The organism is Streptomyces sp. 11-1-2, from assembly GCF_003595545.1.
Lineage (GTDB): Bacteria > Actinomycetota > Actinomycetes > Streptomycetales > Streptomycetaceae > Streptomyces > Streptomyces hygroscopicus_B.
This window is the reverse complement of the sequence record NZ_CP022545.1, coordinates 7,144,599-7,201,534: the sequence shown is the minus strand read 5'-3', so window position 1 is coordinate 7,201,534 and position 56,936 is coordinate 7,144,599. Positions and strand designations below refer to the sequence as shown.

Genomic DNA, 56,936 nt, shown 5'->3' with positions numbered 1-56,936 from the left:
TCCTCGGCGTGGGTGGGCAGCAGCGCACAGCGCACCGCTCCGTCCCGCTCGGCGCCGGGCGCGGGGCGCAGCGCCTCGACGCCCTCGTGCATCGCGCGCAGCGGGGCGGCCAGCCCGTTGGCGAGATCCAGGAGGCGGCCCCCGCTGCGCCGGTTCTCGCTGAGCGCGAAGCGCCCCGCCGGGCGGCCGCCGGCGTGCGGGAAGTGCTCGGGGAAGTCGTCCAGGTTGGCCACGGAGGCGCCGCGCCAGCCGTAGATGGCCTGGCAGGGGTCGCCGACGGCGGTGACGGGGTGTCCGGTGTCGCCGCCGAAGAGACCGGACAGCAGCAGCCGCTGGGCGACCGAGGTGTCCTGGTACTCGTCGAGCAGGACGACCTCGAACTGCTCGCGCAGGATCCGGCCGACCTCCGGGTGGTCGAGGGCCAGGGTGGCCGAATGGGCGATCTGGTCGCCGAAGTCGAGCAGATCGCGGCGCCGCTTCTCCTCGCGGTACGCCTCGACCAGGCCCAGCAGCTCCTGACGGGCGCGGGCGGCCTCGGGCACCTTGCGCAGCGCCTCGTTGGTGAGCCGCGTCCCCTCCAGGGTCCGCAGCAGCTCGGTGTCGTACGCCCGCAGCCGCCCGGCGGGGACGAGGTGCTCGGCAAGCTCGGCGTCGAGCGCGAGCAGATCGGTGACCAGGTCGGAGAAGGGGCGGGTGAGCGCCGGATACGGGCCGGGGGCCGAGCGCAGGACGCGCGCGGCGAGCTGGAAGCGGGTGGCGTCGGCGAGCAGCCGGGCGCTCGGCTCCAGGCCGACGCGCAGCCCGTGGTCCTTGAGCAGCTGTCCGGCGAAGGCGTGGTACGTGGAGATGACGGGCTCGCCCGCGGCCTCCTCGCTGGCGCCCGGATCCGGGTCCTGATCGACGATGCCCGCCGCGATGAGGGCCTTACGGACCCGCTCCGCCAGCTCTCCGGCGGCCTTGTTGGTGAAGGTGAGGCCGAGCACCCGGTCGGGCGCGACCTGTCCGGTGCCGACCAGCCAGACGACGCGGGCGGCCATCACCGTGGTCTTGCCGGAGCCCGCCCCGGCGACGATCACCTGCGGGGCGGGCGGTGCGGTGATGCACGCGACCTGCTCCGGGGTGAACGGGATCCCGAGGAGTTCCTTGAGCTCCTCGGGATCGGTGATGCGGGCTGACACTCCAGTGAGGCTATCGGTGCCCACCGACATGCCCCGCCGCCCTCGCCGCCCCGGTGGGCGGCCGCCCGGGGGTCCGGGCCCGATACGCGAAAGCGTCAGTCGACCACATGGCGCCCCTCCGCCCGAGCGCTGCACGCGCCGCGGAAGGCACAGCGCTCGCAGTGGTCGCCCGTGGTCGGGGTGAACCGCTCGTCGAGAACGCGCCCGGCCGCGGTGGCGAGCAGTTGCCCCACCCACTCGCCGTCCGGCGGCTCCTGGGCCTGGACCTTGGGGACGTCGTCGCCGCCGTCCTTCTTGGCGGCGCCCTGCCGCAGCTGGACGAGCTCCGCGCCGCCCGCCTCGGGGCGCCCGCCCTCGAAGAGGTCGTCGACGGCGCCCTCGCGCACCGCCAGCTGATACGCCGCCAGCTGGGGGTGGTGCTCGACGTCGCCGCGGGTCACGGTCTGCTTGCCGGTCTTGAAGTCGACGACGTAGGCACGCCCCTCGCCGTCCGTCTCGACGCGGTCCATGCTGCCGCGGATGCGCACCTTATAGACGTCGGCTTCGAGCGTGACGTCGAAGGAGTGCTCGGTGGCGACCGGGGTACGGCCGCCGCGCTCCATCACATGCCAGTGCAGAAAGCGCTCCAGGGCCGCCCGTGCCTGCTCCTTCTCCTGCCGTGACTTCCAGGGGGCGTCGAAGGCGAGCGCGTCCCATACGGACTCCAGGCGCTCCATGAGGACCGCGAGATCGGCCGGGGTGCGGCCGGAGGCGACCTCGTCGGCCAGGACGTGCACGACGTTGCCGAAGCCCTGGGCGGCCGTCGAGGGCGCGTCCGCCTTCACCTCGCGCCCCAGGAACCACTGGAGCGAGCAGGTGTTGACGAGCTGGTCGAGGGCGCTGCCGGACAGCGCCACGGGCCGGTCCCGGTCGCGCAGCGGGACCTCGCTGTGCGTCGGCTCGTGCAGCCCCCACCAGCGGTGCGGATGGGCAGCCGGAACCAGCGGCCGGCCCTCCTCGTCGCGCAGCGCCGCGAGCCGCGCCAGCCGGCGCGCGGCGGCGTCGCGCAGCGCCTCCGAGGCGTCCGGGTCGACGGTGGTGGCGCGCAGCTCGGCGACGAGCGCGGCGACGGACAGCGGGCGGCGCGGCCGCTGGGTGACGTCGGTGGGCGGGACGCCAAGTTCGGTGAGGAAACGGGAGGGCTGGTCCCCGTCCTCGGAGGCGGCCTTGACGGCGGTGATCACGAGCCGCTCCTTCGCGCGGGTCGCCGCGACGTAGAACAGCCGCCGCTCCTCGGCCAGCAGCGCGCCCGGCGGCAGCGGCTCGGCCAGCCCGTCCCGGCCGATCCGGTCGGCCTCCAGGAGCGAGCCGCGCCGCCGCAGATCGGGCCACAGCCCCTCCTGCACCCCCGCGACGACCACCAGGGCCCATTCGAGCCCCTTGGCGCGGTGGGCGGTCATCAGCCGTACGGCGTCGGGGCGGACCATCCGGCGGGAGAGGGTGTCGGCGGCGATGTCCTGGGCGTCGATCTCCTCCAGGAAGTTGAGGGCGCCACGGCCGCCGGTGCGCTCCTCGGCGCGGGCGGCGGTCTCGAACAGCGCGCACACCGCGTCGAGGTCACGGTCCGCGTTCCGCCCGGCGGTGCCGCCGCGCTGCGCTGCCCGCTCCAGCCGGCCGGGCCAGGAGGTGCCGTCCCATAGCTGCCACAGCGCCTGCTCGGCGGTGCCGCCCCGGGCCAGTGCCTCCCGGGCGGTGCGCAGCAGCAGCCCGAGCCGCTGGGCGCCGCGTGCGTACGCCGGGTCGTGGACGGCCAGCCGCTCCGGCTCGGCGAGCGCCTCGGCGAGCAGGGCGTCGGAGGGGCGCGGCACCGCGCGTCCGGCTGACCGCTCCTCCTCGCGCAGCGCACGGCCCAGGCGGCGCAGATCGGCGGCGTCCATACCGCCGAGGGGCGAGGTGAGCAGGGTCAGGGCGGTCTCGACGCCGAGGACCGCGGACAGCCCGCCGCTGTCCGGCAGCGCGGCCGTGGCGGCGGCGCGGAGCGCCGTCAGCAGGGGGGCCACGGCGGGCTCATGGCGCAGCGGGATGTCATCGCCGTCCACCTCGACGGGGACTCCGGCCGAGGTGAGCGCCCGGCGCACACCGGGGATCGAGCGCCCCCCGGCGCGCACCAGAACGGCCATCTCGCGCCAAGGCACCCCGTCCTCCAGATGGGCGCGGCGCAGGATGTCGGCGACGTTGTCGAGCTCGGCGCCCGCGGTGGGGTACGTGTACGCCTCGACGCGGCCACCGTCGCGAGCGGCATCGAGCTCCCGATGCGCCCTTACGGCTCGCGCGGGCAGCCGGGTGAGCGGCATCCGGCCGGTGATCCGCCGGGTGGCCGCGAGCAGGGCGGCCCCCGAGCGGCGGGAAACGGTGAGGACCTCCATGTCGGCGGGCCGGCCGTCCGCCCGCGGGAAGTCCTCGCGGAAGCGGAGGATGCCGCCCACGTCGGCACCGCGGAAGGCATAGATCGACTGATCGGGGTCGCCGAAGGCGAGCAGGGTCCTGCCGCCGCCCGCGAGCGCCCCCAGCAACCGGCCCTGGGCGACGTCGGTGTCCTGGTACTCGTCGACGAACACGGCGTCGTACCGCCCCGCCAGCTCGGCCGCGACCTCCGGCCGCCCGGCGAGCAGCACCGCGCGGTGTACCAGCTCCGCGTAGTCCAGCACCCCCTGGGCGTCCAGGACATCGAGGTACTCGGCGAGGAAGCCGGCCGCGGCGGACCAGTCGGGGCGCCCGGTGCGCTCGGCGAACTCCCCCAGCGCCCGTGGGCCCAGGCCCAGCTCCCGGCTGCGGGCGAGCACCGCGCGCACCTCGTCGGCGAAGCCCCGCGTGGTCAGGCAGGCGCGCAGGTCGTCGGGCCAGCGGACGAAGGCCCGGCCCTCGCGCGCCAGCTCGGCCTGCCCGGCGAGCAGCTCCCTGACGACGACGTCCTGCTCCGGCCCGGAGAGCAGCCGCAGCGGATCGACGAAGAGGTCGACGTCCTGGTGGGCGCGGACCAGGGCGTAGCAGTAGGAGTGGAAGGTCGTGGCCCGTGGGGCACGCGCGCCGCCCAGGCGCGCGGCCATGCGGTCGCGCAGTTCGACGGCGGCCTTACGGCTGAAGGTGAGCACCAGGAGCCGCTCGGGGTCCGCGCCCTCGCGCACCCGGCGGGCCACCGCCTCCACGAGCGTCGTCGTCTTGCCGGTACCGGGCCCGGCGAGCACCAGCAAAGGGCCGCCCCGATGCTCAACCACAGCGCGCTGCCGTGCGTCCAGGACAGGAAGGGCGCCGGGCTCCGGCCGATGACGGAGCAGGCGGTAGACGCCCGAGGACGACTGCCGTGAGGAGGGCTGCCGCGCCTGCCGCTGCCGCGGAAGGGACGAGGGGGAGGAGCTCACGTTGGATCGCCGGTCCTGGTGGGTTGGCTGGGTGCGGGACAGCCTCTCATGCACGGCAGGACCTCACCCGTATGGCTGTGGATACCGCCGGTACGCCCGTGGACCCGCCGCACATCGGTACCGCCCCGCGCGAACCGCGCACGCGTACGCCCCCGTACACGCCGCGCCCCGGCTCGGCCACATGTCCGCCGTCCCCGGCACGGCTGCCGCAGCCCCGCAACGCCACCGGCTGCAGTCCCGCCACCGGCTGTGGTCCCCCTGCCGGACGCGGCCCCGCTACCGGCCGTGGTCCTGCCCGCCCCCGTCCCACCGCGCCCTGGCCATGTCGATCCGCGGCAGATGGCCCTCGGCCGAGCGCGCCGCCTCGCGCAGCGGGGTGCCCTCCTCGCGGTAGTGGTCAAGAGCGCGCAGCTCATGGCCGGGCAGCAGCGCACCGTCCGCACGCACGACCCGCCACCACGGCACGGCGCCCCCGTAGAGCGCCATCACCCGCCCCACCTGGCGCGGCCCGCCCTCCTCCAGCCATTCCGCGACGTCCCCGTAGGTCATCACGCGGCCGGAGGGGATCGACTCGGCCACATCCAGCACCCGCTCGGCGTACTCGGGCAGCTCGTCAGCGCTGTCCCCGTCTCCCGGCTCCCTGCTGTCCCTGCTCTCCCGGCTCATCCGCCCCATCCTGCCGCACCCCTGCGACAGCCCCGCCGACGGCCGCGCCGAGCGTCCCGCGAGCGGTGGCCAGGGGCCCGCTGGGGGCGGATTGCGGTTCGATCACGCACTGTGCGGGATTCCTCAGCACGGCGTACCATTCGGGGTTCACGTCCCCGAAATGCACCCTGATGCCCCCCTCCGCAGCCCGGGCATGCCACCATCTTCCGGGCGGTGACTGGTGATACGAGATCAAGAAGAGACGGCGAAGCAGCAGGGTGCGCAGCCTCCGGAGGAGGAGGCCCGCACCCCGGAGTCGTTGCCGCACTCCAAGGCGCCGTCCGGCGGCCGGCAGGAGCCCCCGGAGGCGGGGGATGACTGCGGCCCGGACGGACCGGAGGGCCATGTGGACCGGGTCTCCGGGGACGAGCCGCTGCTGTCCGCCCGTGTCCACCGCCCCGCCGATCTGCTGCGGCTGCTGCTCGGGGTCCTCGGCATGGCCGTCGTACTGGCCATCGCGGCCTTCGCCCACGGCACCACCGCGGGTCTGGAGAAGGACATCGGGCACGGCGCCAACCAGGCGCCCCCGCTCCTGATCGACTTCGCGGGGCTCACGGCCGGGGTGGCCGTCCTCGTCCTGCCGGTGGCCTTCGCCTTCGAGCGGCTGATCAAACGAGACGGCCTGCGGATCGCCGATGGCGTGCTGGCCGCGGTGCTGGCCCACGGGGTGTCCCTCGCCACGGACCTGTGGGTCGCCAGAGCCGCCCCCGGCTCGATCCGCGAGGCGCTCACCCAGCCCGCGCCCGGCGGCGCCTTCAGCGACCCCGTACACGGCTATCTCGCCCCCGTCATCGCCTATATGACGGCCGTCGGCATGGCCCGGCGCCCGCGCTGGCGGGTGGCCATGTGGTGCGTACTGCTGCTCGATGCCTTCGCGGTGCTCGTGGGCGGCTACACCACACCGTTCTCGATCATCCTTACGGTGCTCATCGGCTGGACGGTGGCCTATGGCACGCTCTATGCGGTCGGCTCCCCCAATGTGCGCCCCACGGGCCAGAACCTGCTCGCCGGGCTGCGCCGCGTCGGCTTCAACCCGGTCAGCGCCATGCGCGCCGAGGAGCCCGAGGACGTGCACGGCGGCCACGGCGACCGGAGCCGCCGCTATCTGGTCACCCTGGAGGACGGCCCGCCCCTGGACGTCACCGTGGTCGACCGGGAGCAGCAGGCCCAGGGCTTCTTCTACGGTGTCTGGCAGCGGCTGACACTGCGGACGATCACCCCGCCCCGCAGTCTCCAGTCGCTGCGCCAGGCCCTGGAGCAGGAGGCGCTGCTCGCCTATGCGGCCATCGCGGCCGGGGCCAACGCGGCCAAGCTGATCGCCACCTCCGAGCTGGGCCCGGACGCCGTGATGCTGGTCTACGAGCATGTCGGCGGGCGTCCGCTGCACACCCTGCCGGACGAGGCGATCACCGACGAGCTGCTGGCCGGGGCCTGGCACGAGGTCCAGGCGCTCCAGTCGCGGCGCATCGCCCACCGGCGGCTGGACAGCGACGCCCTGCTGGTCGACCGGAACGGCACGGTCATCCTGACCGATCTGCGCGGCGGTGAGATCGCGGCCGGTGACGTGGTGCTGCGGATGGACGTCGCACAGTTGCTGACCACCCTGGGGCTGCGCGTGGGCGCCGAGCGCTCCGTGGACGCCGCGGTGGCGGTCCTCGGCCCGGACGCGGTCGCCGACAGCCTGCCGCTGCTGCAGCCCCTGGCGCTCGGCCGGGGCACCCGCGCGACCCTGCGGCAGCTCGCGCGCGAGCGCGCCCAGCGCCAGCGGGATGCCGTCCTGGAGGCGTCACACGCCGCCAAGGAGGCCAAGGAGGCGCGGGAGGCCGAGGAGACGAACGCCAAGGAGCCCGGGGCCCCGGAGGCGGCCACCAGCGACCGCAGGACCAGCAAGGCCGAGAAGCAGGCGGAGAAGCGCGCCATAGAGGAGGCCCTGGAGGACGCCCGCGAGGAGGATCTGCTCTCCCAGATCCGGCAGCAGGTGCTGCTGGTGAGGCCGCAGGCGCCGATAGAGCCCGAACGGCTGGAGCGCATCAAGCCGCGCACCCTGGTCAGCTTCTGCGCGGGGGCCTTCGCCGCGTACTTCCTGCTGTCCCAGTTCACCCATCTCAAGCTGGGCACCCTGGTCGGCGAGGCCAACTGGATCTGGGTCATCTTCGCGCTCCTCTTCTCCGCGCTCACCTATCTGGCCGCGGCGCTGAGCCTGCTCGGCTTCGTCCCGGAGAAGGTGCCGCTGCCGCGGACGGTGCTGGCGCAGGTCGCCGCCTCGTTCGTGAAGCTGGTGGCGCCCGCGGCGGTCGGCGGCGTCGCCCTCAACACCCGCTTCCTGCAGCGCGCGGGGGTGCGGCCGGGGCTCGCGGTGGCCAGTGTGGGCGCCTCCCAGCTGTTCGGGCTCGCCAGCCATATCGTGCTGCTGCTGACCTTCGGCTACATCACCGGCACCGAGCGCACCCCGGCGCTCTCGCCGTCCCGGACCGTGATCGCCGGGCTGCTGACGGCCGCCGTGCTGGTCCTGGTGGTGACCGCGATCCCCGTCCTGCGGAAGTTCGTGTCCACCCGGGTGCGGTCGCTGTTCGCGGGCGTCATCCCGCGCATGCTGGACGTGCTGCAGCGGCCCAAGAAGCTGCTCACCGGCATCGGCGGCACCCTGCTGCTGACCGCCGCCAATGTGATGTGCCTCGACTCCGCGATCCGGGCGTTCGGCGGTGAGCTGAGCTACGCGAGCATCGCCGTCGTCTTCCTCGCGGGCAACGCCCTGGGGTCGGCGGCGCCCACCCCCGGCGGTGTGGGCGCGGTCGAGGCCGCCCTGATCGCGGGTCTGACCTTCGCCGGGCTGCCGTACGAGACCGCCGCGCCCGCGGTGCTGCTCTTCCGGCTGATGGTCTTCTGGCTGCCGGTGCTGCCCGGCTGGGTGGCCTTCACCCACCTCACCCGCAGAGAGGCGCTGTAGGGGCCCTGGACGCCCCGCGCGAGCCCTCCCGCGGGCACCCGGCCGCCCAGCACCCCTCTCACCCGTACGCCCCCGCTGTGCGCGCGCGGGGCGCCCGCCGCCCGCAGGATGGCGATACGCCGCCACCCCCGGGAGGGCCGCCGTGTCCCGACCTCTGCGCCTCGGTGCGCTGTCCACCGCCCTGCTGCTGGCCGTCCTGGCCGCCGGATGCGGTAGCGGCGGCGGACGGCCGGACACCTCGGCCCATCAGAAGCTGCACTGGTCCGGCTGCCCCGCCCCCTCCCCGAACCAGGACGCGGCCGCCACCAAGGCCCCGGGCGGGCAGTGGGAGTGCGCGACGCTCCATGCGCCGCTGGACTACCGCAAGCCGCACGGCCGGACCATCGGCATCGCCATGATCCGCGCCAAGGCCACCGACCGGCGCCACCGGATCGGCTCGCTCATCTTCAACTTCGGCGGCCCCGGCGGTTCGGGCGTGGCCACCCTCCCGGCCCTCGCCAACAGCTACAAGCAGCTGCGCACCCGCTACGACCTGGTCAGCTTCGATCCGCGCGGGGTCGGCCGCAGCAGCGGGGTGCGCTGCCTGGGGGACAAACAGCTCGACGCCTACTACGCCGCCGACTCCACCCCGGACAACAAGGCCGAGGTGAAGAGCCAGATCCGCCGGGTCAAGACCTACGCCGCCGCGTGCGAGAAGAATTCCGGCACGATCCTGCCCTACGTCGGCACCACCAACGCCGCCCGCGACATGGACCTCATGCGGCGCGTCCTCGGCGACAAGAAGATGCACTACTTCGGCGTCTCCTACGGCACCGAACTCGGCGGCGTCTACGCCCATCTGTATCCGAAGAAGGTGGGGCGAGCCCTCTTCGACGGAGTCGTGGACCCCATGCAGACACCCGAGCAGGGCGCGCTCGCCCAGGCCAAGGGGTTTCAGCGCGCCCTCAGCGACTATCTGAAGGCATGCACCAAGAGCAGCGTCTACAGCTGCCCCACCCAGCCCCGGATCCGCTCGCTGCTGAAGCGGCTCGACGGCCATCCGGTGCGCGGCTACGGCGGCCGGAAGCTGACCGAGTCCCTGGCCGACGGCGGCATCGCGCAGTCCCTCTACTCCCGGGACTACTGGCAGTACCTCACCCAGGGGATCGCGGGCGCCCAACAGGGCGACGGCAGAATCCTGCTGGCCCTGGGCGACGCCTTGAACGGACGCGGCCCGGACGGCCGCTACAGCACCCTGCAGTCCGCGCTGACCGCCATCACCTGCGCCGACTTCAAGCAGCGCTATACCGTCGCGGACATCGAGCAGAAGCTGCCCGCCTTCCGTAAGGTCTCCCCCGTCTTCGGCGACATGATGGCGTGGGGCCTGACGCAGTGCACCGACTGGCCGGTCCGCGGCGCCTGGACCACACCCGACGTGAGCGCCAAGGGGGCCGCCCCGATCCTGGTCGTCGGCAACACCGGTGACCCGGCCACCCCGTACGAGGGTGCGGGGCGGATGGCGAAGGAGCTGGGGCCCGGGGTCGGGATCGAGCTCACCTACAAGGGCGAGGGCCATGGGGCCTACGACGGCGGCAACGCCTGCGTCCGAAAGACCGTCAACGCCTATCTGCTGCAGGGCAAGGTGCCGAAGAAGGGCAAGGTCTGCGGCTAGGCCCGGGTCCGCGCCCGGGCCCGCCTCGCGAACCGTGACGGCATTGAGAAGAAGTACGGACGATTCCGCCCCCGCCTCCTCATAGGATCTCCGGATATGCCGAGTTCCCCACGCACCATACGGACCAGGGCGCTGGTCTCCATGACCGCCATGGTCGCCCTCATCGCCGTCGCGGGCTGCGACGGCGGCGGGGGAAGCGAGCAGGGCAAGGCGTCGACCAAGCCCTCGGCCCCGGCCCCGGCCGCGCCCTCGGACTCCGGGCTGCCGGGCTCGCTCACCGCTCAGAAGCTCAACTGGTCGTCCTGCCCTGCCCCGACCGCGATCCAGGGCACCGGTGAGAAGCCGGGAGACGAGTGGGAATGCGCCACGCTCAAGGCGCCGCTGGACTATGCGAAGCCCAAGGGCGAGACGATCGATCTGGCCATGATCCGCGCCAAGGCCAACGGGCCGGGCAAGCGCATCGGCTCCCTGGTGTTCAATTTCGGCGGACCCGGCGGCTCCGGGGTCTCCTCGCTCCCCGGTTTCGCCGCCGCCTACGACACCTTGCGCTCACGCTATGACCTGGTGAGCTTCGATCCGCGGGGGGTCGGGGAGAGCGCCGGGGTGACCTGCCAGAGCGACAAGCAGATCGACGCCTCCGACTCCGTCGACGGCACTCCGGACAACGACGCCGAGATCAAGACAGCGATGGCGGACGCCAGGGCGTTCATCAAGGGCTGCCAGAAGCGTTCCGGCACGGTGCTCGCCCATGTGGACACCGTGAGCGCCGCCCGCGACATGGACCTCATGCGGCAGGTGCTCGGCGACGACAAGCTGTCGTACTTCGGCATCTCCTACGGCACCGAACTCGGCGGCGTCTACGCCCACCTCTTCCCCGCCCGGGTGGGACGCGCGGTCCTGGACGCCGTGGTCGACCCCACCGAGGACCCCGAGCAGGGCTCCTACGGCCAGGCGAAGGGGTTCCAGCTCGCGCTCGACAACTACCTTAAGGACTGCGCCAAGAAGGGCGCGGCCTGCCCGACCGGCGGCGACCCGGCGGCCGGTACGGACCGGATCGTCGACTTCCTGAAGAGGCTCGACAAGAAGCCGCTGTCCACCGAGAGCGGCCGCAAGCTCACCCAGGACGGGGCGCTGGGCGGCATCGCCGCCGCGCTCTACGACAAGGAGAGCTGGAAGTACCTGACGATCGGGCTGCAGGAGGCGATGCAGCTCGACGAGGGCAATCTGCTGCTCGCCATGTCGGACTCGATGTCCGGCCGCGACGACGACGGCCACTACAGCAACATCAACGCCGCCAATGCCGCCATCAACTGCGTGGACGACAGGCAGCGTTACACGGTGACCGATGTGCAGGCGCAGCTGCCGCGCTTCCGTAAGGCGTCACCGGTCTTCGGCGAGTATCTGGCCTGGGGCCTGCTCGGCTGCACCGACTGGCCGGTGGACGGCACCACGGACACCCCGGACGTCAGCGCCAAGGGCTCGGCGCCGATCCTCGTGGTCGGCAACACCGGCGACCCTGCCACCCCGTACGAGGGGGCGCGGAAGATGGTCAAGGAGCTGGGCGAGGGCGTGGGCGTCGAGGTCACCTACAAGGGGCAGGGCCATGGCGCGTACAACAGCGGCAACGCCTGTATGACGAAGACCGTGAACGCCTATCTGCTGGACGGGAAGGTGCCCGCGGGCGGCACGACCTGCCGGTAAGGGACTCACGGAGCATTAAGAGGGCCGGGCCCGCCGTAAGGGGCTCATGGAACGGCAAGGGGGCCGGACCCGCCGTCGGTGCGGCGGGTCCGGCCCCCTGGTGCGCGGTGCGTCAGGAGATCAGTAGACCGGCTTGTCGGGCTCGATCTGGTTGACCCAACCGATCACGCCGCCGCCCACATGGACGGCGTCGGAGAAGCCCGCGGACTTCAGGACGGCCAGGACCTCCGCCGACCGGACACCCGTCTTGCAATGCAAGACGATCTTCTTGTCCTGCGGAAGGTCCTGGAGGGCGCCGCCCATCAGGAAGTCGTTCTTCGGGATCAGCCGGGCGCCGGGGATCGAGACGATCTCGTACTCGTTCGGCTCGCGGACATCGATGACGTCGATGTTCTCACCGTCGTCCATCCACTCCTTGAGCTGCTTGGGAGTGATCGTCGAACCGGCCGCCGCCTCCTGGGCCTCCTCCGACACCACACCGCAGAACGCCTCGTAGTCGATCAGCTCGGTGACGGTCGGGTTCGGACCGCAGACCGCGCAGTCGGGGTCCTTGCGGACCTTGACCTGGCGGTAGGTCATCTCCAGGGCGTCGTAGATCATCAGACGCCCGACCAGCGGGTCGCCGGTGCCGGTGAGCACCTTGATGGCCTCGGTGACCTGGATCGAGCCGATGGAGGCGCACAGCACGCCCAGCACGCCGCCCTCGGCGCAGGACGGGACCATGCCGGGGGGCGGGGGCTCCGGGTACAGGCAGCGGTAGCAGGGGCCGTGCTCGGACCAGAAGACCGACGCCTGGCCGTCGAAGCGGTAGATCGAGCCCCAGACATACGGCTTGTTCAGCAGCACGCACGCGTCGTTGACCAGATAGCGGGTGGCGAAGTTGTCGGTGCCGTCCACGATCAGGTCGTACTGGGAGAAGATCTCCATCACGTTGTCCGCCTCGAGGCGGCCCTCGTGCAGCACGACGTTGACGTACGGGTTGATGCCCAGGACCGAGTCACGGGCGGACTCCGCCTTGGGGCGGCCGATGTCCGCCTGGCTGTGGATGATCTGGCGCTGCAGATTGGACTCGTCGACCTCGTCGAACTCCACGATGCCGAGCGTGCCCACGCCGGCCGCGGCGAGGTACATCAGGGCCGGAGAGCCGAGGCCGCCCGCGCCCACACAGAGCACCTTGGCGTTCTTCAGCCGCTTCTGCCCGTCCATCCCGACATCCGGGATGATCAGATGGCGTGAGTACCTGCGGACCTCGTCGACGGTGAGCTCGGAAGCCGGCTCGACCAGCGGTGGCAGCGACACGGGGACTCCGTAAGGGAAGGGAGCAAACGGTTCACCCCCGCGTGAGCGGGGAGGTTTTCTTCTCGTAACACTGCCACGCCCCATCTCATTCCATGACACGTGGTCCGAGTCGCGAGACGATTTCGTCCCAGTAGCCGGGCAGGGCCTTCCAGGGGGAATCCGCGCAGGTCCGCCCCTCAGGATGGACCGTACGGTCGGTGAAGTAGATCGTGCCCGCGCCCTGCCAGCGGGCGATCCTCAGCGCTTCCTCGAGATGGCGGCGGGGGACGCCGTGCACCTGGTGGCAGAACCGTTCGGGCGGATACCCAGCCGTCCATTCGGCCACCTGGGACCAGCGGTAATCCGCCCACGAACCCCGGAAGGTCACGAGCTGATCGGCGAGCTCCATATAGCCCTCATGCGGGTGGATGCCCTGGCCGAGCACCAGATACGCCCCGCCCAGCAGCGCGCGCAGCGTGGCCACCGTACGGCGGACGTCCGGCAGACCGGGGCGGTCCACCGGGCAGCGGTCCAGACAGAAGCCGTCGACCTGGTACCAGTCCAGGAAGTGGTTCGCGTCACTGATCAGCTCACCGAAGGGGCGGGTGCCGCACCGCAGGTCGAGGTGGCCCAGCACCCGTACACCCGTGGCGCGCAGCCTCGACGCCGCCGTAAGGCAGTGCGGATCCCTGCTCGTGCCGGGGCCGCGGGAGACATTGAGGACCGCCCAGTGCAGGGGCGTGCCGGGGCGGGTGAGCTCGGCCCACTCGGTGGGCGCGACCAGGGGGTGGGCGTAGCCGGGCACTCCGAAGCCCAGCCGGTCGGCGGTGGCCGGGGTGTCGTGCGAGGGGCCCGCGGGGATCAGATGCGACATGCCGCCTCCATCCAGATGTCGGCGAGCGACTCCTCCAGTGGGATCCGGGAGCGCCAGCCGAGCCGGTCGCGGGCGGTGCGCACATCGGCCTGCTGCCAGCTGCCGCAACCGTCCGGATAGGGGTAGGTGGTCGCGTTGCCGGCGCCTCCCGGGCCGCCGCCGTGCTCGGCCGCCGCCTGGGGGTGAGCGGGCGCGTGACCGTGCGCGGTGGCATGGGCGTGGGCCATGCCATGGGGGTGGGCGGGCGCCGGGATATGGCCGACGGCGGCCGGGACGCGCCCCGGCGGGCTGTCGATCTCGTGCAGGGCGCCACCGAAGCCCGCGACCCTGGCGAGCACGGAGGCCGCCTCGCGGAGCCGTACGGCGCGCCCGGTGCCGATGTTGACGACACCCTGCGCGGCCGACAGCGAGGCCGCGTGGACCGCCCGCGCCACGTCCCGTACGTCCACGAAGTCGCGCTGCACACCGAGGCCGCTCAGCTTGAGCTCGCTCTCCCCGGACTGCATCGCGCGCCGCATCGCCTCAGCGAGCCGCCCCAGCGGCGAACCGGCCGGAGTGCCGGGCCCCACGGGCGAGAAGACCCGCAGCACCACCGCGTCCAGTCCGGAGCCCAGCACCAGCTCGCTCGCGGCGAGCTTGCTCACGCCGTACGGGCCGCCGGGGCGCGGCACGGCGTCCTCGGCGGTCGACGAGCCGGGCTGCGAGGGCCCGTACTCGGCGGAGCAGCCGATCTGGACGAGGCGGGCGCCGCAGCCGCTGCGGCGCAGCGACTCGCAGACGGTCGCCACGGCGACGGTGTTGTGCCGGGTGAGCTCGCGCGCCCCGCCGCGGGTCGCCCCGGCGCAGTTGATCACGACGCCGGGGTGGACCGCGTTGAGGAAGCGGGTGAGCGCCCCGGGACTGCCGTTGGAGAGGTCGAACCGCACATCGGCGTCATCGCCACGGCCGAGCGCGGTGAGCTGGACGGCGGGGTCGGCAAGCAGGTGTTCGGCGACATAGCGGCCGAGAAATCCGCCGGAACCGAGCAACAGGACTCTCATCGGTCGCGCCTCCCCGTGCCGGCGCGCTGATCGGTCGTGTCGCAGCTCATGTGGTTGCTCCTCGGACTCATTAAGGGGGGAAGGACAGGGGGTGGCGGGTTCGGTGAGCGCCTTACGGGGCGCGGTTCGGGGCGGTGCTGGTGGCAGGGGCGGTACGAGCGGTACGCGCGCCGGGGCCGCCATGGGCGGAGGCCCGGCACAGGGCGCCGAACGCGTAGATCAGCAGCGCGAGCGCGGCGGCGCCGCAGGCGGCCGCGGGGATGGCGGCCGTGCCCTGGGCGGCGGTCAGCCGTGCCACGGGCGCACCGAGCGGCCCGCCGCCCGGCAGCCGGGCGGCGGCGGCCGTCGCCAGGGCCGCGGCCTGGACCGCGCAGGCCACGGCGGTGCCAATCAGCGCGGCCTTGCGGAAGCCGTGGACGGCGAGCAGCCGGGCGAGGAACAGCAGCGCGCAGAGCGCCACGACGGCCGCCTCGGCCATCGAGGGGAGCGTGGCGACGGGGGGTGATCCGGGCACCGCGAGCCGGGCCGCGAGCACCAGGGCCGCCAGACCACAGACGAAGACCGTCACCACACCCGCGGACAGTGGACGCACCCCTGCCGCGAACTCCTCCAGCCCACGGCTGACCGCCAGCCTGCGGCGCGCCCTCACGGCGAACCAGCGGGCACACCACGCGGCGGGCGCGACGGCCAGGGCGAGGAGGACGGCGGACTGTGTCGCGGGCACCGCTTGGTAAGGACGGCGTCCGTCGAGGAGCCCGGTGAGCAGCCAGTCCCCGACGGCGGCATAGCCGAAGAGCCAGCCGGCGCCGAGGGCGTACGCGATACGGCCCCCGCGCCCGCTCCCATGGACGCGCAGGGGCCCGCGGCGCAGGCACAGCCACAGGGCGATGACCGTCAGGGCGGCGCCGCCCGTGCCCACGGCGAGGCCGACGGTGGCGTCCTTACGGATGGCATCGACGCGGAGGACGGCGGAGGCGGTCGCCACGCACAGTGCGCCCGGCAGCAGCCACAGCGCCCCGAGTGCCATGCGCGCCGCCAGCGCGCGCCCCGGCGCGGGGGCGACCGGGGGTGCGGGCTCCTCGGCGCGCGGCACCCGGGCGTACAACTCCTCGGCGAGCGAGAAGACATCGCGGTGCCGGAAGCGTGCGGCGGTACGGTCCGTCACACCATGGGCCTCCAGCCCTGCGGCGATCTCCAGCGGGTCGACGGCGCGGGCGCACAGGTCGTGGTGGTGGTGCATCAGCGCCCGCACCGGATCGGCGGGCCCCCGCCGGCCCTTCCCCTGTCCCCTCCCGGCGCCGGTGCGCGCGGACGCCTCGTCCGGCCGCCGGGAGACCGGCACCCGGACCTCGGGCAGGGCGCCGAGGCCGCGGTTGGAGGAGGCCGGATCGAACCGGCCGTTCCACCGGGGAGGCGTGGTCATGCGCCCTCCTCGAACGGCCGCGGGCCCACGCCCAGCGGCTCACGCGGCGGTGGGGTGGCCCAGGTGGGGGTGTGCTCCGGGGCGGAGCGGGAGGCGAGCGGGCCGGGCAGCCAGTGGCCGAAGCCGTCGCCGTCGCGGCCCGCGGTCCAGCGCCCCGGGACATGGGCCTCGGCGGGGCGGGCGAACGGCAGCGGCCCGCCGCCCTCACCGACCTCCTCGCGCCGCACCGGACAGTGCGACATCAGCTCCAGATAGATCCCTCGGAAGGCCGCGACGTTCTGCTCGACGGTGAAGAGCTCCAGCGCACGGGCGCGCGCGGCGGCGCCCAGGCGCGCGCAGCGCTCGGGGTCGCCCAGCATGGCCAGGCACGCGTCCGCGAGCGCCCGGGGATTGCGCGGGGGCACCACGAGCCCGGTGCCGCCGATGACCTCGCACACCGCGCCCACATCCGTGGACACCGTGGCCCGTCCGCAGAACATCGCCTCGACCAGCCCGACCGGGAAGCCCTCGACCACGCTGGACAGCACGACGACGCCGCCCGCCCCATAGGCGTCGGCCAGGGTCGGCACCTCGGGGTCGCCGAGCCGCTCGAAGGAGACCGGGTTGTCACCGGCGGAGTGGGCGTCCGCCGCCTCGTCGGGGAAGAGATGCTCGGCCAGCGCCCGGCAGTGGGCCGGATAGCCGTCCGTCTCCGCATCCTCGCCGCGCCGGGTCTCGATGATCCTCAGCCGGGCGTCCGGCTGCCATCGGCGCACCTCCGCGAAGGCGTGCAGCAGGGCGATGACGTCCTTGGGGGGCTCGATCCGGCCCACCCACACCAGCGTCCGGTCGTCGCCGCCGGACTGGGCCGCGCCCTGCTCGCCGACCTCCGCGAAGCGAGCGGCGTCCATGCCCGGGTAGACGGTGCGCAGCCGCTCCCGCTCTGCGCCGCACCGCTCCTGCCAGCGCCGCGTATGCGTATTGCCCGGGGTGATCAGATCCGCCCGTGCGTACGCCTCTGCGGCCAGCCGGCCGTGGAACGTGGCCAGCAGGGTCCGTACGGGCCCGGGGAGCGGCTGTCCGTCCGCCGCGTCGGCCGCACCCGCCAGATAGCACTCGCGCAACCGGACGCCGTACTCGGTGAGCAGCAGGGGTGTGCCGAAGCGGCGCTTGGCCAGCAGCCCGGGGAGTACGGCCGCGCCGCCGGTCGCGGCGTGGCACAGGTCCACCCCGGACAGCCCCGGATCGCCTCCGGCGCCGTCGCCGTACCAGTCGAGCGACAGCGGGCGCAGCGCGCACTCCAGCGCCTCGGTGACGGTCAGCAGATCGGCGACCCGCACCTGGTGGGCGCCGTGTGGTGCCCCGAGGGTGCGGCACGCCCGCTCCAGCGTCCTTACGGCGTCCTCGGAGCGGAGCGCGGCGGACAGCCCGCCGTACTCCCCGGCAAGGTCGGCGAGGCCGTGGAGACCATTGGCGAAACGGTCCGCCTCGGCAGTGGAGCGGCCGGGCACACCGGAGCCATGGGGCGCGCCGGAACCGTAAGGCACGCTGATCGCCGCGGCCAGCTCCCCGAAGTGCTCGGCGAACCGCCGCCGCTGCCGACGGCCGCCGCGCCCGCCCCGCCGGCGCTCCGGCTCGCCCCAAAGCGGCGCGGTGCGCACCAGGCCGACGTGGCGCGGCAGATCGCCCCAGCCTCCGGCCTCCTGGCCGGGGCCGCGGCTGAGCGCGTACACCTCGAACTCATGCTGGGCGAGGCCGCGCACCAGCCGGTCGCACCACACCCGCGCATCACCGATCGCATACGGATAGCCACCCTCCGTAAGCAGTCCTACGCGCATGAGCGCACCCCCGATCTCCCAAACGGGCCGTCGTCCTGCCGCCGTCACCGGCGGCGGCCGCCGTCAGGCAGCGGAAGCACGTTATGCGCGCAGAGCCCCGGTGCGACGGACGGTTGTCCGTCGCACCACCGGAAGGGGTGAACGCACGTGACCTATCGGGAATTCAGGCGTTGGGGCGCGCTATATGGGCCGGTGCGGGGCTGTCAGCCCTTGGGGAACGGCCAGGCGTTGGGGCGGCAGGTGGCGCCGTCCGTCGACAGGAACTTGGTCTGCTGCATCATCACCGGTGCCAGCGCACCCTGCTTGGAGCAGATCTCGTGGTTGTGGCCGAGACGGTGGCCGACCTCGTGGTTGATGAGCATCTGGCGGTACGAGTGCATCTTGTCGTCGCCGTAGGTCTTGGCGCCCTGCGCCCACCGATAGGCATTGATCATGACGCGCTCGGTCGACGCCGAGTCGCAGGAGACGTTGTCCTCGGTGGTGTCGAGGCCGGACTTGGCGCACCACACCGCCGTGGTCCCGGGACTCGCGAGGGTGATGACGAAGTCCGCATGGCCGGACGAGACCCGCTCGAAGGTGCGAACGCCGCCGTGCGCCCAACTGCGGTCGTCGTTGAGCGTCTTGTGCACGGCCTCGGCGAACAGCTTGCCGTCGAGCGGCAGGCCCTTCTCCACATCGACGCGATAGCGCATCACCTGGCCCCGGCCGGGGGCCTTGTCGTGCCCGCCGACGGCCTGGAAGGAGCCGGAGCCGCGCAGCTTGGCGTCGAGCGGGAAGACGGTCGCCATCTTCGCGTCGTAGGTGACGGGGGCCGCCGGGACCCCCGAGCGGGCCGCCCCGCGGCCGTCGTCGGCGCGGGAGTCGCGACCGCCGCGGGCGGCGGCGTCGCCACGCTCCGGGCCGTCCTGGGCCTGCGTCTTACCGCCGCCGTGCGGTCCGCTCGCGACCTGTCCGGCCACCACGACGGCCAGCACGGTGGTCACGGCCGCGGCGGCGACACCGGTGAAGGTGCGCCCCTTACCGCCCTTGGTGAGGCCGCGCGCCCCCTTGCCCGCGGGCCCCGTCTCGTCGTCGTCCGGTCCGCTCCCGCCGTCGCCGCCGGAGCCGCCGCCGATTCCGTCGGAGGGGGTGGCCGCCCGCTGCGTACGGCGCTGCGGGGGCACTCCGCCCGGCGCTCCGGCGGCGAAGACGTCATCGCCGTCGCAGTCCAGGGCGTCGGGGGCGTCGAACGCCTCGACGTACTCCTTGCGCGGGCCGGGCATCAGACCGGCCGCGCCGCCCGTGCCGCCCGTGGTCGGGCGCTGCGGCGGGTTCATGGTGCGCATGCCGTAAGGCGGCCGCTGGCCGCCGGGACCGCCGGAGCCCCTGGCTCCGCCCGGACCGCCGCCGCGGCCACCGACCGCGCCCCAGCCGCCGCCCGCCTCGCGCTGCTCGGGATGTCCGCCCCTGGTGCGCGCCGCGGGGCCGCCCGCTCCATAAGGCAGCCTCGGCACGCCCTGCGGTGGGGTCACACCGGGATCCACGGCACCTGGCCCCGCCGCGGCGCGGCGCCGTCCGGTGCCCGGTCTGTCGTCCTCCGGGGCCGGGCCGGATGCGATGTGCTCGACGAACTCGGGGCCCGAGCCGTGCCCCTGCCCGGAGCCCGCCGCCGCGGACCGGCGTTCCCGGCCCTCCTGGCTGCCACGTGCGCTGTGTTTACCCACGCGCCGCACCGCTCCCGTCCGCGCCGGACGCCGGTACGGCCCCCCGCACCTTCCGGCTCTCCCGGTCATCTCGTTCTTCAACGCCATCGAGCAGCTCGCGCATCCCGCGCGCCACCGCTTCGGGATACTCCATCATCGCCACATGCCCGGCGTCCAACAGCGTCAGCAGACGCGAGTCGCGGAAGGTGGCGTTCGCCCGCTGCGCCATTCTTACGGACACCAGCTGGTCGCGACCGCCGTAGACGAGCAGCGTCGGGGCGAGCACCCGCTCGGCCTGACGCCACAGGGAGTGCTGGCCGCCCAGGGTGTACGAGTCGACGACACCGCGTGCCGAGCGGCTCAGCGCGTCCCAGAAGTACGGGAGGGCGAGCCGGCGCTCGAACTCCTCGACCGCGTAGGCGAAGTCCTCCCGGCTGACAAGGGACGGGTCGCCGAAAGTGAGGAACATCACTTCGCGGGTGCGCCGCTCCGCGTCCCAGTCCCTCGTCATGCGGGTGAACAGTCGGGTCACCCCGGGCACCGCGAGCAGACCGGTCGGCACCGCCGTGCGCTGCGGGCGCAGCTCGGGCAGCGCGGGCGAGACGAGAGTGAGGGTGCGCACCAGATCCGGCCGCACCGCCGCGACGCGCGTGGCGATCGAGCCGCCCATCGAATTGCCGACCAGATGGACGGGCCCGCGGTCCTGCGCGTCGAGATAGCGGATCACGGCGCGGGCATGGCCGGTTATGGAGTAGTTGCCGTCATCCGGCGGCGGGGAGTCGCCGAAACCGGGGAGGTCGAGCGCCTCGCCCTCCACCCGGTCGGCGAGCAGCTCCATGAGCGCCGACCAGTTCTGCGAGGAGCCGCCGAGGCCGTGCACGAAGAGCGCGGGCGGCAGCCCGGAAGCGGACGGCGGACGGCAGCGCACGGTCATCGCGAGCCCCGGAAGGGAAGCGGTCCGCAGCTTCTCACCCGCTCCGACCCGCACGGACCTCGCGGGCGGGACCGCCGCGACGATGCGGGCTTCCGGCGGCTCGGTCGAAGACATGCGCCAATGTTACGAGACGATCACGCGCGTGACCGTGTGTTCACGCTCACAGACCGCGTAGCGTCCGAAAGTGACCTCTCCTAGGCTCGTAAGTCACAGGGGCGATCGCCTTGCCCCTGGGTAGTCGCCAGTGGGTAAGCCCTCAGTGGGACGCCACCCTGTGGCGGCCGCCAGTGGCAGCCGCCACAGGGCACAGGGAAGGGGAGTACATGTCCATCGACCCAACCGACCCCGACACCTTCGAGGACTTCGTCGAGAACACCGACGAAACCGCCGTGTACGACGTCGAGGCTCCCGAGGCGGACGCCGCCGAACAACATCGTGAGGTGATCGCCCGCCGCGACGAATCGCCCAGAGCGGACGAGTTCGTGGAAGCCAACGAGGCCGACCGCGCGGAACAGGCCCGGGTGGTCGAGGTGAACGAGGAGGACTACCGATGACCTGCGTTATTTGTGGGCTTCTCATAGAGTCCGGTCCGTGAAATTCTCCGCACGAACCGCGCGCCGCGCTGTTACCGAAAAGTACGATGGCGGACGCGATGGACATCGTGCATAGGGATCATTCATTGGGAGGCGGCGTGACAGCCATCGAGCAGACCGAGGCGCGCCCACGGGGTACGCGCCTTCCGCGCCGAGCCCGACGTAATCAGCTCCTGGGGGCCGCTCAGGAGGTCTTCGTGGCCCAGGGCTACCACGCGGCCGCGATGGATGACATCGCCGAGCGCGCCGGGGTCAGCAAGCCAGTGCTCTACCAGCACTTCCCGGGCAAGCTGGAGCTCTATCTCGCCCTGCTCGACCAGCACTGCGAGTCCCTGCTGCACGCGGTGCGCACCGCGCTCGCCTCGACCACCGAGAACAAGCAGCGCGTCGCGGCGACCATGGAGGCGTACTTCGCCTACGTCGAGGAGGAAGGCGGCGCCTTCCGGCTCGTCTTCGAGTCCGATCTGACCAACGAGCCCGCGGTGCGCGAGCGCGTGGACCGCGTCTCGCTGCAGTGCGCCGAGGCGATCAGCGAGGTCATCGCCGAGGACACCGGACTGTCCAGGGACGAATCGATGCTGCTGGCCGTGGGCCTCGGCGGGATCTCCCAGGTGGTCGCGCGCTACTGGCTCTCCAGCGGGAGCGAGGTGCCGCGGGAGACCGCTGGGCAGTTGCTCACCTCGCTGGCCTGGCGCGGTATCGCGGGCTTCCCGCTGCACGGGGCCGAAGGCGGCCACTGAGCGCTCGGGCGCCATTTCCGGCCACGAGGGCGCGGCGCCGTGAGCGCGAGGGCGCGGCGCCGCGCGCGCTCGGGGCCGCGACGGGGCGTGTTCGCGGGCGGCGGGTGTGTTCGCTGCCGGCGTGCGCCCGCGGCCCCCGGCGGGTGTCCCGGCACGGCTAGTGTGTGCTGGGTACAGCGCGGATGGCCGCGCTACCCCAAATGACCGTCGGAGGGACAAGGCCGTGGAGGTCAAGATCGGCGTGCAGCACGCGCCCCGCGAGATCACTTTGGAGAGCGGGCAGTCTGCCGAGGAGGTCGAGCGCCTGGTGGCCGAGGCGCTCGGCGGCAAGTCTCAGGTGCTGATCCTGGAGGACAGCCACGGCCGTAAGGTCCTGATCCCGGCTGACCGGCTCGCCTACATCGAGCTCGGCGAGCCGAGCGCCCGCAAGGTCGGTTTCGGCGCGGCCTGACGTATTCAGCCGACGGCGGCGGGGTTTGGTGGAATCTTCCACCAAACCCCGCCGCCGTTTGTGCGCGCGCTCGCACGCCCCCGGCACGCCGGGCACCACAGACCGCCCCCGTGGGCAGGGTTGCTCTCGCTTGGGCGCGGGTAGGACGGGCTCGACCGACGCGTGATCACGTGTCGGTTCCGATCCGCTTACGGGAAGGACGCGCCAATGCTGTTCTGGGAAGCGCTCGCCTCGGTACTGATCGGTCTCGTCATCGCGTACGGGGCGCTCCAACGGCTCCCCCGAAGGCTGCCCGCGCGGCGCCTCGTCCTGTCCACCGGCCCCGCCGCCGCGCTGCTGGGCGCTCTGCTGACCCATACGGTGCTGGGCTCGGGGCACACCGCCCCCGTGCTGATCGTCGCGCTCGGCTTCGCGGCGGCCCTGCTGTCGCTGCTCATCCGCCCCGCCAGGACGGGCCGCCGGCGTTCGGTTCCGGCGTAGGCCCTGTCCGAGCGGGCTCCGGGGCGGCACCGGCCGCCGGAGCCCCTCGTTCCGTGGTCGTTCGAGCCGCGCCATACTCGCCTCGTACAGCCGTGGCCGTTCTGGCGTAACGCCCTCTCCGGCAGCCCGTCGCGAGCCCGCGACGTCTGGTTCGGCGCCCCCGGATAGCCCGGGGAGGCGCCCCACGCACCAGACGCCGCGGGCTCCGCGGCGTCAGCCGCTGCTGAGGTCACAGGCGCGAAGATCCGCCGGAAGGGCTTAGGCGGCGAGCCCGAGGGCGGCCATCCGCTTGGTGTGGGCCTCGGTGATCCGTGAGAACATCCGGCCCACCTCCGCCAGGTCGAAGCCGCCCGCCAACCCGCCGACCAGCATCGTGGAGAGCGCGTCGCGGTCCGCGACCACCCGCTGGGCCTGCGACAGCGCCTCGCCCATCAGCCGCCGAGCCCACAGCGCCAGCCGCCCGCCGACCCGCGGATCGGCCTCGATCGCGGCACGCACCTTCTCGATCGCGAACGACGCGTGGCCGGTGTCGTCGAGCACCTGGAGCACCAGATCACGGGTGTCAGAGTCCAGCCGGGCCGCGACCTCGCGGTAGAAGTCACTGGCGATCGAGTCGCCCACGTACGCCTTGACCAGGCCCTCCAGCCAGTCGGACGGCGCGGTCTGGCGGTGGAACCCGTCCAGGGCCGCGGCGAACGGCTCCATCGCCGCCGTCGGCTCCTCGCCGACCGCCGCGAGCCGGCCCCGAAGCCGCTCGAAGTGGTGGAACTCGGCGGACGCCATCTTCGCCAGCTCCGCCTTGTCCTCGAGCGTGGGCGCCAGCTTGGCGTCCTCCGCCAGCCGCTCGAAGGCGGCCAGCTCACCGTAGGCGAGGGCGCCGAGCAGATCCACCACGGCGGCCCGGTACTGCGGATCGGCGGCCGCCGTGTCCCAGTTCTGGGCGGCGATCCCGGTGGGCGCCGGGGCCTTCTCCCCGCTGCCCTCCCCCGAAGCTGCGTGGTCCACGGCGGGCGCGGCGGGCGTCTCAGGCGTGTCAGGCGTCTCCATGGAGCGCACAATAGCCCGCTCCGCGCCCGGGGGAAGGCCCTGGTCAGCCATGCCCACGGATGCCCCGCATCGGACTGCCCGGTCACAGATGCGTGCTTCCGGGGTACAGTGATAAGTGCGCCCGTCGAGTATCGGCGGGTTGTTCCACGAATGCGGATGCCCGGTCGGTGGCCCGATCGGCTCCAAACCCGACCGCCCTCCGCGCGGCGCGCATCGCTTTTGCGTACGGCAGGAGGGACCCGCTCGCGGCGTGAGCGCTCGAGCGAAGGCCGTGGTCCCGCACCGAACCGGCCATCCCCAAGGCCGGTGCACCCGGGCGCCGTGCGACCCCCTTCGCCGCTTCTCGCCGCGTCTCACAGAAGAGGCAAGCATCCTGACCAGTTTCCGAGAACTCGGGATCCTCCCCGAGACGGCCGAGGCCCTGGAAGCCGTCGGCATCACGTCCCCGTTCCCCATCCAGGAGATGACGCTTCCGGTTGCCCTCTCCGGCACCGACGTCATCGGCCAGGCGAAGACCGGCACCGGCAAGACGCTGGGCTTCGGCCTGCCCCTGCTGGAGCGCGTTGTCGTCTCCGCGGACGTCGAGGCGGGCCGGGCCAAGCCCGAGCAGCTGACCGACGCCCCGCAGGCGCTCGTGGTCGTCCCCACCCGCGAGCTGTGCCAGCAGGTGACCAACGACCTTCTGACGGCCGGCAAGGTCCGCGCCGTCCGCGTCCTGTCGATCTACGGCGGCCGCGCCTACGAACCGCAGGTCGAGGCCCTGAAGAAGGGCGTCGACGTGGTCGTCGGCACCCCGGGCCGACTGCTGGACCTGGCGGGCCAGAAGAAGCTGCGGCTCTCCTCCGTCAAGGCGCTCGTCCTGGACGAGGCCGATGAAATGCTCGACCTGGGCTTCCTGCCCGACGTCGAGAAGATCATCCAGCTACTGCCCGCCAAGCGTCAGACGATGCTCTTCTCGGCCACCATGCCGGGCCAGGTCATCTCGCTGGCCCGGCGCTATATGTCGCAGCCCACGCATATTCGTGCCACCGCGCCGGACGACGAGGGCGCGACCGTGGCCAACATCACCCAGCATGTCTTCCGCGCCCACTCCATGGACAAGCCGGAGGTCGTGGCCCGGGTGCTGCAGGCCGATGGCCGCGGGCTCGCGATGATCTTCTGCCGGACGAAGCGGACCGCCGCCGACATCGCCGATCAGCTCGCGCGCCGTGGCTTCGCCTCCGGCGCGGTCCACGGCGACCTCGGCCAGGGGGCGCGCGAGCAGGCGCTGCGCGCCTTCCGTAACGGCAAGGTCGACGTGCTGGTGTGCACCGACGTCGCCGCGCGCGGCATCGACGTCGAGGGCGTCACGCATGTGATCAATTACCAGTCGCCCGAGGACGAGAAGACCTATCTGCACCGCATCGGCCGTACGGGTCGCGCGGGCGCCTCGGGTATCGCCATCACGCTCGTCGACTGGGACGACATCCCGCGCTGGCAGCTGATCAACAAGGCGCTGGACCTGGCGTTCCATGAGCCGGAGGAGACGTACTCCACCTCCGAGCACCTCTTCGAGCTGCTGAACATCCCCGAGGGCACCACCGGTGTGCTCCCGCGTGGTGAGCGCACCCGGGCGGGGCTCGCCGCCGAGGAGATCGAGGACCTGGGCGAGACCGGAGGCCGGGGTGGCCGCGGCCGCCGGGCCGCCGCCACCCCGGCCACGGAGGAGCGCCCTCCGCGCAACCGCCGGGTACGCCGCCGCACCCGTGGCGGTATGACCACGGACGGCACGGGCGCCCCGGAGGGCGCGGCGGCGGCCGAGTCCGCCGCCGACACCGCCGAGGGTGCCACCGAGCCCCGTCGGCCCCGCCGACGCCGCCGTACGCGCGGCGGTGCGGCGACGGCCCACCCCGAGGCGGCCACGGCCGCCGTCGACACGGCGGAGACGGCCCAGCCGGAGGCGGAGCCCACCGAGGCTTCCGCGAAGCCGCGCCGCCGCCGCACCCGGGGCGCCGCCAGGACCGCCGAGGCGGCGACAGCGGCCGTCGAGACGGCCGAGGGCACCGAAGGCACCACGCAGGAGTCCGCGAGCACCGTAGCCGTCGAGTCGGCGGAGACCGCGGTGACGACGGTGGAGGCCACGGAGGCTGCCGTTGAGGCGCCCACGAAGCCGCGCCGCCGCACCCGCGCCAAGGCCGCCGAGGCCGCCCAGACCGCCGTGGAAACGGCCGAGGGCACGATGGACGCGGTGAAGGCCGCCGAGACCGTCGAGGCGCAGCCGGAGGCCGTGGAGGCACCCGCCAAGCCGCGCCGTCGCACCCGTGCCAAGGCCGCCGAGGCCGCGGAAGCCGCTGTCGAGACGGCCGAGGGCACCGCCGAGGCGGCCACGCCCCGGCGCCGCACCCGCGCCACCGCCAAGGCCGACACCGCCGACGCACAGCCGGAGACGGAGGCCACCGAGGCCCCCGCCAAGCCGCGGCGCACCCGCGCCAAGGCCACGAAGGCCGCGGAAGCCGCTGTCGAGACCGCCGAAGGCACCGCCGAGGCCACCGACGCGGCCGAAGCCGCCAAGCCGCGGCGCCGTACGCGCGCCAAGGCCGCCGAGGCCGCCGAGACGGCCGAGGGCACCGCCGAGGCGGCCACGCCCCGGCGCCGCACCCGCGCCGCCACCAAGGCCGACACCGCCGACGCACAGCCGGAGACGGAGGCCGCCGAGGCCCCCGCCAAGCCGCGCCGGACCCGCGCCAAGGCCGCCACGGCGGCACCGGCCGCGGACGAGGCCGGTGCCGAGGCCGCGCCCGCCAAGCCCCGGCGCCGTACGCGCGCCGAGGCCGTCGAGGCCGCGGCCGAGGGCTGACGCACAACCGCGCCACAGCGCATGGCATGGCCAGGGGCCCGTTCCGCGACACCGCGGGGCGGGCCCCTGGGCGTTCACGTACCGTTTCCCGCGACCTGTATAGCCTCATCCCCATGAGCAGGCCGCCCTTTCTCACACTGCCCGCGGGCGCCCGTGCGTACCGCCTCCGGACCGCGCGCGGGGAGTTCGCCGTCCATGACGCGCGGCCCGCTTCGGCCGCGCGCGGGACCGTCCTGCTGGTCCCGGGGTTCACCGGGAGCAAGGAGGACTTCATCGCGCTGCTGGAGCCGCTCGCCTCGGCCGGCTTCCGGGTCGTCGCCGTCGACGGGCGGGGGCAGCACGAGAGTCCTGGCCCCCGTAAGGAGGCCGCGTACGCCCAGGACGAGCTGGCCCAGGACCTGCTCGCGCAGGCCACCGCCCTGAGCGCGGCGACCGAGGACCCGGTCCATCTGCTCGGGCACTCGCTCGGCGGGCTGATCGCGCGGGCGGCCGTACTGCGCGACCCGGGCGCGTTCGCCTCGCTGACGATCATGAGTTCCGGCCCGGCGGCCATCTCCGCCCCCCAGTGCGCCCGGATCAAGCTGCTGATCGACGCGCTGACCGTGATGGACATGGAGTCCGTATGGCAGGCGATGCGCGAGCTGGATCCGCCCGAGGCGGCCGACGCGGCGACACCGCCCGGGGTGGCGGAGTTCCTGCATCAGCGCTGGCTCGGGACCGTACCGGAGCAGCTGATCGTCACAGGGCGGCAACTCACCGCTGAGCCGGACCGGGTCGATGAGCTGGCGGCGCTGCGGCTGCGTACCCATGTGCTCTCCGGTGAGTCGGACTACGCCTGGCCGGTGCCGCTGATCGACGAGATGGCCGAACGGCTGGCCGCCCGCCGGACCGTGATCGACGGCGCCGGGCACTCCCCCAACACCGAGCGGGCCCACCCCACCGCCGACGCCCTTTCCTCCTTCTGGCGCGACGTGGGCTGACGGACGTGGGCTGACGGACGTGGGCCGAGCGACGCGGGCCGAGCCAGAACGCGACCTGGGCCCGAAGCGGATCAGATGCGCCGGGAGCCGGGAAAAGAGTCGGAGCGGCTCAGTACTGCGCCTGCAGATGCTCCCAGAAGCCATCCCGCAGGGCGCGCCGCAGATCGGCGTGGGCACGCAGCGAGAGCCGCAGCAGCCCCTCCGCGTCGATCAGCAGCTCCTGGTCCACGGAGCCGGGCAGATACGGATGGCCCGGCAACAGCTCCGCGAGCGTCTCCCGGCCGCGTGCGGACAGCCACTGGGCGGCGATCTGCGCCCCGACGAAGCGCACCTCGTCCCGGGTCGGGGCGGGCCCGCACAGCGGCGAGTCGCCGTTCAGCTCGTAGCCGGTGGCCCGCCGGGTGACGTACGGCTTGCAGAAGTCGAGGTCGAAGGTGCGCTGGCTGTCGACCTCCCACAGCAGCGGCTCGGCCTGGTTGCGCCCGTCGAGGGCCTCGATGCCCCACAGGTGGACGCGTGCCCCGTAGCCCTGAGCCGCCTCGACGGCGGAGACCAGGTCCTCGTCGCCGCCGATCAGCACGGCGTCGCCGATGGCGCGGTGGCGGGCGAGGGATTCCAGGTCGGAGCGGATGAGCGAGTCGACGCCCTTCTGCTGGTTGTTGGCGTTGAGGTTGCCGAGCCGGACCTTGACGTCGGGCAGCTCCGCGATGCTCTGCTGCTCCGGGGTGTGGATCCGGCGCCGGGCGCCGTCGAACCAGTAGACGCGCAGCAGCCTGCTGTCCGGGAAGATCGTGCGCGCCTTGTCGATGAACGCCTCGATGAGCCCCTCGGCGTCCAGCTCGAACGCGCGGCGGTCCTCCGTGCCCGCGACGAGCCGGCCGGCGGCCGCGTAGACATACCCCGCGTCCACGAAGATCGCGTGCGTCGAGGGCGTGGTCGCGACCTCGGCGAGCACGCGCTGCAGCAGCTCGTTGGTGCGCTCGATGCCCGCGACGATCGAGGCGAGGTCTGGTAGGCCCGGAGGCATCGCTTCACTCATACGCGGTTCATTCTCCGGGCGGCCGTGTGAGAGGCACAACCGGACCCCGCACCGGCCACCAGCAGATACTTAGGCTGCGAAAAAATTTTATTAGCGTAGGGAATGTTTTTGGGGGACCCTCTCGTTGAACACGTGCAGGAGGGCGCGGCAGCGAAGCTGCGCGACTCCGTACACATCAGTTCTCCTTCAGGAGGATCAGACGAAGGGAGAAGCCACTTTGCGCTTCGAGATCATGCGCCTTGACGATGTCGATGGCAGTGCCATCGACAGCACCGTCGTAGACGCCGCCTCCGTCAATCGGATCGTGCAGCAGGCCGCCGCTATCGGCCAGCGCATCTACATCCGTCCAGCCGAGACCGCCGCCCGGTAGTGCCGTAAGGCCCTCCAGCAGCACAGAGCGTCGAGCGCCCCCGTACCGCGACGGTACGGGGGCGCTTGTGTCATGTCAGGCGGTATGGGCCACCTGGAGGACCCCGTTGATGATCTGCTGGACCGCGATGGCGGAGAGCATCATCCCGGACAGCCGGGTGACCAGCACCACTCCCCCTTCCTTGATCACGCGAATGATCAGCAGCGAGTAGCGCATGGTGAGCCACAGCACGACATGCATGGCCACGATCGCGGACCACACCGCCACCTGATCGGCGAGCCCGGGCGCGTGCTGGACGGCGAGGATCACCGAGACGATCGCGCCCGGCCCGGCCAGCAGCGGCATGCCGAGCGGGACGAGCGCCACATTGACGTCCTTGGTCTGGCTCGGCTCGTCGCTCTTACCAGTCAGCAGACTGAGCGCGATCAGCAGGAGCAGCAGCCCGCCCGCGATCATCAGCGCGGGGACGGAGACATGCAGATAGTCGAGGATCTGCTGACCGCCGATGCCGAAGACGGCGATGACGCCGAAGGCGACGGCCGCCGCCTGGCCCGCCATCCTGCGCTGCACCTTGGCCGGACGGCCCGAGGTCAGCGCGAGAAAGATGGGTGTGATGCCTGGCGGGTCCATGATCACGAACAGGGTGAGGAAGAGGGAGCCGAAGACGGCGACGTCGAACACGGTGAATGGCCTTGCGGGGATGAGCAGCGGTGCGGCGCTGATGCGGTACGGGAAACGGAGGGAAGGCAGGGGAAGGGGAGGCGGGAGAAGGGAGGGGACAGCGGGAGGGGCGCGCTCAGCCGCCCGTGCCCGGCACCGGGAAGGCCCCGGTCGCCCGGCGCACGATCTCCCCGTAGACCTCGGGGTCGGTCGTGTACTCGCCGAGCCGACAGGTCTTACGGCTGCCGTGGTAGTCGCTGGAGCCGGTGACGAGCAGACCGAACTCGGCGGCGAGGCCGCGCAGCCGCGCACGGGTGTCCTCTTCGTGGTCCATGTGGTCGACCTCGATACCGTCGAGACCCGCCGCCGCCAGCTCGCCGATCGCGCTCTCCGGTACGCACCGGCCCCGCTTGACGGCCCGCGGATGCGCGAAGACCGCGACCCCGCCGGCGCCCTTGATCAGCCGGATCGCCTCGAAGGGGTCCGACTCGTGCTTCTCCACATGCGCCCGGCCGCCGTCGGCCAGCCAGTCCTGGGTGAAGGCGTCCGAGACGCTCTCCACGACGCCCAGGTCGACCAGCGCGGTGGCGATGTGCGGCCGTCCGACGGCCCCGTCCCCGGCGATCTCCGCCACCCGCTCCCAGGTGATCGGCACGTCCAGCTCGCGCAGCTTCGCGACCATCGCCTGGGCCCGGGGCACCCGGTCGTCGCGCACCAGCTCGCGCTCGGCCGCCAGCTCGGGCTCGTCCGGGTCGAAGAGGTACGCCAGCATGTGCAGGCTCACCCCGTTCAGGCGGCAGGACAGCTCGGCGCCGGTGACCAGGGTCAGCCCGGAGGGCAGCGCCCGCGTCGCCTCCGCATAGCCGCCGACGGTGTCGTGGTCGGTGAGCGCGACGACGTCCAGCCCCGCGGCGGCGGCATTGCGCACCAGCTCGGCGGGGGTGTCCGTACCGTCCGAGGCAGTGGAGTGGGTGTGCAGATCGATGCGCACGGCACGGGCTCCAAGCTGCGTTCGGGACGGACCGATGGGACGCCCCAGCATAACCACGCCCGGAGATGCCCGGATCAGCGCCCCTTGACTCGCGCTGGAGCCGCCGGCAGCGGCGAGACTCCGGCGGTAGGACTCCGACGACTAGGCTCCGGCGGCGAGGCGGCTCAGGGCGAGAGCAGCCTCGGTGAGAGCGCCCCGCAGGGCACCAGGTCGACCTCGGCCCCCGCGTCCCGCAGATCGGTGAGCACCATCTCGTCGTACATCAGCAGTCCGGTCTGCTCGGGCCAGACGACCGCCCACAGCCACAGCCCGCACGCCTCGCCCGCGAAGACGGCGCGGTCGTCCGGGGTGCCTTCGACATGCCACAGCGGGGTGGGCCGCCCGGCGGCCAGCACCTTGACGTGCGGCGGCTTGTCGACCCGCATCCCCGGCCCCGGATCGGGCCCCGGGATGCCCGCGAAACGCGCGCCGAGCCCGACGCCGAGCTCCTCGGCGATCAGCAGCAGCTCCCCCGGGCCGCCCAGCGGTCCGGGTCCGGAGCAGGCCACGGCGGTGGCCCGGCCGCCGCTGCGGTCGTCCCCGGCGCAGGCCACACCGGTGAACAGCCAGCCCACGGGCAGCGGCCACGGCATCCATACGGGCACCCGGGCGCGGTTGGTGACCACCACGAGCGCTTCGACGCTCGGCGGAACGACCGGCTGTTGAGGGTGCACCGTGCCGTGCACTGCGCACTGCCAGGAGTCGGCGAAGAGACCGGGTGCTCGCACCCGGCCACCGCATTTCGGGCAACTGGGTTCGCCCCTCATAGGCCCCCACGGTCCTCCCCGGTCGTCGTCGCGTCAAGGACGATCACCCGTCCGGAGGTCACTTCCCGCAGGAGTTCCCGTCCGGCGCCAGGCCCGGGAGGGATGGGCCGTCGGCACCGCGGTTCGTCCGGCGCCTCGCCCGCGAAAGACGTCCTTACGGGCCTCAGCCCGTCAGCGGCACCCCAGCCCGCGCCGGGTCGCGCAGATCCGTACCGTGCCGCAGCCAGCGGTCCTGGAGGGCGCCGGCGCCGTGCACCCGCTTCCACGCCGCCTCGTTCGCGGTCATCGGCAGCATCGGCAGGAAGCGCACCGGCTCCATCGGCTCCAGCAGCTCCAAGTCCTCGACCAGGCCGCCCGGTTCGGCGACCAGGACGGAGCTGAAGGACGCCCCGGGCCACAGCGGCCCGCCGAGCTCCAGCGACGCGCCGGGCATCACCACGACCCCCTCGACCTGGGGGGAGGCGGCCAGCACGGCGAGCGGGCGGAGCACCTCGTCGAGGACGGCGAGGTCGGGGCCGCGGCCGCCGGCCCTTACGGTCAGCATCAGCTCGGCGCGCGGCCCGCGCAGGGGGTCGGCGACGGCGGCGGTCGGGCTGGTCATCGGATGGTCCGACATGCCGAGGGTGGCGTAGCGGATCACATCGCTCCCGTCCCGGAATCGCAGCACGTCAATGCGGTCCGTACCGACGAAAGTGATGGCCGCGCGGGCGTCCGGCTCGCCCAGCGCGGTGATCAACCGGGCCTCGACCAGCTGAAGAACGTCTGACATGCGGTGAGCATAGATCGCGTATCGAACGGGCAAAGCGGCGACTTAACGGTTCTGCCGACTGATAGCCTTAATCCCTGCCCAGGGAGTTACACGTCGTCCCTCACGGGGGACCGGCCGGAGGAGGTGGGGCTGCGGTGGATCCTAGTCGACCGTGCAGTACCGACAGTTCTCCCGTCGTTTCCCCTTGGTATGCGACTCCATGACCTGAAGCCTTCCGTACCCCGCCCCCCGGCGGTGAAACACGCGAAGCCATCTCGCATCCAGGGCATCTGACGGTAGAGCGCCTTCGTACCGCTTTGTTCAGTTCCGAAGAACTTCCGTCAGCGCCATCGCACGGAGCGCCGCCCGCTTTGCGGACGTACGGGCACCGGGTGTCGTACGTCCACCTTCCGGGCGCAGCGCTGCGCCGCGCGCCCGCCGCTGACGGCCGCCTCGTGAAGGAGCCCGTCATGTCGATGATCCGTGACCTGCGTGCAGCCGTCCGCCCCGCTCTGCGCCGCACCCGTAACTCCAGTGACTACGACGCGACGCGTGACCCGTCGGTCACCAGCGCCGTGGTCGACTGCGCGGTCTACCGCGACGGCAAGCGGGTCAGCGACCACGTGAGCCCGGCGCAGGCCATGGAGCGGGTCCGCGAGGAGGGCGGGTTCGCCTGGATCGGGCTGCATGAGCCGACCGAGCGCGAGTTCGCGGGGATCGCCCAGGAGTTCGGGCTGCACCCGCTGGCGGTCGAGGACGCGGTGCAGGCCCATCAGCGGCCCAAGCTGGAGCGGTACGACGACACCCTCTTCACCGTCTTCAAGACCATCCACTACGTCGAGCACGCCGAACTCACCTCGACCAGCGAGGTGGTGGAGACCGGTGAGGTGATGTGCTTCACCGGCCGGAACTTCATCGTGACCGTGCGGCACGGCGGCCAGGGCTCGCTGCGCGCCCTGCGCCACCGGCTCCAGCAGGACCCCGAGCTGCTCGCCAAGGGCCCCTCCGCGGTGCTGCACGCCATCGCCGACCAGGTCGTCGACGGCTATCTCGCGGTCGCCGACGCGGTCCAGGACGACATCGACGAGGTCGAGATCGATGTCTTCTCGGCCGCGACCTCCCGGCGGGGCGGCGACGCGGGCCGGATCTACCAGCTCAAGCGCGAGGTCCTGGAGTTCAAGCGGGCCGTCTCGCCGCTGCTGCGGCCGATGCAGCTACTGAGCGAGCGGCCGATGCGGCTGGTGGACCCCGACATCCAGAAGTACTTCCGCGACGTCGCGGACCATCTGGCGCGGGTCAACGAGCAGGTGCTGGCCTTCGACGACCTGCTGAACTCGATCCTCCAGGCCAATCTGGCGCAGGCCACGGTCGCGCAGAACGAGGACATGCGGAAGATCACGTCCTGGGCGGCGATCTTCGCCGTGCCGACGATGATCGCGGGGATCTACGGCATGAACTTCGACTACATGCCGGAGCTGCGCTGGAAGTTCGGCTACCCGACCGTGCTCGTCGTCACCGTGGGCATCTGCTTCGCGATCCACCGCGGTTTCAAGCGCAACGGCTGGCTGTAGGCGCAACGGCCGACTCCAGGGCCGGACGGCGGACGGACGGGCCCCCTATCGGCCGGGCCCGTCCGAAGGGGCCTTGGCTCGTCCGAAGGGGCCTTCGGACGGGCCCGGGCGGGACTTCCTGCCGTCCGCCATGATGACCAGCGCGAGCCCGCCGAGGATCACCGCGAGCGCCGGGTAGGCGGCCACGGGCGGCATCTGGCCCAGCCACAGGGCCGCGATCAGGGCCGCCCCCGGCGTCTCCAGCAGGATCGCGGTCGAGGTGACGGAGGGGCCGAGGCCCTTGACCACCCGGTTGATGAGGGTGTGCCCCAGCAACTGTGCGGTGACCGTCAGCACCGCCAGCTGCAGCCAGGTGGTGCCGCTGTAGCCGCCGAGCCGCGCGCCTGCCACCAGGCAGGTCAGCAGCAGGAGCACGCTGGTGGTGGCGTAACAGACGTAGGCGTACGCGGTGGTGCTCACCGAACGGCGCACCTCCGCCCCGAGCAGCACGTACCCGGCCGCCGCCACCCCGCCCAGCAGCGCGAGCGCGTCGCCCAGCAGGGCGCGTGGGGAAGCGGACAGATCGACGCCGGTGAGTATCACCACACCGAGGATCGCGAGCCCCATGCCCAGCCAGGCGAGCGTGGGTGGGCGGTGGCCGCGCAGCCGCAGCAGCAGCGCCGTCCAGATGGGGGTCGTGGTCACCAGCGCGGTCGAGGAGGCCACGGAGGTCATGTGCAGGCTCGGCAGCCAGGCGCCGAAGTGCACCGCGAGCAGCGCCCCCGCCCCGACCGACAGCAGCGCCGCCCGGCGGCCCATCCCGCGCAGCTCGCCCCGGTGGCGCCATAGCGCGAACGGGGTGAGCGCGCCCACCGCCATGGCGTTGCGCCAGAAGGCGATGGCGAGCGCGGGCGCCACCGTCGCGGCGGCCAGCGGCGCGGAGAGCGAGACACCGGCGATGGCGACCGTAAGGAGCGTGATGTCGACGGGAACGCCACCACCGGGACGACCGCCGTCACCGGGTGCGGCGGGGGTGGCGGTGTGGGCTGGGGTACGGGCGGTGGGCACGGCGCCAGCGTAAGGCGCATGAACATAAGACGGAACTGACATTTCACAGGCTGGGACGGGTGCGTGACTGGCCTAGGCTGTCGGCATGACGCAGACGCCGATGGACCGTGCCCTTGTCGAGGAGGCGGCCAAGAAGTCCGCCCTCATCTGGGTCCAGGGCACCGAAGGCGCCCCGCGCGCCCTGTGGCACATCTGGCACGAGGGCGCGGTCTGCCTCGTCGGGGACGGGCCCCAGGAGCAGCCCCTCCAGGGCCTCGGACTGACCGACGGCGGAAGCGCCACGGTGACCGTGCGCAGCAAGGACAAGGGCGGGCGGCTGGTCGGCTGGCCCGCGCGGGTGGTCGAACTGGCCCCGGGCGGCGAGGCGTGGACCGCGGTGGTCGACGAGCTCAAGGGCAAGCGGCTGAACGCGACGGACGCCGACCACATCGCGGAGCGCTGGGCGCGCGAATGCCGGGTGCTGCGGCTGGAGCCCACGCCCGGGGCGCTCGCCGAACACCCCACCGGCTCCCTGGCGGCGGCCCCGCTGCCGTCCCCGGCGACCACCCGTCGGCCGATCCCGGCGGCGCTCCCGAAGCTCCTCGCCCGCCGCAAGAAGCGCGCCCGTGGCGCCCGTAAGGACGCGTTGTAGCTTCTGACGCCGGGTAAGGCCGGGGCCTGGCTCCGACGCCCGTAAGGCCGCGGTCCAGCCCTGACACCCGCCGTAAGGACGCGTCCTGGCCCTGACGCCCGGTAAGGACGCGCCCTGGCTTCAAGGACGCGTCCTCGCCGCCCATACGGGCGCTCGCGACTACGGCGTCCGCGGGGCCGGCTACGGCGCCTCCGGGATCTGCTGCCCGTAGTCGAGCACATGGCCCTTCTCCGGGGCGGCGAGCTTGAAGCCCTTGTTCCAGTCCGCGAGCTGGATCACGCCGGCGCCGCCCGCCCGCTGCAGCCGCAGCGGATAGGGCCGGCCCTCCAGGGAGACATCGAGCGATCCGCCCTCACCGGCCTTGCCGGCGCTGATGCGGATCGTCCGTACGCCGCCCACCTGTCCGTGGTCGCCCGTGGCGACCTTGCCGTGCAGGCCGAGCAACCCGTCCAGCAGCAGCTTCATATCGGTGAAACCGCTGAGCCGCTGGTAGGAGGGGTCGCCGGAGGGGACCTTCACATACTTGTCGTCCAGCTTCCCGGCCGCGCCGGCCGCGCCGCCGTGTCCCTCGTCCCCGCCGTCGTGTGACCAGAAGCCCGCGTCGGCCTTGAGGTAGAGCTCCTTGCCGACGCGCAGCAGCTCGAAGCTGGAGCCCTTGGTGGAGACCTGGCCCGTGCCGCCGTCGGCCTTGAGCCGCATGTTCAGCTTGTAGGTGGCTCCCTGGGTGACGAGCGTGCCGGAGAGCCGCACCGAACTCGCGCCGGCGACCGCCTGACGGGTCTTGCTCTCGATCTTCGTGGCGGGGAGCTTTCCCACACCGTTCGTCCCCGCGTCGGGGTCCTGCTCCCCACCGCCGCCGCCACACGCGACGAGCGTGGCGGCCAACCCCGCGCACATCGCCGCAACGACAGCCCTGTTCCGGGTGCGCACGTCCGCTCTGCCTCCTGATGCCGGTGCAGTAGGGCAGCGTACCGGTGCCGTCCCGCGGTGTCCGCAGGGTGCCGTACCGCCCTCGCCCGGCGGCAGGGCAGGTGCGGGCACGTTAGCCTGAACCCGGTGAAGAGCGGATCATTACCTTGAATGACCACAAAACCCCATATACGAGGGGAGGCAGGGCATGCCGGCAGGCGCCCCCCGGGTCTTCGTCTCGCATCTCGCGGGCGTCGCCGTCTTCGACCCGAACGGCGACCAGGTGGGACGAGTGCGCGATGTCGTGGCGATGCTGCGGCTGGCCGGCCGCCCGCCGCGGGTGCTCGGCCTGGTGGTCGAGGTGATCGGCCGCCGCCGGATCTTCCTGCCCATGACGCGGGTGACCGGTGTGGAGTCCGGCCAGGTCATCACCACCGGTGTGCTCAACATGCGCCGCTTCGAACAGCGCCCCACCGAGACCCTGGTCCTCGGCGAACTGCTCGACCGCACGGTGCGGGTGGTCGAGACCGGCGAGCCGGTGACGGTCCTCGACGTGGCGATGACCCAGCTGCCCGCGCGCCGGGAGTGGGAGGTCGACAAGGTCTTCGTACGCCGCGGCAAGACCGGCGCGCTGCGCCGCCGCGGCGAGGCGCTGACCGTGGACTGGTCGGCGGTCACCGGATTCTCGCTGGAGGAGCAGGGACAGGGCGTGGAGAACCTGCTGGCCACCTTCGAGCAGCTGCGCCCCGCCGACCTGGCCAATGTGCTGCACCATCTGTCCGCGAAGCGCCGGGGCGAGGTGGCGGCGGCCCTGGACGACGAGCGGCTCGCGGACGTCCTGGAGGAGCTGCCCGACGACGACCAGGTGGAGATCCTCGGCAAGCTCAAGGAGGAGCGCGCGGCCGACGTCCTGGAGGCCATGGACCCCGATGACGCGGCCGATCTGCTCTCCGAGCTCCCCGAACCCGACAAGGAGCGGCTGCTGGACCTGATGCGCCCCCGCGACGCGGCGGACATGCGGCGGCTGATGTCGTACGAGGAGGGGTCGGCGGGCGGTCTGATGACGACCGAGCCGATCGTGCTGCGCCCGGACGCCACCATCGCGGACGCGCTCGCCCGGGTGCGCAACCAGGACCTGACGCCCGCGCTCGCCGCCCAGGTCTATGTGTGCCGCCCGCCCGACCAGACGCCCACCGGCCGCTATCTGGGCGTCATCCACTTCCAACGGCTGCTGCGCGACCCGCCGTTCACCCTCGTCGGGGCGTCCGTCGACACCGATCTGCCGACGCTGCCGCCGGACACCCCGCTGCCCGTCGTCGCCGGCCATCTGGCCACCTACAACCTGCTCGCGGCGCCCGTCGTGGACGAGACCGGCTCCCTGCTCGGCGCCGTGACGGTCGACGACGTGCTGGACCATCTGCTGCCCTCCGGCTGGCGGGAGCGCGAGCTGTACGCCGGGATGGCGCTGCCGGAGGCCGCCGATGGACGGTGAGGGCGTCCGGCTGGACCGGCCCAAGGCGCGGCGCCGCAATCCGCTGCCGCGCTGGGACCCCGAGGCTTTCGGCAGGGCGTCGGAGCGGATCGCGCGCTTCCTGGGCACCGGGCGGTTCATCGCCTGGATGACCGCCTTCGTCGCCTTATGGCTGGCCTGGAACATCCTGGCGCCGTCGCGGCTGCGGTTCGACCCGTTCCCGTTCATCTTCCTGACGCTGATGCTCTCGCTCCAGGCGTCGTACTCCGCCCCGCTGATCCTGCTGGCCCAGTACCGCCAGGCCGACCGCGACCGCGTCAACCTCGAACAGGACCGCAAGAGGAACGAAAGGTCGATCGCCGACACCGAGTTCCTCACCCGGGAGATCGCGGCGCTGCGGACGGGCCTGGGCGAGGTCGCCACCCGCGACTGGCTCCGCGACCAGCTGGAGGACCTGCGCCAGGAGCCGGACGGCGGACGGAGCGCCCCGCGGCCCGGCGCCCACGGCGAACCCCCGGCCGATTGAGGAACGCGACCGCTGACGGCCATCCCGCCTCCCGCCCGCGGCGCCGTACCATCTCCATATGGCTACCGACACCCTCCCAGCGCCGAGCGAAGACGCGGTACGCGCCGCGCTCGCTACGGTCAACGACCCGGAGATCCACAAGCCGATCACCGACCTCGGCATGGTCAAATCCGTCGAGATCGCGGCGGATGGCTCGGTCGCCGTAGTGGTCTACCTCACAGTCTCCGGCTGCCCGATGCGGGACACGATCACCAGCAGCGTGCGGACGGCGGTCGCCGAGGTCGAGGGTGTGACCGGGGTCACGGTCGAACTCGATGTGATGAGCGACGAGCAGCGCCGTGAGCTGGCCACCTCGCTCCGCGGCGGCCAGGCCGAGCGCGAGGTGCCCTTCGCCAAGCCCGGCTCGCTGACCCGGGTCTACGCGGTGGCCTCCGGCAAGGGCGGCGTCGGCAAGTCTTCGGTGACGGTCAACCTGGCCGCCGCGATGGCCGCCGACGGGCTCAAGGTCGGCGTGGTGGACGCCGACATCTACGGCCATTCGGTGCCCCGCATGCTGGGCGCCGACGGACGGCCCACCCAGGTCGAGAACATGATCATGCCGCCGTCGGCGAACGGCGTGAAGGTGATCTCGATCGGGATGTTCACCCCCGGGAACGCCCCGGTGGTCTGGCGCGGCCCGATGCTGCACCGCGCGCTCCAGCAGTTCCTGGCCGATGTCTACTGGGGCGACCTCGATGTGCTCCTGCTCGACCTCCCCCCGGGCACCGGCGACATCGCGATCTCCGTCGCCCAGTTGGTGCCCAACGCCGAGATCCTGGTGGTGACGACGCCGCAGGTGGCTGCCGCCGAGGTCGCCGAGCGGGCCGGTGCCATCGCCGTCCAGACCCATCAGAAGATCGTCGGCGTCGTGGAGAACATGTCCGGGCTGCCCTGCCCGCACTGCGACGAGATGGTCGACGTCTTCGGCACCGGCGGTGGCCAGGTGGTCGCCGACGGACTCAGCCGGACCACCGGCACCACGGTGCCGGTGCTGGGCTCCATCCCGATCGACGTACGGCTGCGCGAGGGCGGCGACGAGGGGAAGCCGGTCGTGCTGACCGACCCCGACTCCCCGGCGGGCAGCGCGCTCAAGGCGATCGCGGGCAAGATCGGCGGACGCCAGCGCGGCCTCGCGGGCATGTCGCTGGGCGTCACCCCGCGCAACAAGTTCTGAGCGCGCGCTCGGCCACGGCCTTACGGCTCGCGCTCGGCAACGGCCACGGCCTTACGGTTCAGGGGCGGCTTCCTCGGGAAGCCGCCCCTGAGCCTTTGGCGCCTGCCTTACGAGTCGTAGCGGGTGATGTCCTTGACCACCGCGAACCCCAGGCCGTAGGCGCTCATCCCGCGCCCGTACGCGCCGATGTGCACGTCCTCGCCCGCCGTTCCGGCCAGCACCCAGCCGTACTCCGACTCGCGGTAGTGGAAGTCGGTCGGCACCCCGTCCACCGGGAGCGAGAGCTGCGACCAGTTCTCGCCCTCCAGATCGTCCGCCAGCTCCCAGGCGATCGCGGTCTGCTGGTCCAGCCAGTCCTGGCGCAGCACCCGCTCCATCCGCGTCGGCCAGGTGCACGACAACAGACCGGACCCGGCCAGCCAGGCGGCCGAGGAGACCGAGGTGGCCTCCAGCTTGCCGGTGCCGTCGGCGCTGTCCCGCCCCGGGCGGCTGGCGACGGTGACGACCACCGTGAAGCGCTGCTGGTCCATATCGGTCTCGACGCGCAGCGACGGCTCCTCGCCATGGCCGGTCGAGCCGTACTCGACGATGCCATCGGCCGCCGCGCCCACCTGCATCAGCCAGCGGGGGCCGGTGAACGCCTCGTCAAGCCCGTACCAAGGAAAGCCGGCCATCAGATAGCCGTCGACGCTCCGCCGGGCATCGGCGGGCATCCCCTGCGCAGCCGCTGCCGCCCCTCGTTCCCCTAGCCGACCCGTGGTCTCCATGTGCGCGCGGCCTCCTCGTTGCCCTGCGTTGTGGGCGGCCCGCCCCCTCGGGCGACCCTCACCCCGGACAAAGGGAGGATAGCCATACGGGTCAACCAGGCCGGGCATACGGGGGGATCAAGTGGCGTCGGAGTCGAAAGGCGGACGCTCCTCGCGGCTCGGCTCCTCGCGCTTGCGCAGCAGGTCAGGCGTGCTGGAGTCGCCCTTGGACAGGGACGGCGGGGTGGTGCCGGAAGCCCCTGAAGAGCCCTGCGGCGAATCACTCTCCCGGCCGTTCACCGCGTCGGCGACCTCCGCCATCTCCTTACGGAGGTCGAAGCCGTTACGGATCTCCTTCAGGCCGAGCTCATCGGAGTCCATCACATGCTTGCGCACGAAGGTCTTGGGGTTGAGGTCCTCGAACTCGAAGTCCTTGAACTCCGGCCCCAGCTCGGAGCGGATGTCCTCTTTGGCGCTGTCGGAGAACTCCCGGATCTTCCGGATGAACTGCGAGACATCCCGAATCACCTTCGGGAGCTTGTCCGGGCCGAAGACGAGCACCGCAAGGACAACGAGCGCGACAAGCTCGAGAGGTCCTATGTCCAACACCTTGCAGCTCCTCAAGACGTCTGGGGCCCCGGCCTGGGCCACTCAACACCGTACCTGGCGGCGGGGTCGGCGCGGGAGACGGCCGGGCCAACATCGCGCGTCAGCCGCTGCTCGCCGAACCCAGGGTCAGCTCCGCGGTGCGCTTCTTACCGCCGCGCTTGACGGTGAGCGCGAGCCGGTCGCCGGGGCGGTGGCTGCGGATCTTCACGATCAGCTCCTGTCCGCTGTGCACCGGGACGCCGTCCACCTCCATGATCACGTCACCGGCCTTGATCCCCGCCTTGTCGCCGGGGCCGCCGGAAGTGACCGGCGGGCCGCTGCCGGCGCCCTTGGTGTTCACCCGGGCGCCGTCGCCCGTGTAGCCCATGTCGAGGGTCACGCCGATCACCGGATGGGCGGCCTTCCCGGTGTTGATCAGCTCCTCGGCGACCCGCTTGCCCTGGTTGATCGGGATGGCGAAGCCCAGGCCGATGCTGCCGCCCTGGCCGCCGCCGAGGCCCGAGCCGTCGTCGGCCGCCCGGATCGCGCTGTTGATCCCGATGACCCGCCCCTTGCGGTCGACCAGAGGGCCGCCGGAGTTGCCCGGGTTGATCGGCGCGTCGGTCTGCAGCGCGTCGACATAGCTGACGTCGCTGCCGTCCTCCTTCTCGCCGCCCGCGGTGATGGGGCGCTCCTTGGCGCTGATGATCCCGGAGGTGACGGTGCCCGCCAGGTCGAAGGGGGCGCCGATGGCCACGACGGGGTCGCCGACGCGCACGGAGTCGGAGTTGCCCAGCGGCAGCGGGGTGAGCCCGGAGACGCGGTCGACCTTGACGACCGCCAGGTCATAGCCGGTGTCGCGGCCGATGATCTCGGCCTTGGCGTCCTGGCCGCTGTTGAACGTCACCGATATGTCGCCGTCAGCGCCGGCGGGCTGGACGACATGGTTGTTGGTGAGGATGTGGCCCTGCTTGTCGAGGACGAAGCCGGTGCCGGTGCCCTCCTCCGAGCTGCCGCGCACATGGATGGTCACCACGCCGGGCAGCGAGCTGGCGGCGATCCCGGCGACGCTGCCCGGGGCCCTGGCCTCCTTCTCGACCGGGGCCTGCGGCAGCTTCACATCGACGCCGCCGGAGGCGTTGTCCCGCTCCGCGTACGCGCCGATGCCGCCGCCGACGCACCCCGCGACCAGGGCGATCAGCAGCACGGCGATCCAGGCGCCGCGGCGGGAGACCGTCTTCGGCGTCTTGGGCGCGGCGGGCGGCGGGACCACGGTCCAGGGGTCGTAGCCGCGCCACTGGGCGGTCGGGGCGGGCTGCGCCATCGGGGCGGGCCGGTGGGGATCCGCGGGCCCCACAGGGAGCTGTGTGCCGTGGGGCGGGGTCATCCCGGGGTGCGGCGGCATGGGCGCAGGCGCGCTCTGCCCCGGTACGTGGCCCGCGGCGGGCGGCAGGGTGGTGCCGTGGGGCGGGGTCATCCCGGGGGCCGGGGGCGGTGCCTGGGGCGTCCCCGGGGCCTGGGGCGTCCCGGAGGCCTGGGGCGGCGTCTGAGGCGGTGCCTGGGCCATACCGGGGGCCGGGGGCGGTGCCTGGGCCATACCGGGCGGGACATGCGTGCCCTGCGCGGGGGTCGCCACCGGGTGCTGGACGGGCGGGGCCGGGGCCCAGGGCCCGGGGCCGCCGTAGGGCGGGGTGCTGTACGGGTCGGGCTCGTGCAACGGCCGGGGCGCCGGCTCCTCGGGCACGCGGCCCTCCATGAGCGCGTCCACCGGCTCCACCGGCTCCACCGGCTCCACCGGCTCCGGCGGCGCCTGCGCGGCGGCAGCCTCCGTACGCTCCTCGGCGCCCTCCGCCGTGTCGCTCGACTGGTCGCCGGGCCGTGCGGCGACCGGGCGGCTCCACCACTTCGGCTTCGGCTTGGGAGCCTTCGGCTCGTCCATGATCTCCCTCTTTTTGGAGGCTCGGTTCGCCTCCGGGGCGCTTTAGCCTCCCCCAGCTACCGCTGGGAGGTGCCCCCTGTCGACGGTCGACCGTGCTCGGCCCCTTCGTTCCTCAGGGGCCTGCGCGCGCTCTCCCTTTCGACAGCGACGCGCCCCTTCGGCTCACTCGCCGGAAGACCCAAGCCCCCGGAGGCTATACGGCACCCTTCAGCTCGCCCCCCTGCCACCGCAGGGAGGTGCCCCCCGCCAGAAGAACCAAGCACCCGGATGCCCTGCGGCACCCTTCGGGCTTGCCCCAGCTACCACTGGGAAGTTCCCCCGGCCGGAAGACCCAAGTATCCGGGACCCGGGCACCGCGCCCCTCGGCTCACCTGCCCGAGCCGCGCTGCCCGGAGCCGATTCAATCAGGTCCGTCGACGCTCGCGCAGGGCGGATGTAAAGACCTTGTCATGATCGGCAAAGAGACGGGCGGCCGGCGACATCGCGCCGTCACCGCCGTCGCACTACTTCGGGGGCGCGCTGACCCCGAGATACGGCGAGCCGCCCGACGTGGGCCGGGACGGGACCTCCAGCTGAGTCGGCGCGGGGGCCGGGGGCGTGGAGTTCGACATCCGCAGCAGCTCCGTGACCGAGAGAATCGGCTGTATCAGCGGATTCAGCGCCGCCCCGACGGGCTGGCGCAGGGCCGGTGGATGCGGGGTGGCCGTCGGGGACGGGGTGCCCGTCCGGGTGCCCGTGGTGGCCAACAGCCCCACCTCCTGGCGGGTCCGCTCCCGGACGCCCGTGCTCACGGCGGCGTCGGCGTCGACCGGGGCGACCGCGGTGTCGGCACCGTCGACCGAACTTCCCGGGGGGTCGACCGCCGCGTCCAGCGGAAGGGCCGCGCCGAGCGCGAAGGCCGCCAGCGACACCGCTCCGGCCGCCGCGAAGGCGAACCTGCGGCGCGCCGCGGGGCGCTCGACCTCATGGATCCTGAAGCCGCGCTGGCGTGAGGCACGAGCCGATGCCGCCGGTGCGATCGCGGTGCCCGGGGGCATCGCGGGCACGAAGGCGAACGCCCGCTCCCGTCTCTCCTCCGGCTCCCGGACGTCACGCCGCTCACGGACGTCCCGTGGGGCGCCGCGCATCTCGCGCGGGCCGAAGACGCTCGGGCCCCCGAAGGGGGAGCCGCCCATACCGTCGTCGCCCGCGGCCGGCAGGCCCTGCAGACGCGCCAGAAAGCCCTCGGACGGTGCCGGGGGCGCCGTCTGGGCGAACACGTTTTTCAGCCGACGCTGAGCATCGGCTTCCGCCTTGCACTTGCAGCAGGTGGCGAGATGGGCGAGGACGCGCTCACGCGCGTCATGCCCCAGCTCACCGTCGACCAGAGCCGCAAGGCGGTCGCCGAGATGCTGCTCGGCGGGGGACGGACCGCCTGATCGGGTCACGCGATTCCGACCTCCCCGCTCAGCCGGGGGGCCGTGACACTCGGCGCCACCGCGGCGACCTCATGCTGCTGACCGGTCCGCGCCGCGGGGGCACGGTGCTGCAGCGCCTTGCGCAGATGCGAGCGGCCGCGGTGGATGCGGCTGCGCACGGTGCCCAGCTTGACGCCCAGAGTGGCCGCGATCTCCTCGTACGACAGCCCCTCGATGTCACAGAGCACCACGGCGGCGCGGAACTCCGGGGCGAGGGTGTCCAGCGCCTGCTGCACATCGGCGTCGAAGTGGGTGTCGTTGAAGTGCTGCTGGGGAGAGGGCTCGCGGCTGGGGAGCCGCTCCGCCGCGTCCTCGCCGAGGGCGTCGAAGCGGATGCGCTGCCGACGGCGGACCATGTCGAGGAAGAGATTGGTGGTGATGCGGTGCAGCCAGCCCTCGAACGTGCCCGGGGTGTACGTCGACAGCGAGCGGAAGACGCGGACGAACACCTCCTGGGTGAGATCCTCGGCGTCGTGCTGGTTACCGGTGAGCCGGTAGGCGAGGCGGTAGACCCGTGCGCTGTGCGTGCTGACGATCTCCTCCCAGGTAGGAGGCGTCCACGCCGACGCGTCCGCGTCCGTGGCGAAGGTCGCGGTGGTGGCAGGCTCGGCGAGGGGGGCACCTCCCGTGCCCTTTGGGCTACGGGGGCGAGAACGGTCAGCGGTGTTGGTCACGGATTTCGGCTCGCCCGCTGACCTGCGAAAGCGCTTCAGCACTCGCCGGTCACCGGCCGCAGCCGCACCTCCCCTGTCGGCTCTGGTGGTCTCCAGTAGAGCCCCTACCATATCCACCTCGCCCGTTAGCTCCGGATAAGCATTTTTGACCTGCATTTGGTCGTGATCCATACGGTCCCCCCGGCTTCTACAACGCCTGGTCCCATCTGCGGGTTCCCGAGCGCAGCGGATACAGTCACCGTTGCGCCAACTACGGGGACAGGAGAGGGTCATTACCGGCAACCGGCAGACGAGCTGGGCGTTCGCCGACGCGTTCGTCGCCGAGGACGAAGCCCTTCACTGGGCCCGTGACCGGGCCCGGGAGGCAGGGCTGCGCTCGGTGTCGGCGGGCACCGGCGCCGCGCTGCGGCTGCTCGCTGCCGCCGCCGATGCCAAGGTCGTCGCCGAGATCGGCACCGGGACGGGTGTCTCGGGGATCCATCTGCTGCGCGGGATGCGCCCGGACGGCGTGCTGACCACCGTGGACACCGAACCGGAGATGCAGCAGTTCGCCCGCCAGGCGTTCCGCGCGGCCGGGTTCACCGGGAACCGGGCGCGCTTCATCCCCGGCCGCGCCCTGGATGTGCTGCCCCGGCTGGCCGACGGCGGATACGACCTGGTCTTCTGCGACGGCGACCGGCTGGAGTGCCTGGACTACCTCGCCGAATCGTTGCGTCTGCTGCGGCCCGGCGGGCTGGTCTGCTTCGAGGGGGTCTTCACCAACGGGCGGACCGTGGACTCCGCCGCCCAGCCCACTGAGGTGCTGCGGGTGCGCGAGCTGCTGCGGACCGTACGGGAGTCCACCGTGCTGCAGTCGTCCCTGCTGCCGGTCGGCGACGGCCTGCTCTGCGCGGTCAAGCGGGGCTGAAACGGCCGATCCGGCCGGTCCCCCGCCTCGTACCGGAACCCCTTACATGCGCTGCCCCGGCGGTCGGTACCTGACGTACCGGCCGCCGGGGCAGCGCGCGGGTGATGGTGGGCCCCAAGCCGTCAGCCGACGACCTTCTTCAGGGCGTCGCCGAGGGCGTCGGCCTCGTCCGGTGTCAGCTCGACGACGAGCCGACCGCCGCCTTCGAGCGGAACGCGCATGACGATGCCCCGCCCCTCCTTGGTCACCTCGAGCGGGCCGTCGCCCGTCCGCGGCTTCATGGCCGCCATGCTCGTTCCCCTTCCTGAAACCAGCTCATCGCAGCCGACAACCCAGGTGTCACCGGCATCGAACACGTTGCTTCACTCTCATTATCCCGCATGGCATGACCCGATGACCAACATCGGTCGGCAACGCCTGTACGAGGCGGTCCCCCAAAACCACCCAATTCGGGGAGGGGGTCGCGGTAGCTTACGCCCGCCGTCACCGAACGAAGGGTCGGTTCTTTGACGCAGGTCACATGTCGGTCGGTCATGATCTCCGGCATGCTGTGCGCTGACCGCCGCGGCGGGTCCCCTCGCGGGCCCGCCGGTGCGGCCGCCGCCCGAGCCACCCGCCAACTTGCCTCGCCCCACCGCCGGAGGACCGCCATGGCCGACACCGTGCTCTACGACCTCGCCGAGGGCCTCGCGACGATCACGCTCAATCGTCCCGACGCGATGAACGCCCTGAACATCGACACCAAGGTGGCACTGCGCGACGCGCTGCTGCAGGCCGCGGAGGACCCGGCGGTGCGGGCGGTGCTGCTCACCGGCTCCGGGCAGCGGGCCTTCTGCGTCGGCCAGGACCTCAAGGAGCACATCGGCCTGCTGGCCGCCGACCGTGACGGCAGCGGCGGGGGCTCGACCATGAGCACGGTCGCGCTGCACTACAACCCGATCGTCACCGCGATCGCCGGGATGCCGAAGCCGGTCGTCGCCGCCGTCAACGGCGTCGCGGCGGGCGCCGGGGCGGGCTTCGCCTTCGCCGCCGACTACCGGATCATCGCCGACACCGCCTCCTTCAACACCTCCTTCGCCGGGGTCGCGCTGACCGCCGACTCGGGAGTCTCCTGGACCCTTCAGCGGCTGATCGGATACGGCCGCGCGGCGGATCTGCTGCTCTTCCCGCGCGGTATCGACGCCCAGGAGGCGCTCGACTTGGGCATCGCCCACCGGGTGGTCCCGGCCGACGAGCTGGCCGACCAGGCGGCGGCGGTCGCCCGGCGGCTGGCCGAGGGCCCCACCGCGGCCTATGCGGCGCTCAAGGAGTCCCTGGCCTTCGCCGCGGGCCACACCCTCACCGAGTCCCTGGCGATGGAGGACGAACTGCAGCGCCGCGCGGGGGCCTCGGACGACCACGTGATCGCGGTGAACGCGTTCGTGAACAAGGAGAAGCCGAGGTTCACCGGCCGCTGACCGGCTCGCTCCGGCCGCCGGCGGCCGGGGCTCAGACCGCGTCGCGGCCGGGGCGCTCAGACCGCGTCGCGGCTGTGGCAGTCGGCCAGATGGTCGTTGACCAGGCCGCATGCCTGCATCAGGGCGTAGGCCGTGGTGGGGCCGACGAAGCGGAAGCCGCGCTTCTTGAGGTCGCGGCTGAGGGCCGTGGACTCCGGGGTGATCGCGGCGACATCGGTGGCGGTCCGCGGCACCGGGCGGCCGTCGGGGGCCGGGGCATGGGACCAGATCAGCTCGTCCAGCTCACCGGGTGCCAGGGCCGCCGCGGCGCGGGCGTTGGAGATGGTGGCGGCGATCTTGGCCCGGTTGCGGATGATCCCGGGGTCGCCGATCAGCCGCTGCTCGTCGGCCTCGGTGAACTCCGCGACCTTCGCGATCGAGAAGTCGGCGAAGGCGGCCCGGAACCCCTCCCGGCGGCGCAGGATCGTCAGCCAGGACAGCCCGGACTGGAACGCCTCCAGGCAGATCCGCTCATAGAGCGCGTCATCGCCGTGGACCGGGCGGCCCCACTCCGTGTCGTGATAGACGCGGTAGTCGGCCATGGTCTCGGCCTCCAGGCCCCAGGGACAGCGCAGCAGACCGTCCGGCCCCGGAACCGCACCTTGCCCGCTCATGCGCCCTGCCCTTCGTAGCCGTGTCCCTCATGGCCGCGCCCGTCGTAGCCGCGCCCCTCGAAGAGGTTTCCCTCGAAGCCGTCTTCGTCGCAGCCGGGCCACTCGGGGCCGGGGCCCTCGCGGCCGCTCCGCCCGAAGCCGTGGTCGCTCTCCGGGGCCGACAGGGAATCGGGGCCGGGCCCGGGGGGCGACGACGGCTTCGGGCGCGGGCCCGCGAGCGCCGCCTCCAGCTCGGCGATCCGGGCGTCGCGCTCGGCGAGCTCGGCACCGAGGCGGCCCAGCACATCGTCGACGTCAGCCATCCGGTAGCCCCGCAGCGTCATGGGGAGGCGCAGCGCCTCCACATCGGCGCGCGCCAGCGGCCGGTCGGCGGGCAGCGGCTCGTCCAGCCGGTCCGGGGGCGCCTCGGTGAGCGGGCCGTCACCGCCGCCGACGACGGCGAGCGTGACCCCGCCGACCACCACGACCAGCGCGATCAGCAAGAACAAGAACACGGTGATCGTCTCCCCGTCAGATGCATGGTTGAGTCTGTGTCCGTCGGCCTCGATAACTGTCTGCACCGATCGTGCCATGCCCCTCCGACAGTTATCGTCGCTGCCCGCAACCTGGAAGAAGACGTGAAGGAAGTTCGGATGCTGCGGCTGGGACGACGTGAGTTCGGCGAGAACGAGCGAGTGATCATGGCGATCGTGAACCGGACACCGGATTCCTTCTACGACCAGGGGGCGACCTTCCGCGACGAGCCCGCCCTGGCCCGTGTGGAGCAGGCGATCGCGGACGGCGCCGCGATCATCGACATCGGCGGCGTCAAGGCCGGACCGGGTGACGAGGTGAGCGCCGAGGAGGAGGCGCGCCGCACGGTGGGCTTCGTGGCCGAGGTGCGCAGGCGCCATCCGGACGTGGTGATCAGCGTGGACACCTGGCGCCATGAGGTCGGCGAGGCGGTCTGCGCCGCGGGCGCGGATCTGCTCAACGACGCCTGGGGCGGGGTCGACCCCAAGCTGGCCGAGGTCGCCGCCCGCCACGGCGCCGGGCTGGTGTGCACCCACGCGGGCGGGGCCCGGCCGCGCACCCGCCCGCACCGGATCGGCTACGACGATGTGGTGGAGGACATCCTGCGGGTCACCCTGGACCTCGCGGAGCGCGCCCTCGAACTGGGGGTGCGGCGCGACGGGATCATGATCGACCCGGGCCATGACTTCGGTAAGAACACCCGCCACTCACTGGAGGCCACGCGCCGGCTGGGCGAGCTGACGGAGACCGGCTGGCCCGTCCTGGTCTCGCTGTCCAACAAGGACTTCGTCGGCGAGAGCCTGGACCGGCCGGTCAAGGAGCGGCTGATCGGCACGCTCGCGACGACCGCCGTATCGGCCTGGCTGGGGGCCCAGATCTACCGGGTGCACGAGGTGGCCGAGACCCGTCAGGTGCTGGACATGGTGTCGTCCATCGCGGGCCACCGGCCCCCGGCGGTCGCCCGCCGGGGACTGGCCTGAGGGGAAACCCGCCGGGGACCGGCCCGGCGGGGCGACCAGGAGCGTGCCGTCAGAGGCCGACGTGCCGTCAGACGCCGGACTCCTTGGTCACCAGCTCGATCACCTCGTCGATGTCGTCGGTGAGGTGGAACAGGTCCAGATCGTGCGCGGACGCCTTGCCCTCCGCGATCAGGGTGTTCGTGAGCCAGTCGACCAGGCCCTTCCAGTAGGCGCTGCCGAAGAGGACGATCGGGAAGCGGGTGACCTTCTTGGTCTGGACGAGGGTGAGCGCCTCGAAGCACTCGTCAAGTGTGCCGAGCCCGCCGGGAAGCACCACAAACCCCTGGGCATACTTCACAAACATCGTTTTTCGCACGAAGAAGTAGCGGAAGTTGACGCCGATGTCGACGTACGGGTTCAGGCCCTGCTCGAACGGCAGCTCGATGCCCAGGCCGACCGAGACGCCGCCCGCCTCGGTCGCGCCGCGGTTGGCGGCCTCCATCGCGCCCGGGCCGCCGCCGGTGATCACCCCGAAGCCCGCCTCGACGAGGCCCCGGCCGATCCGCACCCCCGCCTCGTACTCCGGGGACCCCTCGGGCGTACGGGCGGAGCCGAACACGCTGATCGCCGGGCCGAGCTCCGCCAGGGTGCCGAAGCCCTCGACGAACTCCGACTGGATGCGCATCACCCGGAACGGGTCCTCGTGCACCCAGTGCGTGGCCCCCTGGGTGTCCAGAAGCCGCTGATCGGTCGTCTCGGGGCGCATCTGGTCGCGGCGGCGCACGACCGGGCCCAGACGCTGCTCGTGCAGCGCTCGCTCTTCTTCGGCGTTGCCCACTGTGTGCTCCCTTCGCCAAGACCAAGATCTGGTCAAGATCTGTTGTTCAGGGTAGGCCCCCTCGGGCGGCTTGGAGCCGAAATCCCGGCCACGCTCACCCACCGAACCGCTGATCACAGGTCCAACGGCCGCCCGGCGCCGCCGGGCAACGCAATCCAGCCCCTCCGGCGCTTGAGGAGCGGGGTCCAGGGGCGGAGCACCGGCGGGGGCCGGGGCCGGGCCCCCACGCGGCGGGTCCGGCCGCCCGGCGCCGCTAGTGGGCCAGCCAGGCGCGCAGTCGTTCTTCGGCCTCCAGGACGGCGGCGACCGGTACGTGCTCCTCGCGGGTGTGGGCCAGCTTCGGATCGCCGGGCCCGTAGTTCACGGCGGGCACGCCGAGCGCCGAGAAGCGGGCGACATCGGTCCAGGCGTCCTTGGGGGCCACCTCCACCCCGAGCGTCGCCACGAGGGCGGCGGCCGACGGGTGGCCGAGACCGGGCAGGGCGCCGGGCGCGCTGTCGGTGAGCTCGATGTCGAAGCCGGTGAAGACCTCGCGGACGTGCGCGAGCGCCTCCTCCTCGGAACGGTCGGGGGCGAAGCGGAAGTTCACGGTCACCGTGCAGAAGTCCGGGATGACGTTGGTCGCGTGGCCGCCGTCGATCCGTACCGCGTTGAGGCCCTCGCGGTAGGTGAGCCCGTCGATCTCCGCCCGCCGGGGGACGTATCCGGCCAGCCGGTCCAGGATCGGCGCGGCCTTGTGGATGGCGTTCTCACCGAGCCAACTGCGCGCGGAGTGGGCGCGCCGCCCCTGCGTCTTCACCCGTACCCGCAGCGTGCCCTGGCAGCCGCCCTCGACCTTGCCGTCGGTGGGCTCCAGCAGCACGGCGAAGTCCCCGGCCAGCCACTCGGGGTGGTTCCTGGCCAGCCGCCCCAGCCCGTTGAGCTCGGCGGCGACCTCCTCGTGGTCGTAGAAGACGAAGGTGAGGTCGCGATTGGGCTCGGGCACGGTGGCGGCCATGCGCAGCTGTACGGCGACGCCGGACTTCATATCGGAGGTGCCGCAGCCCCACAGCACGCCGTCGTCGTCGAGGCGGGAGGGCACGTTGTCGGCGATCGGCACGGTGTCCAGATGGCCCGCCAGCACGACCCGCTCGTCCCGCCCGAGGTTCGTACGGGCGACGACGGCGTCCCCGTCCCGGTCGACCGTCAGATGCGGCAGGGCCCGCAGGGCCTGCTCCACGGCGTCGGCGAGCGCCTTCTCCTCACCGCTGACCGAGGGGAAGTCGACGAGCCGGGCGGTGAGCCGGGCCGCGTCCAGGGACAGGTCGAGTTCTGGGTGTGCCATACGGCCGACCCTAGCCGGTCGGCCCTCGCGCCCTGCGGCCCCGGCCACGGCGGCCCAGGCGGCCCGGGCCACGGCCCCGGCGGCCCAAGCGGCTCGCGACGTGGTGTTCCCCACCCCGCGTCCGTGATCCGGCGGGGCCGCGCGAGCTCCAGTACCGTGTGGCGCGTGCCCCTGTCCGTCTTCTCCCACCGCGCCCGGCTGCTGCGGGCGGCGGTCGCCTGTGCCGTACTGCTGGCGCTGGCCGGATACCTGGCGGCGCAGTTGCTGACGGGTGGTGTGGGACCGCCGCGCTGTGTCGTACGGGCGAACGGTGAGGATGTGCGGCTCTCCCCCGAACAGACCGTGAACGCCGCCACGATCGAGGCCGTGGCCGCCTCCCGCGGACTGCCGGAACGGGCCGTCACCATCGCGCTGGCCACCGCCCTGCAGGAGTCGGGGCTGCGCACCATCCGCCACGGGGACCGGGATTCGCAGGGGCTGTTCCAGCAACGCCCCTCCCAGGGCTGGGGCAGTGTGCGGCAGATCCGTGATCCGGTCTACGCCGCCGGGAAGTTCTACGACGACCTGGTGCGGTTGCCCGGCTATTCGCGGCTGCCGCTGACGGTGGCGGCGCAGCGGGTGCAGCGCAGCGGTTTCCCGCAGGCGTACGCGAAGCACGAGACCGAAGCGGTGGTGCTGACCGGCGCCCTCACCGGGCGCTCCGGGGCGGCCCTCAGTTGCCCGGGGCCGCCGGACGACGGTCAGGCGGGCGATCCGGTGCGCGTACGGGCGTCGCTGAAGCGGGAGTTCGGCTCCGAGACGGAGTCGCGGCCGGCCTTGGCCGGGCGCGGCGGCGGCAAGCAGGCCGCCCCCTCGCCGCACACGGTGGTGGTTCCGGTGCCGAAGGCGGCGGCTCCGGGGCGCGCGGGGCAGCGCGGCTGGGAGATCGCGCACTGGGCGGTGGCCCACTCGGACGAGTTGCGCATCGAACGTGTCTCTTACGGCGAGCGCGAATGGAACGCCCGGAATTCCGCGGCGGGTTGGCGTCCGGCCAAGGGGATTTCCGGGGCGGAAGTGCGGATCTTCACCATGCGATAGCGCATGGAGTCACCGCAGTTCAGGGCGGTTGACGGCGCATTGTGCGGCACATACGGAGGAATGGTCCGGGCGTATTACACGCAGAACCGGATAATGCGACGCATTGCCAACTCTTTGCCCTGTCTCACCGCAACCTTCGCGGGGTTCACGCGGTATTCACAGCGTCCGAATCGCCGGGCACCGCACGCCAATTGTCCCTCCGCCAAAGGAGAACCATGTCCCTCCCTCTCACCCGTCGGATCGCCCGGGCCGCACTGCTGGTCGCGGCGAGCGCGGCACCCGTCGTCGGCGCCGCCGGGGTCGCGAGTGCGGCGGAGCCGGCCCAGCCGCAGTCCTCCAAGCTGGGGCTGTCCTCATTGGACGCCGCCTCGGTCGGTGAGGTCGCCGACGTGGCCTCGCAGCAGGTCGGGAGCACGGCCGGGGACGTCAGCAGCAAGGCCGGCGGGACCGTCAAGGAGATCCTGCCGGGCAGGACCGCCCCGGCGAACGTGGCCCCGGCCAAGCCCGCCCAGCCTGTCAAACCCGCGAAGCCGGCCAAGGGCGCGAAGGCCACAAAGGCCGCCCCGGCCAGGGCCGCCCACGCCAAGGTCGCCGGAAAGGGCGAGGGCAGGGCCCTCGGACACGGGAAGGGCAAGGGCGGCGCCCACGCCAAGGGCAAGGGCAAGGCGGCCAAGCCCGCCCAGGCCGCCGCCCCGCAGGCCCCGCAGGCCCCCGCGCCCAGCGCCCCGCAGGGCCCGGACCTCCCGGTCAAGGACCTGCCGATCAAGGGCCTGCCGCTGCTCGGCTGATCTCGCCGGACCAACACGGGGCCCGGGGAGTCTCGTACTCCCCGGGCCCCTTCGCCTCTTTCAGCCCGACAGTCGCCGGGCCGCCGCCGCCACGCGCTCGTCGGTCGCCGTGAACGCGACCCGGACGTGCCGCTCCCCCGCCGTGCCGTAGAACTCGCCCGGGGCCACCAGGATGCCCAGCTCGGCGAGGGCGGCCACGGTGTCCCAGCACGGCTCGTCCCGCGTCGCCCACAGATACAGCGACGCCTCGCTGTGCTCGATGCGGAAGCCCTGGCCCTCCAGCGCCGACCGCAGCGCGGCCCGGCGCCGCTCATAGCGCTCGCGCTGCGCCGTCACGTGCTTGTCGTCGCCGAGCGCCGCGACCGTGGCCGCCTGCACGGGTGCGGGCACCATCATCCCGCCGTGCTTGCGGATCTTCAGCAGCTCGCCCAGCACCGCCTCGTCACCGGCGAGGAAGGCCGCCCGGTAGCCCGCCAGATTGGACCGCTTGGACAGCGAGTGGACCGCCACCAGCCCCTCGAAGGACCCGCCGGAGATGTCCGGGTGGAGCACGGAGACCGGGTCCGCCTCCCAGCCCAGCTCCAGGTAGCACTCGTCGCTGACCACCAGCACCCCGTGGGCACGGGCCCAGGCGACCGCGGTGCGCAGCTCGCCCTTGGACAGCACCCGGCCGGTGGGGTTGGACGGGGAGTTGAGCCACAGCAGCTTCAGCCCGGCCGGGTCGAGGTCGGTGCCCGCGGCGCCAGCCGCAAATGTCCGCGTGTCGTACGGCACCGGCTCGGCGCCCGCCAGCCGCGCGCCCACCTCGTACGTCGGATAGGCGAGCCGCGGGAAGGCGACCCGGTCGCCGGGGCCCAGGCCCAGTTGCGCGGGCAGCGAGGCCACCAGTTCCTTCGAGCCGACCACCGGCAGCACCTGGGTGTGGGTCACCCGGGCCGCGCCCAGCCGCCGCTCCACCCAGCCGGTGAGGGCGTCGCGCAGCGCGGCCGTGCCCCAGACGGTCGGATAGCCGGGGCTGTCCGAGGCGTCGGCGAGGGCCGCGCGGATCAGCTCGGGGACCGGGTCGACGGGGGTGCCCACCGAGAGGTCGACGATGCCGTCGCGGTGGGCCGCGGCGATCGCCTTGTACGGTTCGAGCCGGTCCCAGGGGAAGACCGGGAGGCGGGCGGATACGGGTGGCACGGGGTGGCTCACTTTCTTCGGAACTGCCCGGGTTCTGCGAACTGCCCGGGCCGAGGGCCCGGGAACCCGGTGGATTCCGGCCGAACCGGTGGACCCCGGGGAGACCCGGGACCCGAGGGAACGCCGGGAGCGCCCGGGAAAACAGCCCGGTCCCGCAGGCCACAGGCCATACGGGACCGCCGGCTGCTTCCGGGCGCTGTCGCCGGGGCAGGGTTACTCGTCGTGCTCCTGCGGCGGAAGCGCGGCGACGAAGGGGTGGTCCCGCTCGATCAGGCCGAGCTTGCTCGCACCACCGGGCGAACCGAGCTCGTCGAAGAACTCGACGTTCGCCTTGTAGTAGTCCTTCCACTCCTCGGGAGTGTCGTCCTCGTAGAAGATCGCCTCGACCGGGCAGACCGGCTCACAGGCCCCGCAGTCGACGCATTCGTCCGGGTGGATGTACAAGGACCGCTGGCCCTCGTAGATACAGTCGACGGGGCACTCCTCGATGCACGCCTTGTCTTTCAGGTCGACACAAGGCTGCGCGATGACGTAGGTCACGCTGTCGTTCCTCCTCGTTAGGGCTGCTATCGCGCGGGAGCGCGGCGTCGTCGATGCCCGCACCTAGTATCTCCGTTCTTGGGCACCAGACGCACATGAGGGGCTGACTGAGCTGTGGATTTCACCACTGGCGGACGTCTTGAAGTCCGGATCACCCCGGATGACGTGGGAAAACGCGTCTCGGTCAGATTGATCACCGGGGAGCGTGAGCCCGCCCCCACCTTCACCGACGTGGTCGGTGTTCTCACATCGTGGACCGAGGGCTCGCTCTCCATCACGCGGCGCACCGGTGAGGCGGTGCGGATCGCGGAATCGTCCCTGGTGGCGGGCAAGGTGGTGCCCGCCGCCCCGGCCCGCCGCCGTGGCCCCGCCGCGACCGCGCCCGAGCTGGACCGGGTCGCCGCCAGGGCCTGGCCGCCCATGGTCAGCGAGCCGCTGGGCGAGTGGACGCTGCGCGCCTCGGGCGGATTCACCCGGCGCGCCAATTCGGTACTGCCCCTCGGCGACCCCGGGACGGGTCTCGACGAGGCGCTGCGCCGGGTGACCGACTGGTACGCGGCGCGGGAGCTGCCCGCGTACATCCAGGTCAGCACGGGCGCCGAGGGCACCCAGGAGCTGCTCGCGGCGGAGCTGGAGGGCCGCGGCTGGACGCGTGAGGTCTCGTCGCGGATACGCATCGCGGCGCTCGCCCCCATCGGGGACCTGGACGCCGACGCCTCGGCGGTGACGCTCTCCCGCCGGCTCGACGACGCCTGGCTGGCCCGCTACCAGCGGTCGTCCGGCAAGCCCTCCCCCGAGGCGCGGACGGTGCTGTCGGGCGGCCCGTCCGTGTGGTTCGCCACCGTGGCGGGGCGGGGGGGAGAGGCCCCGGACGCGATCGGGCGCTGTGTCGTGGACGGCCGCTGGGCCGGATTCGCCGCCGTGGAGGTCGCCCCGGAGCGGCGGCGCCAGGGCCTGGCCAAGGCCGTGATGACGGCGCTGGCCCGCAAGGCGCTCGACGAGGGTGCTTCGGCCGCGTATCTCCAGGTGGAGACGGACAATGACGGTGCGCAGGCCCTCTACGAGGGCATGGGCTTCACCGTCCACCACAGCTACCATCACTGGCGCGCATCTGGACAGGATGTGCGCTGAGCAGGGTACGAGTCGGCTATGCCACGGATGAACGACACGTCCCGCCGCCGGCGTTTCGCCGACGCGGCCCGCGAAGAGCGCCCCGATCTGGCGCTGCTGTGCCTGCTGGTCGGCATGGAGGCCGATGCCGAACTGGACGAGGCCGGACTCGACGAAGCGCAGATCGAGCTCGACCGGCTGGCCGGTCAGCTCCCCTTCTCCCCCGGCGGCCCCGAGGACTGGGCCGCCGCGCTGGCCCGCCTCCTCGGCGAGCGCCATGACTTCCGGGGCGTCCCGGCCGACTACCAGCGGCTGGGGTCCTCGCTCCTCCACACGGTGCTGCGGCGCCGCCGTGGACTGCCGATCCTGCTGTCCGTGGTGTGGATGGAGGTGGCGCGGCGGGCGGGCGCGCCGGTGTACGGGGTGGCGCTGCCGGGCCACTTCGTG

The 56,936-nt window shown here is 72.7% G+C and carries 51 protein-coding genes and 1 pseudogene (2 of these 52 cut by a window edge); 21 read left to right on the top strand and 31 right to left on the bottom strand.

The features are described from left to right. The 3 genes from CGL27_RS30990 to CGL27_RS30980 all read right to left on the bottom strand — a co-directional run. Positions 1–1,178, bottom strand: partial view of an ATP-dependent DNA helicase gene (locus tag CGL27_RS30990; RefSeq protein ID WP_240450698.1) — the start only. The gene continues 2,506 nt to the left of window position 1, outside the view; only the first 1,178 of its 3,684 coding nucleotides appear in the window; it begins with the start codon at positions 1,176–1,178; its stop codon lies off the left edge, out of view. Positions 1,179–1,273: 95 nt separating this feature from the next. After that, positions 1,274–4,576, bottom strand: coding sequence for an ATP-dependent DNA helicase (locus CGL27_RS30985; protein WP_119991381.1), 3,303 nt, complete (start codon positions 4,574–4,576; stop codon positions 1,274–1,276). A gap of 276 nt (positions 4,577–4,852) precedes the next feature. Next, on the bottom strand, positions 4,853–5,242 hold the full coding sequence (locus tag CGL27_RS30980) for an MGMT family protein (protein ID WP_078643450.1): 390 nt from the start codon (positions 5,240–5,242) through the stop codon (positions 4,853–4,855). A gap of 220 nt (positions 5,243–5,462) precedes the next feature. Between CGL27_RS30980 and CGL27_RS30970 the strand changes: the two genes are divergently transcribed. The 3 genes from CGL27_RS30970 (at position 5,463) to CGL27_RS30960 (ending at position 11,580) form a co-directional block, all read left to right on the top strand. Next, entirely contained in the window at positions 5,463–8,228 is a 2,766-nt protein-coding gene (locus CGL27_RS30970) for a lysylphosphatidylglycerol synthase transmembrane domain-containing protein (protein WP_119991380.1), read from the top strand. A gap of 142 nt (positions 8,229–8,370) precedes the next feature. After that, complete coding sequence (locus CGL27_RS30965) at positions 8,371–9,879, top strand: alpha/beta hydrolase (protein WP_119991379.1); 1,509 nt, start codon at positions 8,371–8,373, stop codon at positions 9,877–9,879. A 96-nt stretch (positions 9,880–9,975) separates the two neighbouring features. Then, positions 9,976–11,580, top strand: a complete 1,605-nt coding sequence (locus CGL27_RS30960) for an alpha/beta hydrolase (protein ID WP_119991378.1) — start codon at positions 9,976–9,978, stop codon at positions 11,578–11,580. A gap of 120 nt (positions 11,581–11,700) precedes the next feature. Here the strand turns inward: CGL27_RS30960 and moeZ are convergent, their stop codons facing one another. The 7 genes from moeZ to CGL27_RS30925 form a co-directional block, all read right to left on the bottom strand. Beyond that, positions 11,701–12,879 carry an adenylyltransferase/sulfurtransferase MoeZ gene (gene moeZ, locus CGL27_RS30955; protein WP_078643444.1) on the bottom strand — a complete coding sequence of 393 codons (1,179 nt, stop codon included), beginning with the start codon at positions 12,877–12,879 and terminating at the stop codon, positions 11,701–11,703. Between the two features lie 85 nt (positions 12,880–12,964). Then, positions 12,965–13,732, bottom strand: a complete 768-nt coding sequence (locus tag CGL27_RS30950; protein ID WP_078643442.1) for a spherulation-specific family 4 protein — start codon at positions 13,730–13,732, stop codon at positions 12,965–12,967. Further along, positions 13,720–14,772 (bottom strand): NAD-dependent epimerase/dehydratase family protein, encoded by a 1,053-nt coding sequence (locus tag CGL27_RS30945; protein WP_119991377.1) that lies wholly within the window; start codon positions 14,770–14,772, stop codon positions 13,720–13,722. The genes CGL27_RS30950 and CGL27_RS30945 overlap by 13 nt, the downstream gene beginning before the upstream one ends. A gap of 112 nt (positions 14,773–14,884) precedes the next feature. Beyond that, on the bottom strand, positions 14,885–16,195 hold the full coding sequence (locus tag CGL27_RS30940) for a hypothetical protein (protein ID WP_119991376.1): 1,311 nt from the start codon (positions 16,193–16,195) through the stop codon (positions 14,885–14,887). Then, entirely contained in the window at positions 16,192–18,012 is a 1,821-nt protein-coding gene (locus tag CGL27_RS30935; protein ID WP_119991375.1) for a DUF3492 domain-containing protein, read from the bottom strand. Before CGL27_RS30935 ends, CGL27_RS30940 begins: the two co-directional genes overlap by 4 nt. Before the next feature lie 203 nt (positions 18,013–18,215). Continuing rightward, entirely contained in the window at positions 18,216–19,724 is a 1,509-nt protein-coding gene (locus CGL27_RS30930; protein WP_119991374.1) for a DUF3152 domain-containing protein, read from the bottom strand. Then, positions 19,708–20,742, bottom strand: coding sequence for an alpha/beta hydrolase (locus CGL27_RS30925; RefSeq protein ID WP_119991373.1), 1,035 nt, complete (start codon positions 20,740–20,742; stop codon positions 19,708–19,710). Before CGL27_RS30925 ends, CGL27_RS30930 begins: the two co-directional genes overlap by 17 nt. 209 nt (positions 20,743–20,951) lie before the next feature. On the opposite strand from CGL27_RS30925, the gene CGL27_RS30920 reads away from it, so the two are divergent. The 4 genes from CGL27_RS30920 (at position 20,952) to CGL27_RS30905 (ending at position 22,892) form a co-directional block, all read left to right on the top strand. After that, entirely contained in the window at positions 20,952–21,182 is a 231-nt protein-coding gene (locus CGL27_RS30920) for a hypothetical protein (protein ID WP_078643433.1), read from the top strand. Between the two features lie 137 nt (positions 21,183–21,319). Continuing rightward, on the top strand, positions 21,320–21,961 hold the full coding sequence (locus tag CGL27_RS30915) for a TetR/AcrR family transcriptional regulator (protein WP_119991372.1): 642 nt from the start codon (positions 21,320–21,322) through the stop codon (positions 21,959–21,961). 223 nt (positions 21,962–22,184) lie between these two features. After that, entirely contained in the window at positions 22,185–22,412 is a 228-nt protein-coding gene (locus CGL27_RS30910) for a DUF3107 domain-containing protein (RefSeq protein WP_014054738.1), read from the top strand. 207 nt (positions 22,413–22,619) lie between these two features. After that, a complete protein-coding gene (locus CGL27_RS30905; RefSeq protein WP_078643430.1) occupies positions 22,620–22,892 on the top strand; it encodes a hypothetical protein in 273 nt (90 codons plus the stop codon). A 258-nt stretch (positions 22,893–23,150) separates the two neighbouring features. Here CGL27_RS30905 and CGL27_RS30900 read toward each other — a convergent pair whose 3' ends face one another. Continuing rightward, positions 23,151–23,948, bottom strand: a complete 798-nt coding sequence (locus tag CGL27_RS30900; protein WP_205587947.1) for a ferritin-like fold-containing protein — start codon at positions 23,946–23,948, stop codon at positions 23,151–23,153. Between the two features lie 454 nt (positions 23,949–24,402). On the opposite strand from CGL27_RS30900, the gene CGL27_RS30895 reads away from it, so the two are divergent. Beyond that, positions 24,403–26,775 carry a DEAD/DEAH box helicase gene (locus CGL27_RS30895; protein ID WP_119994625.1) on the top strand — a complete coding sequence of 791 codons (2,373 nt, stop codon included), beginning with the start codon at positions 24,403–24,405 and terminating at the stop codon, positions 26,773–26,775. Between the two features lie 113 nt (positions 26,776–26,888). Beyond that, a complete protein-coding gene (locus tag CGL27_RS30890) occupies positions 26,889–27,755 on the top strand; it encodes an alpha/beta fold hydrolase (RefSeq protein ID WP_119991371.1) in 867 nt (288 codons plus the stop codon). Positions 27,756–27,864: 109 nt separating this feature from the next. Here the strand turns inward: CGL27_RS30890 and CGL27_RS30885 are convergent, their stop codons facing one another. The 6 genes from CGL27_RS30885 to CGL27_RS30865 all read right to left on the bottom strand — a co-directional run bounded on the left by CGL27_RS30885 (position 27,865) and on the right by CGL27_RS30865 (position 32,390). Continuing rightward, complete coding sequence (locus tag CGL27_RS30885; RefSeq protein WP_078643424.1) at positions 27,865–28,794, bottom strand: NYN domain-containing protein; 930 nt, start codon at positions 28,792–28,794, stop codon at positions 27,865–27,867. Between the two features lie 175 nt (positions 28,795–28,969). Further along, positions 28,970–29,188: a hypothetical protein gene (locus tag CGL27_RS50275; protein WP_162952802.1), complete on the bottom strand. Its 219-nt coding sequence runs from the start codon at positions 29,186–29,188 to the stop codon at positions 28,970–28,972. Positions 29,189–29,239: 51 nt separating this feature from the next. Continuing rightward, on the bottom strand, positions 29,240–29,845 hold the full coding sequence (locus CGL27_RS30880; RefSeq protein WP_014054731.1) for a MarC family protein: 606 nt from the start codon (positions 29,843–29,845) through the stop codon (positions 29,240–29,242). A gap of 115 nt (positions 29,846–29,960) precedes the next feature. Next, positions 29,961–30,815 (bottom strand): PHP domain-containing protein, encoded by an 855-nt coding sequence (locus CGL27_RS30875; RefSeq protein WP_119991370.1) that lies wholly within the window; start codon positions 30,813–30,815, stop codon positions 29,961–29,963. Positions 30,816–30,979: 164 nt separating this feature from the next. Next, positions 30,980–31,621 carry a DUF6758 family protein gene (locus CGL27_RS30870; protein WP_119991369.1) on the bottom strand — a complete coding sequence of 214 codons (642 nt, stop codon included), beginning with the start codon at positions 31,619–31,621 and terminating at the stop codon, positions 30,980–30,982. 163 nt (positions 31,622–31,784) lie between these two features. Beyond that, the gene (locus tag CGL27_RS30865; protein ID WP_119991368.1) at positions 31,785–32,390 is read right to left on the bottom strand and encodes a suppressor of fused domain protein; all 606 of its coding nucleotides are present in this window, start codon (positions 32,388–32,390) and stop codon (positions 31,785–31,787) included. Between the two features lie 449 nt (positions 32,391–32,839). Here CGL27_RS30865 and CGL27_RS30860 point away from each other — a divergent pair, with 449 nt between their 5' ends. Next, a complete protein-coding gene (locus CGL27_RS30860; RefSeq protein ID WP_078643419.1) occupies positions 32,840–33,940 on the top strand; it encodes a magnesium and cobalt transport protein CorA in 1,101 nt (366 codons plus the stop codon). A gap of 45 nt (positions 33,941–33,985) precedes the next feature. Here the strand turns inward: CGL27_RS30860 and CGL27_RS30855 are convergent, their stop codons facing one another. Then, on the bottom strand, positions 33,986–35,029 hold the full coding sequence (locus CGL27_RS30855; RefSeq protein ID WP_119991367.1) for a DMT family transporter: 1,044 nt from the start codon (positions 35,027–35,029) through the stop codon (positions 33,986–33,988). A gap of 43 nt (positions 35,030–35,072) precedes the next feature. Here CGL27_RS30855 and CGL27_RS30850 point away from each other — a divergent pair, with 43 nt between their 5' ends. Further along, entirely contained in the window at positions 35,073–35,618 is a 546-nt protein-coding gene (locus tag CGL27_RS30850) for a hypothetical protein (protein ID WP_119991366.1), read from the top strand. 180 nt (positions 35,619–35,798) lie between these two features. Here CGL27_RS30850 and CGL27_RS30845 read toward each other — a convergent pair whose 3' ends face one another. Beyond that, positions 35,799–36,548, bottom strand: a complete 750-nt coding sequence (locus tag CGL27_RS30845) for a hypothetical protein (RefSeq protein ID WP_078643414.1) — start codon at positions 36,546–36,548, stop codon at positions 35,799–35,801. Between the two features lie 187 nt (positions 36,549–36,735). Here CGL27_RS30845 and CGL27_RS30840 point away from each other — a divergent pair, with 187 nt between their 5' ends. Genes CGL27_RS30840 through CGL27_RS30830 form a run of 3 tightly spaced genes read left to right on the top strand, consistent with a single transcriptional unit; the run spans position 36,736 to position 39,737 of the window. Beyond that, positions 36,736–38,019, top strand: coding sequence for a CBS domain-containing protein (locus CGL27_RS30840; RefSeq protein ID WP_078643413.1), 1,284 nt, complete (start codon positions 36,736–36,738; stop codon positions 38,017–38,019). Then, on the top strand, positions 38,009–38,524 hold the full coding sequence (locus CGL27_RS30835) for a DUF1003 domain-containing protein (protein WP_119991365.1): 516 nt from the start codon (positions 38,009–38,011) through the stop codon (positions 38,522–38,524). The genes CGL27_RS30840 and CGL27_RS30835 overlap by 11 nt, the downstream gene beginning before the upstream one ends. A gap of 58 nt (positions 38,525–38,582) precedes the next feature. Next, complete coding sequence (locus tag CGL27_RS30830; protein WP_078643409.1) at positions 38,583–39,737, top strand: Mrp/NBP35 family ATP-binding protein; 1,155 nt, start codon at positions 38,583–38,585, stop codon at positions 39,735–39,737. Positions 39,738–39,844: 107 nt separating this feature from the next. Here CGL27_RS30830 and CGL27_RS30825 read toward each other — a convergent pair whose 3' ends face one another. The 5 genes from CGL27_RS30825 to sigE form a co-directional block, all read right to left on the bottom strand. Next, complete coding sequence (locus CGL27_RS30825) at positions 39,845–40,504, bottom strand: hypothetical protein (RefSeq protein WP_119991364.1); 660 nt, start codon at positions 40,502–40,504, stop codon at positions 39,845–39,847. Positions 40,505–40,621: 117 nt separating this feature from the next. Beyond that, the gene (locus CGL27_RS30820) at positions 40,622–41,092 is read right to left on the bottom strand and encodes a sec-independent translocase (protein WP_078643406.1); all 471 of its coding nucleotides are present in this window, start codon (positions 41,090–41,092) and stop codon (positions 40,622–40,624) included. A 100-nt stretch (positions 41,093–41,192) separates the two neighbouring features. Beyond that, positions 41,193–43,010 (bottom strand): trypsin-like peptidase domain-containing protein, encoded by a 1,818-nt coding sequence (locus CGL27_RS30815; RefSeq protein ID WP_119991363.1) that lies wholly within the window; start codon positions 43,008–43,010, stop codon positions 41,193–41,195. A gap of 503 nt (positions 43,011–43,513) precedes the next feature. Then, positions 43,514–44,437, bottom strand: a complete 924-nt coding sequence (locus CGL27_RS30810; protein ID WP_119991362.1) for a zf-HC2 domain-containing protein — start codon at positions 44,435–44,437, stop codon at positions 43,514–43,516. Then, positions 44,434–45,252 (bottom strand): RNA polymerase sigma factor SigE, encoded by an 819-nt coding sequence (sigE, locus tag CGL27_RS30805; protein WP_078643402.1) that lies wholly within the window; start codon positions 45,250–45,252, stop codon positions 44,434–44,436. The genes CGL27_RS30810 and sigE overlap by 4 nt, the downstream gene beginning before the upstream one ends. A 130-nt stretch (positions 45,253–45,382) precedes the next feature. Here sigE and CGL27_RS30800 point away from each other — a divergent pair, with 130 nt between their 5' ends. Then, the gene (locus CGL27_RS30800) at positions 45,383–46,048 is read left to right on the top strand and encodes an O-methyltransferase (RefSeq protein WP_014054715.1); all 666 of its coding nucleotides are present in this window, start codon (positions 45,383–45,385) and stop codon (positions 46,046–46,048) included. A 122-nt stretch (positions 46,049–46,170) separates the two neighbouring features. Here CGL27_RS30800 and CGL27_RS30795 read toward each other — a convergent pair whose 3' ends face one another. Continuing rightward, complete coding sequence (locus CGL27_RS30795) at positions 46,171–46,338, bottom strand: DUF3117 domain-containing protein (protein ID WP_003966491.1); 168 nt, start codon at positions 46,336–46,338, stop codon at positions 46,171–46,173. A 360-nt stretch (positions 46,339–46,698) separates the two neighbouring features. Here CGL27_RS30795 and CGL27_RS30790 point away from each other — a divergent pair, with 360 nt between their 5' ends. After that, on the top strand, positions 46,699–47,505 hold the full coding sequence (locus CGL27_RS30790) for an enoyl-CoA hydratase-related protein (RefSeq protein WP_119991361.1): 807 nt from the start codon (positions 46,699–46,701) through the stop codon (positions 47,503–47,505). Between the two features lie 56 nt (positions 47,506–47,561). Here the strand turns inward: CGL27_RS30790 and CGL27_RS30785 are convergent, their stop codons facing one another. Together CGL27_RS30785 and CGL27_RS30780 are read right to left on the bottom strand one after the other, a co-directional pair. Next, a complete protein-coding gene (locus CGL27_RS30785; RefSeq protein ID WP_078643399.1) occupies positions 47,562–48,158 on the bottom strand; it encodes a DNA-3-methyladenine glycosylase I in 597 nt (198 codons plus the stop codon). Next, on the bottom strand, positions 48,155–48,652 hold the full coding sequence (locus CGL27_RS30780) for a DivIVA domain-containing protein (RefSeq protein ID WP_119991360.1): 498 nt from the start codon (positions 48,650–48,652) through the stop codon (positions 48,155–48,157). Before CGL27_RS30780 ends, CGL27_RS30785 begins: the two co-directional genes overlap by 4 nt. A 138-nt stretch (positions 48,653–48,790) precedes the next feature. Between CGL27_RS30780 and folP the strand changes: the two genes are divergently transcribed. Next, positions 48,791–49,651, top strand: a complete 861-nt coding sequence (folP, locus tag CGL27_RS30775; RefSeq protein ID WP_078643397.1) for a dihydropteroate synthase — start codon at positions 48,791–48,793, stop codon at positions 49,649–49,651. A 67-nt stretch (positions 49,652–49,718) separates the two neighbouring features. Here folP and CGL27_RS30770 read toward each other — a convergent pair whose 3' ends face one another. Together CGL27_RS30770 and dapE are read right to left on the bottom strand one after the other, a co-directional pair. Next, on the bottom strand, positions 49,719–50,468 hold the full coding sequence (locus tag CGL27_RS30770; RefSeq protein WP_078643396.1) for a TIGR00730 family Rossman fold protein: 750 nt from the start codon (positions 50,466–50,468) through the stop codon (positions 49,719–49,721). Between the two features lie 253 nt (positions 50,469–50,721). Next, positions 50,722–51,792: a succinyl-diaminopimelate desuccinylase gene (dapE, locus tag CGL27_RS30765; RefSeq protein ID WP_078643394.1), complete on the bottom strand. Its 1,071-nt coding sequence runs from the start codon at positions 51,790–51,792 to the stop codon at positions 50,722–50,724. 156 nt (positions 51,793–51,948) lie between these two features. On the opposite strand from dapE, the gene CGL27_RS30760 reads away from it, so the two are divergent. Further along, the gene (locus CGL27_RS30760) at positions 51,949–52,869 is read left to right on the top strand and encodes a hypothetical protein (RefSeq protein WP_119991359.1); all 921 of its coding nucleotides are present in this window, start codon (positions 51,949–51,951) and stop codon (positions 52,867–52,869) included. A 215-nt stretch (positions 52,870–53,084) separates the two neighbouring features. Continuing rightward, positions 53,085–53,273, top strand: a pseudogene (locus CGL27_RS30755) (ATP-binding protein); the annotation flags it as partial. 444 nt (positions 53,274–53,717) lie between these two features. Here CGL27_RS30755 and dapC read toward each other — a convergent pair. Beyond that, on the bottom strand, positions 53,718–54,839 hold the full coding sequence (dapC, locus tag CGL27_RS30750) for a succinyldiaminopimelate transaminase (protein ID WP_119991358.1): 1,122 nt from the start codon (positions 54,837–54,839) through the stop codon (positions 53,718–53,720). 213 nt (positions 54,840–55,052) lie between these two features. Next, positions 55,053–55,379, bottom strand: coding sequence for a ferredoxin (gene fdxA, locus CGL27_RS30745; protein ID WP_059145256.1), 327 nt, complete (start codon positions 55,377–55,379; stop codon positions 55,053–55,055). Between the two features lie 114 nt (positions 55,380–55,493). Between fdxA and CGL27_RS30740 the strand changes: the two genes are divergently transcribed. Beyond that, complete coding sequence (locus tag CGL27_RS30740) at positions 55,494–56,510, top strand: GNAT family N-acetyltransferase (protein ID WP_119991357.1); 1,017 nt, start codon at positions 55,494–55,496, stop codon at positions 56,508–56,510. Between the two features lie 18 nt (positions 56,511–56,528). Next, positions 56,529–56,936, top strand: the start of a protein-coding gene (locus CGL27_RS30735; RefSeq protein WP_119991356.1) for a transglutaminase-like domain-containing protein. Its footprint extends 429 nt past the window's final position; 408 of the gene's 837 nt are visible here — the first part of the coding sequence; it begins with the start codon at positions 56,529–56,531; its stop codon lies off the right edge, out of view.

Excerpts from the sequence above, each read along its gene's own strand:
- CGL27_RS30980 (WP_078643450.1), bottom strand. The coding sequence starts at position 5,242 with ATGAGCCGGGAGAGCAGGGACAGCAGGGAGCCGGGAGACGGGGACAGC.
- CGL27_RS30960 (WP_119991378.1), top strand. The coding sequence starts at position 9,976 with ATGCCGAGTTCCCCACGCACCATACGGACCAGGGCGCTGGTCTCCATG.
- CGL27_RS30950 (WP_078643442.1), bottom strand. The coding sequence starts at position 13,732 with ATGTCGCATCTGATCCCCGCGGGCCCCTCGCACGACACCCCGGCCACC.
- CGL27_RS30945 (WP_119991377.1), bottom strand. The coding sequence starts at position 14,772 with ATGAGAGTCCTGTTGCTCGGTTCCGGCGGATTTCTCGGCCGCTATGTC.
- CGL27_RS30940 (WP_119991376.1), bottom strand. The coding sequence starts at position 16,195 with ATGACCACGCCTCCCCGGTGGAACGGCCGGTTCGATCCGGCCTCCTCC.
- CGL27_RS30935 (WP_119991375.1), bottom strand. The coding sequence starts at position 18,012 with ATGCGCGTAGGACTGCTTACGGAGGGTGGCTATCCGTATGCGATCGGT.
- CGL27_RS30925 (WP_119991373.1), bottom strand. The coding sequence starts at position 20,742 with ATGTCTTCGACCGAGCCGCCGGAAGCCCGCATCGTCGCGGCGGTCCCG.
- CGL27_RS30920 (WP_078643433.1), top strand. The coding sequence starts at position 20,952 with ATGTCCATCGACCCAACCGACCCCGACACCTTCGAGGACTTCGTCGAG.
- CGL27_RS30905 (WP_078643430.1), top strand. The coding sequence starts at position 22,620 with ATGCTGTTCTGGGAAGCGCTCGCCTCGGTACTGATCGGTCTCGTCATC.
- CGL27_RS30895 (WP_119994625.1), top strand. The coding sequence starts at position 24,403 with ATGACGCTTCCGGTTGCCCTCTCCGGCACCGACGTCATCGGCCAGGCG.
- CGL27_RS30890 (WP_119991371.1), top strand. The coding sequence starts at position 26,889 with ATGAGCAGGCCGCCCTTTCTCACACTGCCCGCGGGCGCCCGTGCGTAC.
- CGL27_RS30885 (WP_078643424.1), bottom strand. The coding sequence starts at position 28,794 with ATGAGTGAAGCGATGCCTCCGGGCCTACCAGACCTCGCCTCGATCGTC.
- CGL27_RS30870 (WP_119991369.1), bottom strand. The coding sequence starts at position 31,621 with ATGAGGGGCGAACCCAGTTGCCCGAAATGCGGTGGCCGGGTGCGAGCA.
- CGL27_RS30865 (WP_119991368.1), bottom strand. The coding sequence starts at position 32,390 with ATGTCAGACGTTCTTCAGCTGGTCGAGGCCCGGTTGATCACCGCGCTG.
- CGL27_RS30860 (WP_078643419.1), top strand. The coding sequence starts at position 32,840 with ATGTCGATGATCCGTGACCTGCGTGCAGCCGTCCGCCCCGCTCTGCGC.
- CGL27_RS30855 (WP_119991367.1), bottom strand. The coding sequence starts at position 35,029 with ATGTCAGTTCCGTCTTATGTTCATGCGCCTTACGCTGGCGCCGTGCCC.
- CGL27_RS30850 (WP_119991366.1), top strand. The coding sequence starts at position 35,073 with ATGACGCAGACGCCGATGGACCGTGCCCTTGTCGAGGAGGCGGCCAAG.
- CGL27_RS30840 (WP_078643413.1), top strand. The coding sequence starts at position 36,736 with ATGCCGGCAGGCGCCCCCCGGGTCTTCGTCTCGCATCTCGCGGGCGTC.
- CGL27_RS30835 (WP_119991365.1), top strand. The coding sequence starts at position 38,009 with ATGGACGGTGAGGGCGTCCGGCTGGACCGGCCCAAGGCGCGGCGCCGC.
- CGL27_RS30830 (WP_078643409.1), top strand. The coding sequence starts at position 38,583 with ATGGCTACCGACACCCTCCCAGCGCCGAGCGAAGACGCGGTACGCGCC.
- CGL27_RS30825 (WP_119991364.1), bottom strand. The coding sequence starts at position 40,504 with ATGGAGACCACGGGTCGGCTAGGGGAACGAGGGGCGGCAGCGGCTGCG.
- CGL27_RS30815 (WP_119991363.1), bottom strand. The coding sequence starts at position 43,010 with ATGGACGAGCCGAAGGCTCCCAAGCCGAAGCCGAAGTGGTGGAGCCGC.
- sigE (WP_078643402.1), bottom strand. The coding sequence starts at position 45,252 with ATGGTAGGGGCTCTACTGGAGACCACCAGAGCCGACAGGGGAGGTGCG.
- CGL27_RS30795 (WP_003966491.1), bottom strand. The coding sequence starts at position 46,338 with ATGGCGGCCATGAAGCCGCGGACGGGCGACGGCCCGCTCGAGGTGACC.
- CGL27_RS30790 (WP_119991361.1), top strand. The coding sequence starts at position 46,699 with ATGGCCGACACCGTGCTCTACGACCTCGCCGAGGGCCTCGCGACGATC.
- CGL27_RS30785 (WP_078643399.1), bottom strand. The coding sequence starts at position 48,158 with ATGAGCGGGCAAGGTGCGGTTCCGGGGCCGGACGGTCTGCTGCGCTGT.
- folP (WP_078643397.1), top strand. The coding sequence starts at position 48,791 with ATGCTGCGGCTGGGACGACGTGAGTTCGGCGAGAACGAGCGAGTGATC.
- dapE (WP_078643394.1), bottom strand. The coding sequence starts at position 51,792 with ATGGCACACCCAGAACTCGACCTGTCCCTGGACGCGGCCCGGCTCACC.